This is a genomic window from Micromonospora gifhornensis, assembly GCF_016863515.1.
Lineage (GTDB): Bacteria > Actinomycetota > Actinomycetes > Mycobacteriales > Micromonosporaceae > Micromonospora > Micromonospora gifhornensis.
In genome coordinates this window covers 285,745-343,415 of the sequence record NZ_BOPA01000014.1, presented here as the reverse complement: position 1 = coordinate 343,415, position 57,671 = coordinate 285,745, and the positions used below count along the sequence as shown (strand labels likewise).

General features: G+C 71.7%; 45 protein-coding genes (2 of these 45 only partly in view). 21 read left to right on the top strand and 24 right to left on the bottom strand.

Features of this window, described 5'->3' with window-relative positions; all coding sequences use genetic code 11:
- The 6 genes in view from Vgi01_RS09705 to Vgi01_RS09680 are tightly spaced (at most 58 nt apart) and all read left to right on the top strand, a layout consistent with a single transcriptional unit that may run on beyond the window.
- Positions 1–3,439, top strand: partial view of a DUF6603 domain-containing protein gene (locus Vgi01_RS09705; protein ID WP_204290768.1) — the 3' portion only. The gene continues 170 nt to the left of window position 1, outside the view; the window shows 3,439 of its 3,609 coding nt (coding positions 171–3,609); the start codon falls outside the window, past its left edge; it ends in the stop codon at positions 3,437–3,439.
- Positions 3,440–3,441: 2 nt separating this feature from the next.
- A complete protein-coding gene (locus Vgi01_RS09700) occupies positions 3,442–5,661 on the top strand; it encodes a hypothetical protein (RefSeq protein WP_204290767.1) in 2,220 nt (739 codons plus the stop codon).
- Between the two features lie 19 nt (positions 5,662–5,680).
- On the top strand, positions 5,681–10,660 hold the full coding sequence (locus tag Vgi01_RS31120) for a hypothetical protein (RefSeq protein WP_204290766.1): 4,980 nt from the start codon (positions 5,681–5,683) through the stop codon (positions 10,658–10,660).
- 13 nt (positions 10,661–10,673) lie between these two features.
- Positions 10,674–12,545 (top strand): hypothetical protein, encoded by a 1,872-nt coding sequence (locus Vgi01_RS09690; RefSeq protein WP_204290765.1) that lies wholly within the window; start codon positions 10,674–10,676, stop codon positions 12,543–12,545.
- Positions 12,542–15,652 carry a peptidoglycan-binding protein gene (locus tag Vgi01_RS09685; protein ID WP_204290764.1) on the top strand — a complete coding sequence of 1,037 codons (3,111 nt, stop codon included), beginning with the start codon at positions 12,542–12,544 and terminating at the stop codon, positions 15,650–15,652. Before Vgi01_RS09690 ends, Vgi01_RS09685 begins: the two co-directional genes overlap by 4 nt.
- Positions 15,653–15,710: 58 nt before the next feature.
- Positions 15,711–18,497 (top strand): peptidoglycan-binding domain-containing protein, encoded by a 2,787-nt coding sequence (locus Vgi01_RS09680; RefSeq protein WP_204290763.1) that lies wholly within the window; start codon positions 15,711–15,713, stop codon positions 18,495–18,497.
- Between the two features lie 109 nt (positions 18,498–18,606).
- Here Vgi01_RS09680 and Vgi01_RS09675 read toward each other — a convergent pair whose 3' ends face one another.
- The 3 genes from Vgi01_RS09675 to Vgi01_RS09665 form a co-directional block, all read right to left on the bottom strand.
- A complete protein-coding gene (locus Vgi01_RS09675) occupies positions 18,607–19,266 on the bottom strand; it encodes a response regulator transcription factor (protein WP_204290762.1) in 660 nt (219 codons plus the stop codon).
- The gene (locus Vgi01_RS09670) at positions 19,263–21,440 is read right to left on the bottom strand and encodes a sensor histidine kinase (RefSeq protein ID WP_204290761.1); all 2,178 of its coding nucleotides are present in this window, start codon (positions 21,438–21,440) and stop codon (positions 19,263–19,265) included. Before Vgi01_RS09670 ends, Vgi01_RS09675 begins: the two co-directional genes overlap by 4 nt.
- 132 nt (positions 21,441–21,572) lie before the next feature.
- Complete coding sequence (locus Vgi01_RS09665; protein WP_102658706.1) at positions 21,573–22,583, bottom strand: peptidoglycan-binding domain-containing protein; 1,011 nt, start codon at positions 22,581–22,583, stop codon at positions 21,573–21,575.
- Between the two features lie 167 nt (positions 22,584–22,750).
- Between Vgi01_RS09665 and Vgi01_RS09660 the strand changes: the two genes are divergently transcribed.
- Both Vgi01_RS09660 and Vgi01_RS09655 read left to right on the top strand, forming a co-directional pair.
- Positions 22,751–23,818: a DUF2855 family protein gene (locus Vgi01_RS09660; RefSeq protein ID WP_204290760.1), complete on the top strand. Its 1,068-nt coding sequence runs from the start codon at positions 22,751–22,753 to the stop codon at positions 23,816–23,818.
- A gap of 127 nt (positions 23,819–23,945) precedes the next feature.
- Positions 23,946–24,437 carry a DinB family protein gene (locus Vgi01_RS09655; RefSeq protein WP_204290759.1) on the top strand — a complete coding sequence of 164 codons (492 nt, stop codon included), beginning with the start codon at positions 23,946–23,948 and terminating at the stop codon, positions 24,435–24,437.
- Positions 24,438–24,479: 42 nt separating this feature from the next.
- On the opposite strand, the gene Vgi01_RS09650 is transcribed toward Vgi01_RS09655, so the two are convergent.
- From Vgi01_RS09650 to Vgi01_RS09635, 4 genes are all read right to left on the bottom strand, one after another.
- Positions 24,480–26,051, bottom strand: a complete 1,572-nt coding sequence (locus tag Vgi01_RS09650; RefSeq protein WP_204290758.1) for a nucleotidyl transferase AbiEii/AbiGii toxin family protein — start codon at positions 26,049–26,051, stop codon at positions 24,480–24,482.
- A 148-nt stretch (positions 26,052–26,199) separates the two neighbouring features.
- Entirely contained in the window at positions 26,200–27,309 is a 1,110-nt protein-coding gene (locus tag Vgi01_RS09645) for a peptidoglycan recognition protein family protein (protein ID WP_204290757.1), read from the bottom strand.
- 296 nt (positions 27,310–27,605) lie between these two features.
- Complete coding sequence (locus tag Vgi01_RS09640; RefSeq protein WP_204290756.1) at positions 27,606–28,163, bottom strand: hypothetical protein; 558 nt, start codon at positions 28,161–28,163, stop codon at positions 27,606–27,608.
- Between the two features lie 22 nt (positions 28,164–28,185).
- Entirely contained in the window at positions 28,186–28,863 is a 678-nt protein-coding gene (locus Vgi01_RS09635) for a hypothetical protein (RefSeq protein ID WP_204290755.1), read from the bottom strand.
- Between the two features lie 113 nt (positions 28,864–28,976).
- On the opposite strand from Vgi01_RS09635, the gene Vgi01_RS09630 reads away from it, so the two are divergent.
- The 4 genes from Vgi01_RS09630 (at position 28,977) to Vgi01_RS30555 (ending at position 30,564) form a co-directional block, all read left to right on the top strand.
- Positions 28,977–29,480, top strand: a complete 504-nt coding sequence (locus Vgi01_RS09630) for a MarR family winged helix-turn-helix transcriptional regulator (RefSeq protein WP_204290754.1) — start codon at positions 28,977–28,979, stop codon at positions 29,478–29,480.
- Positions 29,481–29,529: 49 nt separating this feature from the next.
- Positions 29,530–29,982, top strand: coding sequence for an Rrf2 family transcriptional regulator (locus tag Vgi01_RS09625; protein WP_239088856.1), 453 nt, complete (start codon positions 29,530–29,532; stop codon positions 29,980–29,982).
- Complete coding sequence (locus tag Vgi01_RS30560) at positions 29,979–30,308, top strand: NIPSNAP family protein (protein ID WP_239088855.1); 330 nt, start codon at positions 29,979–29,981, stop codon at positions 30,306–30,308. The genes Vgi01_RS09625 and Vgi01_RS30560 overlap by 4 nt, the downstream gene beginning before the upstream one ends.
- Positions 30,309–30,393: 85 nt before the next feature.
- Positions 30,394–30,564 (top strand): hypothetical protein, encoded by a 171-nt coding sequence (locus Vgi01_RS30555; RefSeq protein WP_239088854.1) that lies wholly within the window; start codon positions 30,394–30,396, stop codon positions 30,562–30,564.
- A gap of 11 nt (positions 30,565–30,575) precedes the next feature.
- Here the strand turns inward: Vgi01_RS30555 and Vgi01_RS09615 are convergent, their stop codons facing one another.
- The 12 genes from Vgi01_RS09615 to Vgi01_RS09560 all read right to left on the bottom strand — a co-directional run bounded on the left by Vgi01_RS09615 (position 30,576) and on the right by Vgi01_RS09560 (position 43,448).
- The gene (locus Vgi01_RS09615; RefSeq protein ID WP_102658716.1) at positions 30,576–31,772 is read right to left on the bottom strand and encodes a low temperature requirement protein A; all 1,197 of its coding nucleotides are present in this window, start codon (positions 31,770–31,772) and stop codon (positions 30,576–30,578) included.
- Positions 31,773–31,883: 111 nt separating this feature from the next.
- Complete coding sequence (locus tag Vgi01_RS09610) at positions 31,884–32,918, bottom strand: methyltransferase (protein ID WP_204290753.1); 1,035 nt, start codon at positions 32,916–32,918, stop codon at positions 31,884–31,886.
- Entirely contained in the window at positions 32,915–34,075 is a 1,161-nt protein-coding gene (locus tag Vgi01_RS09605) for an aminotransferase class V-fold PLP-dependent enzyme (RefSeq protein WP_233196863.1), read from the bottom strand. The genes Vgi01_RS09610 and Vgi01_RS09605 overlap by 4 nt, the downstream gene beginning before the upstream one ends.
- Positions 34,072–35,334 carry a tryptophan 2,3-dioxygenase gene (locus Vgi01_RS09600; protein ID WP_204290752.1) on the bottom strand — a complete coding sequence of 421 codons (1,263 nt, stop codon included), beginning with the start codon at positions 35,332–35,334 and terminating at the stop codon, positions 34,072–34,074. Before Vgi01_RS09600 ends, Vgi01_RS09605 begins: the two co-directional genes overlap by 4 nt.
- 71 nt (positions 35,335–35,405) lie before the next feature.
- Positions 35,406–36,092 carry a tryptophan 2,3-dioxygenase family protein gene (locus Vgi01_RS09595; RefSeq protein ID WP_102658720.1) on the bottom strand — a complete coding sequence of 229 codons (687 nt, stop codon included), beginning with the start codon at positions 36,090–36,092 and terminating at the stop codon, positions 35,406–35,408.
- A gap of 202 nt (positions 36,093–36,294) precedes the next feature.
- Positions 36,295–37,545, bottom strand: a complete 1,251-nt coding sequence (locus Vgi01_RS09590; RefSeq protein ID WP_204290751.1) for a vWA domain-containing protein — start codon at positions 37,543–37,545, stop codon at positions 36,295–36,297.
- Positions 37,542–38,786: an AAA family ATPase gene (locus Vgi01_RS09585; protein ID WP_204290750.1), complete on the bottom strand. Its 1,245-nt coding sequence runs from the start codon at positions 38,784–38,786 to the stop codon at positions 37,542–37,544. The genes Vgi01_RS09590 and Vgi01_RS09585 overlap by 4 nt, the downstream gene beginning before the upstream one ends.
- A gap of 70 nt (positions 38,787–38,856) precedes the next feature.
- Positions 38,857–40,260 (bottom strand): amino acid adenylation domain-containing protein, encoded by a 1,404-nt coding sequence (locus Vgi01_RS09580; protein WP_204290749.1) that lies wholly within the window; start codon positions 40,258–40,260, stop codon positions 38,857–38,859.
- Positions 40,261–40,423: 163 nt separating this feature from the next.
- The gene (locus tag Vgi01_RS09575; protein WP_204290748.1) at positions 40,424–40,783 is read right to left on the bottom strand and encodes a nuclear transport factor 2 family protein; all 360 of its coding nucleotides are present in this window, start codon (positions 40,781–40,783) and stop codon (positions 40,424–40,426) included.
- Between the two features lie 72 nt (positions 40,784–40,855).
- Positions 40,856–41,674: a MerR family transcriptional regulator gene (locus tag Vgi01_RS09570; protein ID WP_204290747.1), complete on the bottom strand. Its 819-nt coding sequence runs from the start codon at positions 41,672–41,674 to the stop codon at positions 40,856–40,858.
- 106 nt (positions 41,675–41,780) lie between these two features.
- Positions 41,781–42,620 (bottom strand): SDR family NAD(P)-dependent oxidoreductase, encoded by an 840-nt coding sequence (locus Vgi01_RS09565; protein WP_204290746.1) that lies wholly within the window; start codon positions 42,618–42,620, stop codon positions 41,781–41,783.
- A gap of 75 nt (positions 42,621–42,695) precedes the next feature.
- Positions 42,696–43,448, bottom strand: coding sequence for a TioE family transcriptional regulator (locus tag Vgi01_RS09560; RefSeq protein WP_102658724.1), 753 nt, complete (start codon positions 43,446–43,448; stop codon positions 42,696–42,698).
- Between the two features lie 54 nt (positions 43,449–43,502).
- On the opposite strand from Vgi01_RS09560, the gene Vgi01_RS09555 reads away from it, so the two are divergent.
- On the top strand, positions 43,503–45,092 hold the full coding sequence (locus Vgi01_RS09555; RefSeq protein ID WP_204290745.1) for a DUF6194 family protein: 1,590 nt from the start codon (positions 43,503–43,505) through the stop codon (positions 45,090–45,092).
- Between the two features lie 116 nt (positions 45,093–45,208).
- Here Vgi01_RS09555 and Vgi01_RS09550 read toward each other — a convergent pair whose 3' ends face one another.
- Together Vgi01_RS09550 and Vgi01_RS09545 are read right to left on the bottom strand one after the other, a co-directional pair.
- Positions 45,209–45,874 (bottom strand): Type 1 glutamine amidotransferase-like domain-containing protein, encoded by a 666-nt coding sequence (locus Vgi01_RS09550; RefSeq protein ID WP_102658725.1) that lies wholly within the window; start codon positions 45,872–45,874, stop codon positions 45,209–45,211.
- Positions 45,875–46,018: 144 nt separating this feature from the next.
- Complete coding sequence (locus Vgi01_RS09545) at positions 46,019–46,165, bottom strand: hypothetical protein (protein ID WP_239088853.1); 147 nt, start codon at positions 46,163–46,165, stop codon at positions 46,019–46,021.
- A gap of 288 nt (positions 46,166–46,453) precedes the next feature.
- Between Vgi01_RS09545 and kdpF the strand changes: the two genes are divergently transcribed.
- The 7 genes from kdpF (at position 46,454) to Vgi01_RS09510 (ending at position 55,004) form a co-directional block, all read left to right on the top strand.
- Positions 46,454–46,543 carry a K(+)-transporting ATPase subunit F gene (gene kdpF, locus Vgi01_RS09540; RefSeq protein WP_050814620.1) on the top strand — a complete coding sequence of 30 codons (90 nt, stop codon included), beginning with the start codon at positions 46,454–46,456 and terminating at the stop codon, positions 46,541–46,543.
- Positions 46,543–48,183 (top strand): potassium-transporting ATPase subunit KdpA, encoded by a 1,641-nt coding sequence (gene kdpA, locus Vgi01_RS09535; RefSeq protein ID WP_204290744.1) that lies wholly within the window; start codon positions 46,543–46,545, stop codon positions 48,181–48,183. The genes kdpF and kdpA overlap by 1 nt, the downstream gene beginning before the upstream one ends.
- A 20-nt stretch (positions 48,184–48,203) precedes the next feature.
- A complete protein-coding gene (kdpB, locus tag Vgi01_RS09530) occupies positions 48,204–50,375 on the top strand; it encodes a potassium-transporting ATPase subunit KdpB (RefSeq protein ID WP_204290801.1) in 2,172 nt (723 codons plus the stop codon).
- A complete protein-coding gene (locus Vgi01_RS09525) occupies positions 50,375–51,256 on the top strand; it encodes a potassium-transporting ATPase subunit C (protein ID WP_204290743.1) in 882 nt (293 codons plus the stop codon). The genes kdpB and Vgi01_RS09525 overlap by 1 nt, the downstream gene beginning before the upstream one ends.
- Before the next feature lie 79 nt (positions 51,257–51,335).
- Entirely contained in the window at positions 51,336–53,891 is a 2,556-nt protein-coding gene (locus tag Vgi01_RS09520; protein ID WP_204290742.1) for a sensor histidine kinase, read from the top strand.
- Positions 53,888–54,571, top strand: a complete 684-nt coding sequence (locus tag Vgi01_RS09515) for a response regulator (protein ID WP_204290741.1) — start codon at positions 53,888–53,890, stop codon at positions 54,569–54,571. Before Vgi01_RS09520 ends, Vgi01_RS09515 begins: the two co-directional genes overlap by 4 nt.
- A gap of 49 nt (positions 54,572–54,620) precedes the next feature.
- On the top strand, positions 54,621–55,004 hold the full coding sequence (locus tag Vgi01_RS09510) for a galactosyltransferase-related protein (RefSeq protein WP_204290740.1): 384 nt from the start codon (positions 54,621–54,623) through the stop codon (positions 55,002–55,004).
- Positions 55,005–55,015: 11 nt separating this feature from the next.
- Here the strand turns inward: Vgi01_RS09510 and Vgi01_RS09505 are convergent, their stop codons facing one another.
- Positions 55,016–55,486 carry a GyrI-like domain-containing protein gene (locus Vgi01_RS09505; RefSeq protein WP_102659352.1) on the bottom strand — a complete coding sequence of 157 codons (471 nt, stop codon included), beginning with the start codon at positions 55,484–55,486 and terminating at the stop codon, positions 55,016–55,018.
- A gap of 397 nt (positions 55,487–55,883) precedes the next feature.
- On the opposite strand from Vgi01_RS09505, the gene Vgi01_RS09500 reads away from it, so the two are divergent.
- Complete coding sequence (locus Vgi01_RS09500) at positions 55,884–56,756, top strand: glycosyltransferase (protein ID WP_204290739.1); 873 nt, start codon at positions 55,884–55,886, stop codon at positions 56,754–56,756.
- A gap of 51 nt (positions 56,757–56,807) precedes the next feature.
- On the opposite strand, the gene Vgi01_RS09495 is transcribed toward Vgi01_RS09500, so the two are convergent.
- Together Vgi01_RS09495 and Vgi01_RS09490 are read right to left on the bottom strand one after the other, a co-directional pair.
- Positions 56,808–57,077: a hypothetical protein gene (locus Vgi01_RS09495; RefSeq protein WP_204290738.1), complete on the bottom strand. Its 270-nt coding sequence runs from the start codon at positions 57,075–57,077 to the stop codon at positions 56,808–56,810.
- 176 nt (positions 57,078–57,253) lie between these two features.
- Positions 57,254–57,671 carry the final stretch of an IS110 family RNA-guided transposase gene (locus Vgi01_RS09490; RefSeq protein ID WP_239088852.1) on the bottom strand. Its footprint extends 560 nt past the window's final position, so the window shows 418 of its 978 coding nt (coding positions 561–978); the start codon falls outside the window, past its right edge — the gene reads right to left on this strand; it ends in the stop codon at positions 57,254–57,256.

Sequence of the window (57,671 nt, the reverse complement as noted above, 5' to 3'; positions counted from 1 at the left end):
CCGCTGCCGGGACACCGTGGCCCGGGTCGCCGCCCGGATCGACGGGGGCCTCGACGACCTCGGCGACGCGGCGTGGTGTCTCACCGAGATCCGCACCGCCGTCACGGCCGTCGTGGACCTGCTCGACGGCTGGCGGCCCCCACCCGTCCCGGGTGCGCCGGGCCGACCCGCTCCCCCACATCAGGACGCCGACCCGTACCGGCTCTTCCTCACCGACCTGTTCGGTTATCTGCTCGACGCGCACCTGGCGCTCTACGCGCCGAACCTGCGGGTCGCGCTCGACGTGCTCGGTGTGCGCCGGCTGGTCACCGCCACGGCGCCCGTCACTATCGGCGGCAGGCAGGTCCGGGACCGACGGGAACGTCCCTTCTTCACCGTCGATCCGGTGGGCCGGCTGCTGGTCGACCCGGTGGGTGTGCTCCGGGACCGGCTGTTCGGACCCGAGGGTCCGCCCACGCTGCCCGCCGAGATCGCCGACGCCCTCGGCGAACCGCTGGGGCGGTGGCTGACCGGCGTCGGCGTGCCTGCCTCGTATGGCACCCCGGGCGTCGACGCGGCCGAGTCCGGGCTCAGCCCGGCGCAGCGCGACGCCGCCCGGCGCCTGCTGCACCTGTCCTGGTCGGCGCCGGTCGGCGCACCCGACGAGACGGGCACCGACCCGGTCGGTGACCCGCTGGGACAGGCCACCCTGCACCTGGCCGCCGGACTGGCCCGGGACACCGCGCAGGACCCGCTCGACCCACCGCTGGCCCTCGTGCTCGCACCCCAGGGAACCCTCGACGCCACGGTCGAGTACGGCCAGTGGACCCTGCAGAGTCGACTCACCGGCCTGGTCACCCCGGTCGTGGTCACCCGGGACGGCGCGCGGTTCCGGCCCGCCGACGGGTCCACCCCGCCCGCCGGGGCCGAGCTGACCGGCTCGGTCGAGCTGCGGTACGCCAGCGCCACCCCCGGCGAGCCGGCCCTGCGCCTCGGTGCCCCGGACGCGACCCGACTGGAGATCGACCAGCTTCGGTTCACCGCGCAGGGCCGGCTCACCGCCGACGGACCCACCGGTGACCTCGTCCTCAGCCTGGACGGCGCCCGCCTGCTGATCGCACCAGGCGACGACGGGTTCCTCGCCGCGGTCCTGCCGCCCTACCCGATCCGGATCGACCTGGACGCCGGGCTGCGCTGGTCACCGGAGCACGGCCTGACCCTCACCGCCGGCGGTGGGCTGGAGCTGACCCTGCCGGTCGGTACCAGCTTCGGCCCGCTGCACGTGGAGCACCTCACCGCCGCGGTGCGGGCCGGCAGCACCGGGCTGCCCGGCGGCGGCGCCACCGGCCCCGTCTCCACCGCCGGGGCCGAGGTGCGGGTGACCACCGACCTCACGGTACGGCTCGGACCGGTCACTGCCTCGGCCACCGGTCTCGGGGTGCGGGCTGCGCTGACCCCCGCCGACGGTGCCGGCAGCCTCGGCCCGATCGACGTGGACCTGGCGTTCCTGCGGCCGTCCGGGATCGGGGTCGCGGTCGACGCCGGAATCGTCACCGGCGGCGGGTTCCTGCTCGCCCAGGACGACGGCCGGTACGGCGGCGTCGTCCAGCTCAACTTCCTCGACCAGGCGCTGTCCGCGGTCGGTCTGCTCGACACCCGGATGCCGGACGGCTCCCCCGGCTTCTCCCTGCTCGTCCTCATCTCGGTGCGGTTTCCCCCGGTCCAGCTCGGGTTCGGTTTCACGCTCACCGGGGTCGGCGGTCTGATCGGGGTCAACCGGGCGGTCCGGGCGCAGGCGATGCGTGACGGGCTCGCCGACGGCGGGCTGGACGGCCTGCTCTTCCCCGCCGACCCGATCGGCAACGCCCCCCGCCTGATCCGGGACCTCGACCGGTTCTTCCCCACCACCGTCGGCCAGCACGTGGTCGGGCCGACCGTCGAACTCACCTGGGGCGCGCAGGGCCTGCTCACCGCCCGGCTGGGCCTCTTCGTGCAGTTCCCGACGCCGGTGCGGGTGGTGCTCGCCGGCCAACTACGGATCGCGCTGCCGCCCGGGCGCACCGAACCGGTGGCGCTGATCCAGGTGGATCTGGTGGGTACGCTCGACTTCGGCCAGCGGACGTTGGCGATCGACGGGGTGCTGCGCGACTCCCGGCTGGCCGGGTTCACCCTCACCGGGCGGATGGCCGTCCGCGCCAACTGGGGAGACCGACCGTCCTTCCTGGTCTCTATCGGCGGGTTCCACCCGCGTTACCCGCAGCCGGACACCGTGCCGGTGCTGCCCCGGCTGACCCTGTCGCTGGGCGACGGCAACCCCCGGCTACGGCTGGCGGCGTACCTGGCGATCACCTCGAACACCGTCCAGTTCGGGGCCCGCCTCGACCTGTACGCCGGGATCTCGGTCCCGCTCATCGGGACCTTCGCCATCGCCGCGGTGCTCAGCATCGACGCGCTGATCGTGCTCGAACCGCTCTCCTTCGCCATCGACATCTACGCGATGGTCGCCCTCACCTGGAACGGTGACCCGGTCCTCGCGGTGGAACTCGCCGGCAGCCTCACCGGGCCCCGCCCCTGGCGGGCGGTGGGACGGGCCAGTTTCACCTTCCTCGGCCGGCATTCCATCCGCTTCGACGTCACGGTCGGCAGACGCGCCGTCAACCCCCCGCCGCTGCGGGTGAACCTCGCGGACCGGGTCCGCGCGGCCCTGGCCGATCCGGCGAACTGGACGGCCGAGCCCCCCACCGGGACCGGGCCGCTTGTCACCCTCGCCGAGTCGGCCACCGCCGCCACCGAGGTCCTGGTGCACCCGCTCGGGTCGCTGACGGTCCGGCAGAAGGTGGCCCCGCTGGAGGTGACCGTCGACCGGTACGGCACAGCGGCCCTCACCGGAGACGTACGGCGGTTCACTGTCGGCGCCGTCACCCTCGACGGTGTCCCGGCCCGGTCGACGCCGGTCGACGACCTGTTCCCCCCGGCGGAGTACCTCGACCTGGACGACATGGAGAAGCTCTCCGCGCCCTCGTTCGAGCGGTGGCCGTCCGGCTTCCGCGTCGACGACTCGGCGCTGACCCTGCCCCCGGAGCCGGCCTGGCGCCTGGTCGCCGCCCGGACCGAGGACGAGGTGGTGACCCGTACCCCCGACGGCGGCAGCACCGGGCAGCCCGTGACCCGGCCGATCCCGGACGACCGGATGAAGGTGCAGGCCGGAGCCGGCGCGGCGGCGGTCAACGGGGCCGGCGCGCAGGGTGCCCGAGCGTTCGCCGGACCCGCCTTCGACATAAGCCTGGCCGAGCCGCTGTACGCGGTGGTCACCGCCACCCCGCCCACCGACGGCGCGCTGGCGGTGCTCACCCCGGCCCGACCACCGGCCCGGTTCGCCCAGGCCCGGGAGGCGCTCGCCGCCCAGGGGGCCGGCGGGGTCCGCAAGCTCATCGAAAACGACGACGTCCCCCGGGAGTGACCGTGTCCTCGACCTACCATTTCCTGCCCTGGGCCAGGGAGGGCCTGGCCAACCGGCTCCGCGCGCCGGGCCCCGGTGAGGACCCGCGCCGCGGCCACGTCACCGTCACCGTCACCGCGACCCTGAACGAGGAGTCCCTCGGCGACATCGCCGTCGCCACCCTCGGCCCCGGCGACGTGACGGGGCTCGCCCCGCACCAGGTTCTCCGCACCGACCCGCCGCCCGACACCCTCGGCTTCGAGCCGGACCACTACCCCACCCTGGACCTCGACTCGCCGACCCTGCCCTGGCTGTTCACCCCGCTGCCCCCGACCGGCGACCGGCTCCCGCCGTGGCTCTGCCTGGTGGCGGTCCGCCAACAGCCCGGAGTCCGGCTGCGCACGGACGGGGTGCGCAACACCACCGTGCTGGAGATCCGTACGCCCGCCGACGCCCGGCGGGAACTACCCGACCTCACCCACTCCTGGGCCTGGGCGCACGTGCAACTGGTCGGTGCCCTCGCCACCGGCGAGTCCGCTGCCCAGGTGCTGCGCCAGGCGCCGGAGCGGACCGTCTCCCGGCTGATCTGCCCCACCCCGCTACGACCCGACGCCCGCTACCACGCCTGCCTCGTACCGACCTTCGCCATCGGCCGGGCGGCCGGGCTGAACCTGCCGCTGCCCGAGGGGACCGGACCGGCCTGGCACGACACCGACCAGGAGGTGACCCTGCCGGTCTACCACCACTGGGAGTTCAGCACCGGCGTCGGCCACAGCTTCGCCGACCTGGTCCGGGCGCTGCGGTTCCGGTCGGCTCCCGACGGTGCCGGCCGGCGCCCCTTCGACCTGGCCGGCAGCGGGCTCACCGCCCCGACCGGGGCGGCGCCGCTGCCCCCGTTCGACGGCGCGCTGGTACGCCCCGGCAGCGGCCACACCGCCCCACCGGACTGGGTACGGCAGGCCCTCGCCCCGCTCGTCGGCACCGGCTCGGGCAGCGCCGCTCCCCTGTACGGCGGCGAGCACGTCGACCGGCGGACGGTATCGGCCGGCGACACCGGCTGGCTGGCCGAGCTGAACCTCGACCCCCGGTACCGGGGCGTCGCGGGGCTGGCCGCCGCGGTCGTCCGGGACCGTCAGGAGGACCTGGTCGCGGCGGCCTGGCAGCAGGCCGGCGACGTCCGACCGGTCAACCAACTGCTGGCCACCAGCGACGTCGCGAAAACCGTCAACGGCAGCCTGCACGCCCGCCGGCTCACCGGCCTGCCGGCCGACGGGCTGACCCTGACCCAACTGGCGGCGCCGCTGGGACGCACCGCCGGGGCACCGCTGGTGACCACGACCGCGTACCGGCGGGTCAGCCGGCGGCGCGGCCCCATCGCCCGACGGGTCGCCGCACCGGCCCCGGTCACCGTCGCGCCGGCCGACGTGGCGGCCCTGACCCGCGCCCTCGAACCGGCCCGGACCGTCAAGCAGCGGGTGGACAGCCGCCTCAACGGGGCCACCGGCGCCGACCAGCCGGACCGGATCCGGGTGGCACCGACCTTCCCGACCCCGATGGTCGGCGAACTGGCCCGGCTCGCACCGCAGTTCCTGCTGCCCGGCGCGGACCGGATCCCGCCGGACAGCGTGGTCGCGTTGGAGACCAACCCCCGCTTCGTCGCCGCCTTCCTCGCCGGGCTGACCACCGAACTCGCCAGCGAGCTGCGGTGGCGGGACTTTCCCCTGGCCGAACGGGCCACCCTGTTCCGGCATTTCTGGGACCAGCGCGGCCAGGGCGGCGACGGCGCCGCCGACGTGCCGCCGATCGACAGTTGGCCGACCGACCGACGGCTCGACCAGGTGGTCACCGGCGACACCGCGCGCCTGGTCCTGGCGGTCCGTGGTGAACTGCTGCGCCGCCACCCGCGCACGGCCGTCTACGCGGTCCGCGCCGCCTCACGGACCGCCCCGGCGGACGAGGCCGTCCCCGGCAACGTGGCGTACCCGATCTTCGGCGGCACCCTCGGCGCGGACCTGCGCTACTTCGGCTTCGACCTGACCGAGGAGCAGGCGACCGGGCAGGCCGACGCCCCGGGTTGGTTCTTCGTCTTCGCCGAACAACCCACCGAGACCCGGTTCGGCCCGCCCCCCACCGGCGACCCCCTCGCCGGCGCCGGGGTGACCGCCGCCGAGGTCGCCCGCCGCACCCTGCGGCTGCCACTGCGGGTGCTGATCCACGCCGCCGACCTGCTCACCGCCGACTGAGGCCGGAGAACGAGACACCATGCCCGACATCACCGCCGTGCCCACCGGCACGCCGATCGCCCTGCTGCCGTACCGGATCGAGACCCGGTACCTACCCCGGTCCGGCGGCCAGCCCGGCGCCGACCTGCTGGTCCGGGTCTACCCCGACCAGATCCACTTCGACTCCCACGAGCCGGGGCTGACCCCGGTCGAGACGCAGGCCCGCAAGGAATTCCTCGCCGCCGGTGGGCGCGATCCCGACCCGGACGCGCCCGACGTGGTCTCCGCGTGGGCCCGGCTCGTCGAACAGTTCGGCGAGACCCGCGCCGCCTGGCTCGCCCGGCGACCCACCGACGGGGAGCCTTTGGGCGACCGTCCGGCCATGTGGTCGCAGCCGGTACGCGCCCGCGCCCTGCCGGACCGCTTCGTGGTGCTCGGGTACCGCGCCGGCCAGGTGGTGTTCCAGCGGGAGACCGCACCGATCCCCCGCGACCTCGCGGTCAGCCCGCCGCCGGGCGAGGCCGTCACGCCCGCGCCGCCGTCGGCACCGGATGCCTCCGGGCACCGGCCGGACCCCCTCGACGTGCCGCCGGGCATGGCCTGGATGATCGACCCCGCCGAGGGCGAGGCGGCGGGCATGCTGCTGCGGGTCCCGCTCAGCCCCACCCAACTGGTCCTGGACCGGCTCGTCGTCCTCGGGGTCCGGGTCGAGGCCCGCCCGGGTGACCCCGACGGCACCGCCGGGGTGCGTGGCGCCGCCGACCTCGCCGCGCTGCTCACCTCGCACCGCTACACCGACGGACTCGCCCTGGTCGCCCAGGGCACCCCGACGAACAACACCGAACGCGGCCCCTCCGGCCTCAACGAGGCGGGCCTCGCCGCCCACACCAGCCGCCGGGAACTCCTCCCCGATGCCGCCGACGACGGCTCCGACGCGGCCCGGCTGGCCGCCGCGCTCGGCGTACCCCGCAAGGTGTTCGGCCGGGTCGAGGGGGCCGAGGGACGGGAGTCGCGCGACGCCCAGGCGATGAACGCCGCCCTCTGGCCCGCCACCTGGGGGTACCTGCTGGAACGGTTCCTGACCACCGTCGGTCCCACCCGGCTGGAGCCGTACCGGCGGCACTTCGTGGACTGGGTCCGGGCCCGGGGCCCCCTGGCCACACTGCGGATCGGCAACCAGCCGTACGGCGTGCTCCCGGTCGTCTCCCTGGACCGCTACCAGGCCGACCCGACCGACCCGACCGGCGCCCGGGTGGCCGACCTCGTCCGCCGCCTGCGCCCGACCTGGCTGACCGCCCTCACCACCAGCCGACCGGAGACGAAACCGGTGCTGGAGATGCTCAAGCGCCGCCCGGTCTCCGACGGCTACGCCATGCGGGGTGTCTTCGGCGCGCACGAGTGGTTCGACCGGGCCCTCGGCTTCGAGGGGGGACCGGAAGGGCTCGACCGGTCCCAACTGGCCGGGCGGGTCGTCGGGGCCCAGCTCATGCACCAGCGGATCAGCGCGGCGTTGGGGGTGCCGCCGTTCACGGCGTTCGACGCCGTGAAGGCGTTCACCGGCGCGACCCTCCACGACGGGCACCTGCCGACGGTCGCGGCCGACCTGACGGCGCCGACCGTGCCGTGGCTCGCCGCCCTGCGGGCCCGGCTGCTGGCCACCCTGCCCGCCGACGTCGAGGCCGGTGGCTGGCCGGGCAAGCCGGCCGACTCGGTGCTGTACCTGCTGCTGCGGCACGCGGCCCGGCTGGTCGCCACCGGTCCGGCACCGGACGTGCGGGGCTACCCGGCCCGGGGCCACTTCGGCGACCCCGCCGCCGAACCGCCGCCGCTGAACCGGTACGAGGAACTGCTGGCCGCCCTCGACGACCTGGCCACCCGGCCCGCCCGGGTGGTCGATCTGGCCACCCGGGAGTCGCTGGACCTGGCCGGGTTCCGGTTCGACGCCTGGGCCACCTCGGTGGCCACCCGGCGGCTCGCCCGGCTGCGCGCCGACCCGCACGCCGGGCTCGCCCTCGGCGGGTACGGCTTCGTCGAGAACCTGACCCCCGGCAGCCAGGACCTCGCCGTACCGGCCGACCAGATCCCGCCGGGTGAGGCGCCCGGCCTGCTGCGCCGCGCCAGCGACGCCGGCTACCTGCACGCGCCGAGCGTGGCCCAGGCGGCGACCGCCGCCGTGCTGCGCGCCGGTCACCTCAACCACGCCGAGGAGGCCGGCGCCACCGGCACCAGCCCCTTCGCCCTCGACCTCTCCTCCCGCCGGGTCCGGCTCGGCACCGCCGTCATCGAGGGGCTGCGCCAGGGGCAGACCCTGGCGGCGCTGATCGGGTACCGCATCGAGCGGGCCCTGCACGACACCGGGCAGGCGGCGGGCATCCCCGCGCTACGTCGGGCGGTCGCCGCGCTGGCCGGTCAGACCGGTGAGCAGGAGGTGGTCGACGGGGTCGCGCTGCTCACCGCACACACCGCCGGGCAGCTGCGCTGGGGGGTCGGCGGGCTGCCCCCGCTGGCCGCCGTCGGACCGGCGATCGAGGTGGCCCGGGAAGCCCTCGACGCGGTCGGTGACCTCTCTGTCGCCGAAGGGCTGCACCACACGTTGCAGGGCAACTACCCGCGGGCCAGCGCGGCGCTGGCGATCGGCAAGGTCGACGGGGTCGCCCCGCCGGAGCTGGAGGTGGTCCGTACCCCCCGCACCGGCGCCGGGATCACCCACCGGCTCCTGCTGATGCTGGACGCGCCCCCGCCCGGCGCCGGGTCGGGCGGGTGGCAGGCCGGCCCCCGGGAGACCGCCGAGCCCGCCCTCGCCGCCTGGGTGGCGGCGGTGCTGGGCCCCGCCGATCGGGTGGTCGCCGACCTCACCTTCGTCGACCCGGCGACCGGCGCGGCCCTGGCCCCGACCCGCCGGGTCACCCTCGACGACGCGCTGCCGTACCCGCTGGACCTGCTCGGGTACGCCGACGACCCGGCCGGGATCGAGAGCCGGCTCGCCTGGCACCACCTGGACCCGGCGCGCCGCCCGAGCGGCGTCGGACCGGATGCCACCGTGCGGCTCCTGCCGGACCCGGCCGGTCCGCTCAGCGTCGGCCAGGTCTACCTCACCGACCTGCTGGAGGTGCTGCGCTCGATCGCGGCGGTGCTCTCCACCGCCCGTCCGCTGACCCGCACCGACCTGGCCGCCGGTGGCACGGCGGGCGACGAGGACGAGCCGGACGGGGTGCTCCTGGACGAGTTGCGGCAGCGGGCGACGGTGGCCCACCTGGGCCTGACCACCCTGCGGGCGGCGCTGCGCGACGCCGTCGGGGACACCGAGGACGACGGGCATCCTGAGGCCGTCGCCGACCTGAGCGCGGCGGCGGCGCACCTGCTCACCGCCACCGCCTTCGGGGTGCCGAACGTGGTGCCGGTGGCCCGGCACATCCTCGACGCCACCGCAGCGGACGGTGGGCCCGCGGCCGAGGTGACCGCCGCCGCCGTGGCCACCCTCACCACCCAGGTCCTCGCCGGCTACGCCGAGGTGCGGCGCCGCAGCATGGCGGCGGACGAGATCGCGGCGCGGGCCAGCCGGGCACCGGACTGGGTCGACCTGCTCCGGGCCGTCTTCGGGCCGGGTTTCCTGGTGGTACCCCGGTTCACCCCGGCCGATGCGGGCCAGGTCGCCCGCGCGTTCGCCGGCACCTCGGTCAGCGGCGCGCCGGCCGGTCAGGAGCCGCTGGCCTGGTTCGCCCGGACGGCCCGGATCCGGCCGGCGGTCGCGGCGGTCGAGACCGTCTGCCGGTTCGGTCAGGCGCTGGCGACCGGGTGGGGTCTGGACCTGAGTATCGGTCAGGTGCCCGCGCCGGCCGCCGGGGAACCGGCCCGGCGCTGGGTCGGTCTGCCGCCGCTGGACCCGGCCGACACCGTGCCGACCGGGGTGACCTCGCTCGTCGCGGTCGGTGCCGGCCCGGCCGCCACCGGCTCGCTGGCCGGGCTGCTGCTCGACGAGTGGGGCGAGGTGGTGCCGGCCCGCCGGGAGACGACGGCGGTCGCGTACCACTACGACGCGCCCGGGGCGCAGGCACCGCAGGCCGTGCTGCTGGCCGTCTCGCCCCGGCCGGCCGGCAGCAGCTGGACCCTCGACGACCTGGCCGCGACCGTCAACGAGACCATCGACCTGGTCAAGCTCCGATCCGTGGACCGCACCGACCTCATCCCCGAGCACCTTCTCAGCTCGCTGGCGTACCTGCCGCTGTGGCCGACGACCGCCCCCGGCGCGGTGGAGGTGAGCCGGCTGGCATCGGTGCCGGCGACCTTCGGGGTGCCGAAGGTCGCCGGGCAGCCCCGGATCGGCTCCGTCGTCCTGAAGGGAACGCAGACAGCGCTCGCCGGAATCCGGCAGGGGCGCACCGTGCAGGTCATCGTCACCGGCGAGAACCTGCACATCCCGCAGGAGACCAGCACGTGGAGCGTCGACAAGCCCGGGCTGCGGCTCCGGGTGCTCGCCCAGTCGCCGGACCAGACCGAACTGGAACTGAGCGCGGCCCGCACCGGCACCGACTACCCCGCGGTCGACACGTACGAACTGCGGCTGGTCACCCGGGGTGGCATCGCCACCTGGCTGGTCCGCGTCACCCCCCGGGTCACCATCACCGCCGTCACCCCCGCCGTCGTGCGCCAGGACCAGTACGACGCCACCGTGGTGCTCGAGGTCGACGGCCACCTGCTGCCGACAGTGCCGATCCCGCACAGGGATCCACCGATCACCTTCCGGGTGCTCGGACTCGACCTGCCCGTGACCGGGTTGGTACCGGCCGCCGTGCCGGGCAGGGCGGCGGTGACCCTGCGGGTGCCCGGTCGCCCGAAACCGCCGGTCGAATACAACGACCGCGGCAAACCGATCATCAAGACCAAGCACTGGACGCCGGTGCCCGCGACCCTGGCCGTGCAGGGGGCGTGGGAGCACGACGAGCCGTCGACCGAGGCGTACCACGAGCTCGTCGGGGCCTTCACGTACGAGGTCATGTCCTGGACCAACGCCGACCTGTGAGCGGGGAGAAGTCATGAGCATGCAGAACGGTTGGGCCCGGCTGGAGCCGACGGTCCGGGAACGGACCGGGGAGGAGGGCCTCCAGGCGGGCATCGCCGATCCCCTGTGGCTGCTGACCCGGCAGTGGCAGCTCGGTGAGTTCGCCGCTACGGACGCCGGTACCCCGGTCTGGGCCCGGTTGCGCGGCACGGTCACCGGGCTGACCCGGCTACATCCCGGGCCACCCCCCACCGGCCCGGGCGGTGCCACAGGGCTGCGGTACGACGTCGGTACCGTGCCCCTGGAGGCCCTGGTCGAGTCGGAACCGGCGGTGGTCGGCACCGAGGGCACCCGGGACCTGGCCCTGCGGGCCGGTGGGTACTTCCTGACCCTGCTGGCCGAGGAATGGGAGGGCACCATGCTGCCCGCCGAGAGCCAGGTTGGCTACGTCGCCGGGCTGCTGGCCACGCATCCCGTCCCCACCGAGGGCCTGCCGGCCGGGGACCGGCTGCTCGCAGCCCGGGTGCCGGACGGGGTGGCGCTCTTCGCCGCCCTCGACTCGGGGCTGCGCCCGCCCGACGGGGGGCGTCCGACGCTGCCCGCGCTGCCGCCCCTGACCAGCGCGGCCGCGCGGCCCGTCCGGGCCGCGGCGTTGCGCTTCCTCGCTTGGTACGACGGGGTGACCGGGCGGGCCCTGCCGGAACTGCCCACCTGGTCGCCGCAGCGGCTGGAGTACCAGGTGTCGCTGGCCGCCCCCGCCGTCGGCGGCGAACCGGAGTTCGTCCTCACCACCGACGAGTACGCCTCCGGCAGCCTGGACTGGTACGCCTTCGACCACGTGCCCGGCGGGTCGCTGGGGGCCGTCGCCAGCGACCCCGGTGGGACGGGCCGCCCGTTCCTCGCCTCGGGCATCCCGACCCCTGTCACCTTCCGGGGCATGCCCGCCGCCCGGTGGTGGGAGTTCGAAAACGCGGCGGTCGACTTCGGCAGCGTCCGGGCCGCCGGGGACAGCATCGCCACCATGCTGCTCGTCGAGTACGCCACCGTCTACAGCAACGACTTCTTCCTGTTCCCGGTGGCGATGGAGGTCGGCTCGGTGTGCCGGGTCTCCTCGCTCGTCGTACACGACACCTTCGGGCAGCGGATGCTGGTGCCGCCCACCCGGTCGGCGGTGCGGGGCGCCGAGTTCGCCATCTACGAGCACAGCGCGTACGACCCGCTCAGTGGCGGCACCGGACCCCTCTCGCTGCGGGACAGCACCTTCACCCTGCTGCCCACTCTGGACGACAGCCACGACTCGGCCCCCGTCGAGGAGGTCTGGCTGCTGCGCGACGAGAGCGCCAACCAGGTGTGGGCGGTGGAGGCGACCGCCTGCGGCCCCGACGGGCGACCGGTGGACCGGGCGGAACACCACGCCGCCGGCCGCGCCGCCGGCACTGTCACCCCCTCCGCCGACCCGGACCTGCCGCTAAGCTACCGGCTGCGGACCGACACCCCCGGCCACTGGTTCCCGCTGGACCCGTCGCCGCAGGCCGCGCAGATGCTCGACCTCGGGGCGGTCCCACCGCTGGACGGCACGCCCGCCCCGCTGCCCTGGGGCCGGTTGCTGGCCGAGCTCCGCCAGCACCGGCTGCACCGGGAGGAGGTGACCCGGGCCGGCACCCACCTCACCCGCGCCTGGCAGTACGCCCGCTGGACCGACGGCCGCCAACACCTGTGGCTGGGCCGACGCACCCGGGTCGGCCGCGGCGGCGGTGCCAGCGGCCGGTACCACGACGTGCTCTGGCCCGGACCGGTCACCGCGCCGGGTCTGCCCGGCCCGCCCGAGCCGGGCGGGCCGCCGGCCGCACCGCGACCCGCAGGGCCCGGCCTCCCGCCGAAGCGACCCCCGGCGGAGCAGTCATGACCGCCCCCGTCGTCGAGGCGGTCGAGGCGCTGCGCGCGCGCCCCGACGAACGCTGGCCCTTCGGCCCCACCGCCCTGGCCGGCGAGCAACGCGCCCACCTGGCCGGCTGGCGCAGCTACCGGTCCTGGCTGGCCGCCGTCGAGGCGGGCCCGCACCAGCCGCCGTGGCAGCCGCGGGAGGTGGTCCGCCGGATCCGGCTGCTCATCTGCGGCGCAGAACCACCGGAGACCTGGCAGCCGGACGAGCTGATCGCCCACCCGCACCCGTGGGCACGCACCCCGCTGACCGTCGCCGACGCCCCCCGGGCGGCCCTGGACGGGCTGTACCGCACCGGGCGGCTCCAGATCGGAGTCGGGCCGACCGGCGCGCCCCGGCTGGTCGACACGTACCCGATCTGGTGTCTGCTGGACCAGCGTCTCGGCGAGCCGACCCCGCTGGGGGCCCTGTACGACGGGGCTGCACTGCTCGGCTGGCCGGGGCTGCTGGCCGAGGCGTGGCTCGGCTACGAGCTGCGCCGCCGCGCCGCCGAGCAGGCGGTCCGCGAGGCCGGTGACGTGTGGGTCGAGGACCCGGCCGATCTGGCCCGTCCCCGGCAGTGGTTGGCCGAGGCGATCGCCGAACGGGCCGGGATCGAGCGGCTCCTCGCGGTGGTCGACGGGCTGAACCTCGCTGCGGCCTGGGATCCGGCTACCCCGGTCAGCGCGATGCTGGCCCGCTACTACGACCCGGCGGGTCCGGCCACCACGGACCCGACCGAGCAGCACGCACACAACCGGTTCCGTCTGCTGTACGACGCGGCCACCCCACCGGTCCCCCGCGAGTCCGATCCGGCCCGGCTCGCCGCCGCCCTGCGCCCGGCGGTGACGAGCGCGGCGATGTTCCTGGTGATCCGGCAGCACCTGGGGCGGCACCGGCACGCCTGGACGGTGCCGGACGCCCTTGAGGCGCTGCACGGGACCTGGGGCATGTCCATGCTCACCGAACTCGTCGACAGGTTCGCCGGGGCGCTGCTGGCCGGCGCCGCCGGCGACGGCTGGAGCGCCGGTGACTGGCCGGCCGCACCGACCGCCCTGGGCCGGTACGGCGGCTGGCACCTGCGCCACGGCGACAGCGACGCCGAACGCCGCTTCGGCGGGCAGGTGCGGGCCGCCGGCCCACCGCACACCCCGGTGGCCCTGCTCCAACGGGACCTCACCGAACTCGGGTTCACCGTCGCCGATACCGGACGGTTCGACGCGTCCACCGAAAGTGCCCTGCGGGAGCTGCAACTCGTCGCCTCCCACCGGGAGGTCACGGCGACCCGCGCCGGGGTCGCCGGCCAATCCCGGCGTCCCGCGCACCGGCGGCACCTGGGCCTGCCGCACGGCCGGCTGGACGAGGAGACCGCGGGCACCATCGACCTGTGGCGGCGACCCGGCCACCACGGGATGCCCGACGCGACGCGGATCGTCCGGCCCGCGCTGGCCGGGCTGCCGGCCGCCACCGTGCTGTCCCGGACCACCAGGGAGCTGTACCCGTGGGCCACCCTGACGGCGGCCCGGGACACCACCCCGCTGACGCCGGCGCAGTGGCGGCAGGTCGGCGACGCGCAGAAGGACCTGTGGCGGCGGCGGCTGATGGTGCGGGCCGGGTTCGCCGTCGACGAGGGGGGTGACCCCCCGTACGTGCTGGACGTGGCCGACGGGAACCTGTTCCACCTGGAAGCGGTCACCGAGTTCTACCTGAACCTGAACGACCCCTGGCTGCCCCGCACCACCGGGGATCAGGTGGGACGCAACGTGCCCCGCCCGCCGGAGGACCCGGGGTACCACCGGGTGGACCTGCTCGACCCGAGCGGGGTCGCCGCGACCCCCCTGCCGCCGCATCCGCCGAACCAGTTCCGGCTGCGCCTCGACGGCGACGCCGATCTGACCGAGGTGTGGCGGACGGACGGCCACACCCCCGCCACCTCCCACCGGGACCTGCTCTTCCTGGCCGGCACCGCGCCGGCCGCGCAGCGGTGGTTCCGGGTCGCGGCCGTCGAGGCGGCCACCCGGACCGTCACCGTCCACGGCAGCCCGCAGCTGGTCGGCCCGGACCAGTCCTGGCTGCTGCGCCGCCGCCCGCAGATCGTGGTGGTGGACCCGGTCGGCGAACGACCGCACCTGGTCGGCACCGGCGCCCGGCCCGGTGCGGCGGCGAACCAGGTGGTCCTCGACGGCGACGCCGGGCTCACCCTGCTCGTGCTCAACTTCGACACCATCCACCTGCCCGCCGACGTGGCCCGCCCCTCGGGGACGTACCGGATCGTCGGGTGTGACCTGGCGACCCGGACCCTGACCCTCGACGGCGAGCCGGCCCTCGACGGCGAGTCCTCGTCCTGGCAGATCCCGGCCGGCGTCGGCGGACGGTTCGACCCGATTCCGACCGGGTTCCGGCCCGACCGCCGGGGCACCGACCACTACGGTGGGGTGGCCATCGTCGTGCACGCCGGCCGACAGCACGCGGCGTACTCGTTCACCAGCTTCTCGGCGTGGCGGTACCAGGGCGGCAACCGGTCGGCGATCCGGGGCAACACCCACTACGAGTGCCGGTCCTTCCGGTCCGGTGACGCCTTCAAGAACTACTCGTTGAAGGTGGTCACCGCCGGGGAGGGCGACCACGTCGCCCACGGCCGCTACTACCTGGACGACATCAGCAACCCCCGGCCGTTGCCCGGCGCCCCCCAGACCTGGCAGCCGTTTCCGCCGCTGCTGCACGTGGCCGACGACCTCGACGGCAAGGTCTACATCCGGTTCCACGACGGGCACACCAACACCGGGGACGACGCGGCCAGCAGCACCGGGTCGGCGGGGTGCCTCGTCTCTCCCGCCTACTTCGAATTCCGAGGGACCCTGATCGGGCTGCACCAGCAGGAGCGGGCCCTGCTGGGGCTGGCCCCTGACCCGCCGCTGGCCGACCTGACCCCACTCGGACGCGCGGAATCCCGGGCCCTGTGGACGCGCAGCAGCACCAACCCGGTGACCCCGCCGCCGCATCTCTCCGCAGCCGAGTGGGAGAACAAGATCGCCGCCCGGCTGTGGCTGGTCCGCCCGGACGAACGCCCCGCCGGACCGGGCGCGCCGTGAGCCGCCAACCCTTTCCCCGACGTCCACCATCAGGGCCGGTACCGGCCGAGGGAGCACCATGAGCACCGAAACGGCCGACCCGGTCGCCGTCGTCCTCGCCACGGCGGTGCGGACGCTGCCGGAGCAGGGCCGCCGCTGGCCGGGTGGCCCGGTCACCCTCGGCGGCGAGTACAAGGCCTTCAGCCCCGACCTGGAGCAGTACCTGGACTGGGTGGCCGAGGTCGAGTCGAGGATCGGCGACAGCGGTGAGACGGCGCAGCGCATCCGCATGCTGCACTACGGTCGGCACGGCAGCTTCCCGGCGTTCGACAAAGTCCTCAACTCCGACCCGCTGCGGATGCACGCACCACTGTCCTGGGAGCACGCGTCGCAGGAGACCCTCGACGGTCTGGTCGGCGCCGGCTCGGTGAGTACCTGGCACGGCGAACTCGGCACCCGACCCCGCCCCGCGGTGGAGTTGTCCCACGTCTGGGTCTGCGCCGACGCGGCCCTCAACGAGCTGGCGACAGCCGCAATGGCCCTCTCCGTCCAGACCGATCCGTACGGCGCGATGAGCTGGACCGGCGACCTCGCCTCCTGGTGGCAGGGGTACAACCGGGCCCGGAAGAAGGCGAAGGACGAGGCCACGAGGGCGGGGCGGGAGTGGACCGAACCGATGGATCCGGCCTCCCTGGCGGTACCGATGGGCTGGCTGGACGCCGCCGCCGGCAACTGCGCCGCCGACGACCTGCTCGGCGACATGGACGGCATCCTGCTCATGCCCGAGTTCGAGGCGCTCGACCCGAGCCTTTCCACCCCACTGACCGACCTGCTGCGCGGCTACTACGGCCCCAGCCCGGCCGCCACCGGCACCGCACCCGACCGGCGGGTGCTGCACTCCGACAACCGCTTCCACCTCTTCGTCCGGCGGGCCCGCCCAGCGATCCCGCACACCTACGACGAGACCACCGGCGTGGTCACCCTGGCGGTGCAGGCCGAGAGCACGATCGCCGCGCACGTACGCAGTGCTGCCAAGGTCCTGCAGCGGGCCAGCAAGCAGTTTTTCGACGACGGCCTCGACAGCCCATGGGGCGAGGCGATGACGTACTGGATCGCCAGCCGTTTCACCCAGTTCCTGCGCAGCGGGCTCGCCGCCGACGGCTGGACCATCGGCTCGTGGCCGGTGGCCCCCCGAGCGCTCGACACCTACGGCGCGCATCCGCTGCGGCTCGGCGACAGCGACGCAGACGGCCGATACGGCGGCGTCGCCCACGGCGAACCCGGGACCCACGTGCGTCTCCTCCAGCAGCACCTCACCCAGCTCGGCTTCCCGACCTCGCCGGACCCGGTCGGCAGCTTCGATCCGCGCACCGCGTCGGCGCTGCGCGAGTTCCAGATCTCGGCCCGGTTCGCACAGGTCCACAAGCTCCGGCTCGACGAGGCCGGCAACCCGGTGGACCCCACCGTGGTAGCGGCGGTCCGCCGCTACCACGGTCGGATCAACGGATGTTTGAACCCGGACACCGCCACCCTGCTGAGGACCTGGCTTACCGCCGACGCGAAGGGCCTCCAGACCCGCAATGCCGCCACCGTCGACGCGTGCCGGATGCAGGGAACTGTGCCCGGCGAGGTCGTCACGGCGAACCTGTGGCACCCGGCCGACGAGACCGACCCGACCCTCGGCGTGTACGCCACCGACCACCTGGAACGTCATCCGATCCCAGCGGCCCGGCGGCTGCCGGGCGGGCCCGGCCGGGTCGCGCTCGGGCGGTACGCCGCACCAGATCCGGGCACCGACACACCCGGCGGTCCCGTGGTGGCCGGCGCCGCGCTCTGGCCGGAGGCGGCGCTCACCCCGGAATCACTGATCCCGCCGGAGGACAACGACACACCGCCGCTGCCGCGGGCCGATCTGAGCACGTACCGGGTGATCCGGGCGGTGGCCGAGGCCGGCGGGGGGACACACTTCGACGCAGTCGACGCCAGCGGCGCCGACCGGTTACGGCTGGGACCGCTGCGCTGGTCGCTCGGTGCCGACGGCTTCGGCGACCTGGCCGCCCTGCTGGCCTACTACCAGTTCATCGACCCCACGAGCTACCGACGCGACTTCGGCCGGTACGGAATATTGCCGGCGCAGCCGTGGTGGGCGCGCGATGTCTGGTCGGACGGTGCGGCCGGCCACCGCGCCCGCGAGGCGGGCCGACTCGCCCTGTACGGGCTGCGGGACGCCGAGGGCCGGGTGCACCCGCACGACCTGCTGCCGCTGGGGCCCACCGACGGCGAGGGCTTCGACCACCTGCAGGGGTGGCACGCGGTGCACCGCCTGGTGATGACGCTGCGCACCACCGACGGGCTGCGTCGGGCGATGTGGCGGTTCGCCGTCCGACGGATCAACCGGCTGCGGCAGCGGAGCTGGCGCTACCCGGGCAGCAGCACACCGACCGGCCCGTTGGTGCGCCACGGGACGGACTCGTCCCGGGACGCCACCCTCGGCGAGGTCTTCACCAGCGAGCAGGCCGTGGCGGCGCTGCTGCGGTGGCACACCGTGCTACCGCAGCAGGTGCTGGGCGAGCACGGGGCCGCAGACGGGCTCCGGGCGGTCTTCCACACGGTGTACGGCCCCGGGCCGCGCCTGCTGGACCCACGCACCGGCCCCGAGGCGGACTGGGCCCAGGCGGCCCTCACGGCCGCCCTGGTGGACCTCGCTCCGGCGGACCCACCCGGGTTCGGTGCCAGCGTGGCCGTGGCGGCGGGCTACGCCGGTCTCTCGCCGGTCGCCGGCTCCTTTCAGCTCGCGCTCCTCTGGCCTCCGGACACCGACGAGTACACGCCCGACGCCGCTGCGGGCGGGGCGACCCGGCACTGACCCGGACCTGGCCGCCCGTCCGGCATCCGGACGGGCGGTCGGGGCGGTGCCGTCCGTGATCCGGAGAGCGGCCGGGCGGGCCGCCCACGCCACGCCGGAGCCGTCCGTCTCAGCGCCGGCCGAGGCCCTGTTCCCGGGCCCGCACGATGGCCTGCGCCCGGTCGCCGACACCGAGCTTGACCAGGATGTTGGACAGGTGGTTGCGCACAGTCTTCGGGCTGAGCGCGAGCCGGTGCGCGATGGCGGCGTTGTCCAGCCCCTGCGCCACGTGGTCGAGGATCTCCCGTTCCCGGTCGGTGAGCTGCGGGAAGGGCACCGGGTCGGCGCCCCGGACGAAGAAGCCGACCGCCCGGGCGCCGATCTCCGGACCGAGCAGCAACTCGCCGTTGGCCACCGCCCGGACACCCCGCTCCACCTGCTGCGGGGCCGCGCCCTTGAGCAGGTACCCCGACGCGCCGGCCCGCAGCGCCCCGAACAGCGAGTCGTCGTCGTCGAACATCGTGACCACCAGCACGGCGACCTCGGGATGCCGGGCCCGGATCAACCGGGTGGCCTCCACCCCGGAGCGATCCCCCAAATGCAGGTCCATCAGGACGACGTCCGGGAGGCGACCGCCGACGAGGTCCAGCGCCGAGTCCACGTCGACCGCCTCACCGACACACTCGATGCCGGTCAGGGTGCCGAGCAGCGCGGTCATGCCGAGCCGGAACACCGGATGGTCGTCCACGACGACGACCCGGATCGGTCGCTCCGGCTGCTCCCGGCTCACCGGATCCTCCCGGGCAGCAGCAGCCGCACACGGGTACCCGGACGGACCGGCCGGGTGTGCAGGGGACCGATGCTCAGCTCGGCGTTGATCCCCTCCGCCCGCTCCCGCATGGAGCGGGTGCCGACCCCCACCGCCGTCCCGGGCGCAATGCCCCTGCCCTCGTCCACCACAGACACCTCCAACCCCTCCGGCCCGTTCGTCACCTCGACCGTGCAGGAGTCCACATCGGCGTGCCGGTGTACGTTGCGGACCGCCTCGGCCACGATGCCGTACACCGCCGTCGCCACCGGCTCGGGAAGGTTCACCTCCGGTGCGCGGACCCGCAGCAACAGCCCCGCGTCGGCGTAGCGCTGCCGTAACCGCTCCAGCGCCGGCTGCAACGCGCCGTCGTCGAGCAACGGAGGCAGCAGGTCCCGGGCGTTGTCGCGCACCGCCACCGTCTGCCGGTCGACCTCGGCGACCAGTTGTTCCAGCAGGTCGTCGGCCGCCGCGACCGCCGGCAGGTGCCGGTGCGGACGCAGCATGTTGCGTCCGGCGGCGAGCCCCAGGGACACCCCGCTCAGCACCGGACCCAGGTCGTCGTGCAGGTCCCGACGCAGCTTGCGGCGCTCCTCGTCGCGCCCCCGGGCCAGTTGCAGCCGCGACCGTTCCAGGGCCTGCTGGGCGACCGCCAGTTCGGCGAGCGCGGCCAGCACCGGGGCCAGGTCGGCCAGGACCGAAGCCGCCCGGCCGGCCACCCGCTCACCGGTACGTGGCCACGCCCGCAGCACCCCCACCGACCGGTCGCCGGCGACCAGGCGCATCGTCAGCGGCGACACCGTGCCCGACGTCGTCGACCCGTGGGCCCGGCCCGGCCCGGTGACCGAGGCCGACGCGATCGACCCGGTGGCCGGCACGGCCGATCCGGGTCCGGTGGACGGCGGGGACGAGGACGCACCGCTCAGCCACTGCGCAGGAACCCACCCACCCGGGTTCCCGGTCACCGTGATCGTCACGGTCGCCAGCCCCAACGAGTCCGCGATCCCATCGGCAACCGCGTCGAGCATCTGCATCCCCGCCTCGACGTCACGCAGCCGCTCGGCGACCTGACGGATCAACGGTTGCCCGCCGTCACCGTGCACCAGCCGGTCAACCCGGCGCTGCACCCACTGGCGAACCGGGTGGAACACCGCCGCCAACGCTGCGGTCGTCAGCACCTCGGGCAGCACCGAGGTGGCCGGCAGCAGGCTGCCGAGCGTCACCACCCCGAGGGCGTACCCGCCGATCAGCAGGCCGGTGGTCAGCGCCCACACCAGGGTCCGCCGGACGGTGTGCGCAAGCCCCCACAGCCGCTGGCGCAGCACCAGCACCAACACCGACGCGGGGAGGAACGCCAGCGCGGCGAGCATCAGCAGCGGCGCGACCGGAACCCCGCGCGGCAGGACCGGGTCGAGGGTGGACCCCAGCAGGGCCAGCGCGTGCAGCAGGGTGCCGACGGCGAGCCACCCCAGGCCGTACCGCTGCCACGGGAGAAGGGCACGGCGGCGGGCCAGCACCCCGGCGGTGGCGGCGAACCCGAGCACCGCGAGAACGGCCGGCAGCCCGGGTCCGAGCACCACTGCCAGCGTGTCGCGGACCGGCCCGACGAGTTGGTCCGGTACCCACCCGTACCGCACGGTCGACAGGAACACCTGCGCCGCGACGGCGACTCCCACGGCGATCCGGACCGACCGACCCACCGGCCGCACCGGGAGCAGCCACGGCAGCACCACGACCAGGGCCGACCAGGCCGGTACGACCCCGGCCCCGGCGGGGGGTATCTCCGGTGCCCAGAGGGACGGCCAGTGCTGGGCCGAGGCCGCCCACGCGGCGGCCGCCGCCGAAGCCGCTGCGCCCACCCCGATCAGCGCGGCGAGCCCAGCCGCCGGGTGCGACCGGCGCAGCAGGGTCAGCCAGGCGACCAGCCCGAAGCCGGCGCCGGCGGTCAGGTCGACCAGCCACCAGAGCAGGCCCGATCTCCAGGGGGGTGCGGCGATCGTCCCGGCTACCGCCGCGCCAAGGGTGAGCCCGCCGGTGACGGCGAGTACCAGCCACGCCACGACCGGACGGCCCCGTTCGGGGTCGGCCATCGCCATCGCGTCCTCCACAGCCGGGCCGCCGGCCGGGTCCGGTCCGGATCCGGTCGGGTCGGTCACGCCGCACGCATCATGCCTCACCGTCCGACCTCCCCGGCACCGACGATCCACCGTTGCGACACCATCGCGCCCATTCGGTCCCACCGCCGCCCTGCAGCGTCCGGTCACCGTCGGCTCGGCCGGGGGCGAGGGTCAGTAGGTCACTCGCACACCCATCTGTCGCCACGTCACGGGGCCGACCACACCGTCCACGGTGATCCCACGCATTCCCTGGTACCACCGCACGCCCGATTCGGTCTTCGCGTCGAACGAGCCGGTCGCCGGCCCACACCGCCGCTCGCCGACGAATCGCTGCACGAAGGCCACGTCCTCGCCGGTGCTGCCCCGACGTACGGTCCGCGAACCGGGCTGGCGACCGGCCGAGGGCGGGGCGGGTGCGGTCGCCGCCCGCAGTGCGGCGAGGGTCTGGGCACCGACCACACCGTCGACGGTGAGCCGCTGCGCCTTCTGGAAGTCGCGGACCCAGGATTCGGTCCGGGGCCCGAAGTCACCGTCGACGACGAGGTCACCGCCGAGCCGGCCCGCGAGGGTCTGTAGTTCCCGCACGTCGCTGCCGGTACTGCCGCGGCGCAGCACCCGGTCGCCGAGTTTCGGGACGACCGCGTCGGCGATCCCCCAGCTCCGGGTGCTGGCCTCCAACGCCCGGTCGTGGCTGACACTGACGTGCAGATGCCGGTCGTGGGGGTTGCTGCCGGTGTACCGGGCGGCGGCGAAGTTGCGGGTCCGGCTCCAGATGGTCCGGTCGAAGATGACGTACTGGGTCGAGGGGTGGACGATGCACCGGCGAACCACCAGCATCGGGTCGATGCCGTCCCGGTCGATGTCCAGGGCGTTGACCGACCCGTTGTCCGCGTCGGGGTTGTGGTCGGACCGGGTGCCCTGATGCGCGGCGTCACCGATCCAGCCGTCCGAGGTCCGGTCCCGCTTCGGCCAGCGCCGGTCCACCTCGTCGCGCAGTACCTTGAGCGTCGGCGCGAGGTGGTACGCCGCCCGCAACCCTGCCGGGTCCTCCGCAGCGGGCTCCGGCTCCGCCTGGTCCTCGTGGTCGAAGAGATCGAAGTCGACCGCCTCCCCGACATGACTTTCCGGGTCCTCGTCCTCCAGCAGCGTGCCTGCGACGGGTTCGTGACGTGCGCTCTCCACCGGTTCCTCCTGTCGGCTCCGGCTGGCGAGTCTGTGCGGGCCACAGACCCAGGCACCAGGGACGACTGTCCCGGGTGACCGGGACCGGGCCGGCGAAAGGCGGGTGAGTGGGATTTTGCACTCCCAGTGCACTTGTCTCCGGGTCGGCGGCTGCCTAACGTCACAGCATGGCTGACTCGTGGACCTTCGCCGTGGCCCGTGACGACCGCGCCCGCACCACACTCGTCGACAGCCCGATGCCTGCCATCGCCGACGGACAGGCGCTGCTGCGGGTGGACCGCGTCGGTCTGACCGCCAACAACGTGACGTACGCGGTGCTCGGCGACGCGATGCGCTACTGGGAGTTCTTCCCACCCGAGGCCCGAGGGCTCGACCGGCAGTGGGGTCTTCCGCCGCTGTGGGGCTTCGCCGAGGTGATCGCGTCCACCGTGGCCGGCGTCGAGCCGGGTCAGCGGGTCTACGGCTACCTGCCGCCCGCCGGCCATCTGGTGGTACGCCCCGAACGGGTGGACGCCACCGGGTTCCGCGACGCCAGCGCGCACCGGGTCGATCTGCCCTCGCCGTACAACGCGTACCGGTCGACCACCGGCGACCCCGCCTACCGGGCGGAACAGGAGGACCTGCTGATCCTGTTCCGGCCGTTGTTCTTCACCTCGTTCATGCTCGCCGACCAGATCATCGACAACGACCACTATGGCGCGCAGTCGCTGGTGCTGTCGTCGGCGTCGAGCAAGACGGCGTACGCTGCCGCCTTTGAACTGCACGGCCGCGGACCGCGCCTGATCGGGCTCACCTCCCCCGGCAATCTGGCGTTCACCCGGTCACTCGGCTGCTACGACACGGTCCTCACCTACGACGACATCAGCGCCCTCGACCCGGTCCCGACCGTCTACCTCGACCTGGCGGGAGCACCCGCCACCCGACGTGCGCTGCGCGAGCATCTCGGCGACCGACTCGTCCGGGACATCGCCGTCGGGCTCACCCAACAGACCCCCAACGCCGACGCCGCCGGGCAGGTCTTCTTCGCACCGGTGCAGATGCGCAAGCGCAGCCGCGACTGGGGCCGCGACGGCCTCGACGAACGGTTCACCGCTGCCTGGCAGCGATTCGTGCCGGTGCTGAACAAGTGGCTCGACGTGCAGATCGGCAACGGTCCCGAGGCGCTGCGGCACGCCTGGCTCGACGTCCTCGCGGGCCGCACGCCGCCACGGGTGGGCCACGTCGTCCAACTGTGAGCCCGGCCTTGCCGACCAGTGGCCCTGCGCCTCCACGACCAGACGCACGGTGACAACGCGTGCCGTTGGGAGCGCCCAGGTCGGTGGCTTCCCGAAGAGTGTCGGTGTCGGACGCTAGCCTGCCGGCGTGGTGACCATCGATATGGAGAAGGCGGCGCTGTGTGAGTTCCTCACGTATCAGCGTGCCGTCATCCGAGCCATCCTGGCCGATCTGGACGAGACCTCGCTGCGAACGCCCGTCCTGCCCTCCGGATGGTCGCCGCTCGGCCTGGTGGAGCATCTCGGGCACGCCGAGCGCCACTGGTTCCAGGAGGTCTTCCGTGGCGCGGCGGAGCCGTTGCCCTGGCCCGACGAGCACACCCCGCTCGTCACGACTCGAACGCCGTCCCAGGTCTTCGGTTTCTATCGCGACCAGTGCGAGATCTCCGACGCGATCATCGCGGCGGCTCCGTTGACGGCGACACCGGTCGGCCGACATCCGGAGGAGCCGCTGGCGTCGCAGACCACCGATCTGCGACGGATCGTGCTGCACGTCATCGAGGAGACCGCTCGGCATGCCGGTCACCTGGATGTCGTGCGCGAGCTGCTCGACGGGCGCACCGGGCTGGGACCACGCTGAGCCGTGCCGGGCCGTGCCTGCCGCCGAGCCGTTCCGGTTCGGTCAGGTCCAGGCCTGTTCGAGGGCCAGGGCCAGCCGCTTGGTCCACTGCTCGACGGTGCCCGAGATACCGGGGTACTCGTCGGTGAAGTTGGACCAGTCGACCTCCCAGGACAGCACGGTCTCGGCGGTGAAGGTGTCGGCTTCGGCGCCGAGTTCCGGTCGAATGAGTTCGCGGACGAGGGCCTGATCGGCGCTTGTGTGTTCGGCGAGCAGGACCGCGTCGTAGAGGTCCTTGCCCTGCGGGTATGAGTCGGTGGCCAGCCACAGCAGCTTCCACGCCAGCGCCAGCGGGGCCGGCGCGGCCAGCAACGGCTCGTCGACGCCGGGCAGGATCAGCACCTCTGGTGGGAGAGGCAGTCGCTCACCGAAGACGATGTCGATCTGTACGTGACCGTCCGGCGCCTCCGGGGTGCGAAACGGCACGAGCAGGCGGCGTCCGTCAGCACGTTCGTACGTCCAGATGGCGGATTCGGTGATGTGGTCCGGTTGCAGGCCGCCGCCGGGTGCGGTGCGGACGGCGGTCTTGATGTCGTCGAGCAGCGTGCGGGCGTCGGTGCTGTCGCTGGTGATGGTGTGCGGGGTTACGACGAAGTCGAGGTCGCCCGGGTCGCGGGCGGCGTCGCCGACCCAGGCCGCCATGGTGACGCTGCCGCGCAGGACCAGATGCTGAGCCCAGGTGGTTGCGGCGATGGCCGCCAGGAGGTGATTCATGGCGGTACGTCGGGCGTCGGTCCACAGCTGGCCGGTGGCCGCATCCAGGAAGTCGGGTTCGCCGGCACGGTAGGCGTTCGGGTACTGCCTGAGGGCGGGGTCGAAGGCCGCCCGCTGGCGTACGGTCGGGCCGGCGGGTAGTGGCCGGTAGGTCGGTGGGTAGTCCGGGGATCCGGCTGGCGCGTACCTCATCCTGTGCTCGCGCTTCAGTACCCAACCGTTCGCGCCCGGCTTCGGTGAGTCCAACCAGCCATGGTCGTGGTGCAGGGCGCTGTCGAAGACGACGTATTCCTGCTCCACTGTGGTCGGCTCGTGGCCCGCGGCTCGGAGGGTCTCGACGAGCTGGTCCAGCCGATGCCGGGCCGTGGCGAGCCCGACACCGTGACAGCGCTGGTTGACGAACCGCTCCTGCGCGCCGTCCGCAAACTCCCGGCGGGCGTTGCGGGACAGCCGCGCCCCGTGTGGCGCGACAAGTTCGGTGAGAGCCACCAGATCCGCGACCGCCGTGCTGGGTAGCAGCAGTTTGACGTGATGCTCGAAGTACCGGCCACCCGGCTCGGCTGCCGCCTGCTTGTCCGACTGCGGTACGCCGGCGCACCACGGTGCCGCCTCGATCTTCGAGCGGCATGGGTGTATCCCCACTGCGCGCAGTTCGCGTACCCAACGCTGCACCGCGTCCTGCTGCTCAGCCAGGGTGCCTCGCCCGCTCAGGGTGAGCATCGGTTGAGAGGCGTAGGTGCCACGGTCGAGCACGATATGGATGAACTTCACGCCATGCTCGCCGGCGAACGTGCACAGTTCCTCGGCCTGATGAGCGTGAACCGTGATGTGGATTTCGAAGTCCCCCGACACCTCAGGCATCGGCGGAGTCTATGGCAGGGCCCGCAGGCAGCAGAACTCGATTACCGGGCGAGGCAGTGAGGCGGCGGATGCGAGTTGCTCATCAGCGCCGCCTCATCGTTGCCGCTGTTGCCGGCCACCGACCCCGTCTCGGAGTACGTGAGAAGGGTCAGCGCAGGAGGCTTGCCACCCTCTTCCGGAGCGCGGGCAGCGCCGGGTAGAAGGCGTTGCCGGGGCATTCGGTGGCCAGCCAGTCCCGGTGACCGGAGATGGTGTCGACCGCCAACTGGATGCCGCTGACCGGGTTGACGAAAGTTGTCGCGGCCCGTGGGTCGAGCCGCTGTACGGCACAGATGCCGGCGAGGACCTTGGTCAACGCCGACCGGGCCGCTGCGGTCGGCTGCTGGCTGGTGAAGTCGCCGAGCAGTGCGATGCCGAGGTTGCCGCTATTCATGCCGCCGACATGGGCGGCGCTGATCATCAGCGGACGGCCGTCGGCACCGGCCGGTCCGAACATCGGCTGCGAGTCACTGCCGGACGCGCGGCCCTCGTAGACGGTGCCCGCCTCGTCGATCATCAGGTGATAGCCGAGGTCCCCGTAGCGGTCGAGGTCGAACTGGTACAGCCCTCGGACGAACCCGGCCGGGTCCGGGTCGTCGTTCTGGCCTGCGGTGTGGTGCACCGTCACGGTCTGTACGGGGAAGAACTGGTCGGCGCCGAACTTCGGAGTACCGTCCGGGTTGAACCGCAACGACTCGTCGGCCCCCCAGGCTGCCCGGCTGAGGTATCGCACCGGCACGACCCGGTCACCGATCGGCATTCCTCGGCCCGCACCGGCGAGTCGCAGTTCCCGCAGCCCGTCAACGGTGTTCACCTCGATGATCTGCACCGCGTCGGCACCACCCGCGTCGAGTTCGTAACCGGTCGCCAGTGGGGCGGTGATCAGGGCTGCGTGGCCGCCCACCTCGGCATCGTCATGACCGCCGTCGCAGCCGTTCACCATCTGCCAGGGCGCCCATCCGGAAGTCGTCCGGAAGCGGATCCGCAGAGGGTTGTCACCCGCCCAGCGCACTCCCAGATGGCTGACCGGGAACGAGGTGCCGCTCACCCGGCTGCCCGCACGCATCCGGCCTGCCTGTCGCGACAACGTACGCGGGGCGGTCTGCCCGCCGGTCGGCGTCGACTCGGCCGAGGCCGAACCACGCATCATCACTGCGGCCAGCGGAAGCGCGGCAGCGGCGAACGCTCCGGCCGCCAGGGCATTTCGTCTGGTTACCATCGACGGACTCCTTCGAGTGGGTGACTTCCCGTTCGCGGCGCAGGTCGGTCACGCTGGACCAGCCCTGCCAGCACTACACAAGCCCGAACGCATCGCCCGGTTTCATCTGAATACCCGGTATTTAGATGGGCGACCGAGGCTATTCCGCATCGGACAGTCACGCAAACCCCCGACGGATATTCCTACGCACCATCACCCCACCCGCACTCGCCGCAACCTGGCGGTGTCGAGGCCTTACGCACGAGGCCGGCGGAGGCAACGTCAGGTGACAGCGGACGGCTGCGGCGCACGTCGGATCAGGATGATGCTGTACTCGTCGCGGTGACGAACAGCAGCGCGGCGGCGACGAACCCGATGCCGGCGTGCCACCGGGCGATGACTGCGGTACGAATGCCGGAGACCGAGAACCCGACAAGTGCGGTGGCGAGGAAGACCTGGTTGAAACCGAACAGGGCGGTGTGCAGACCCCACAGGCCAGCAACGCCGCTGGGCTCGTGCCGGGCGGCGGACATCAGGGCGAGGCGGGTGGCCTCGACACTTGTGAACACCACCGATTGCATGAGAACGCCGGCCAGACCGACCAGGGACCACGGGTCCGTGCGGCCTCGCTCGTCGCGTCCGAGGCAGACGCACACCCCGACGGCGAAGAACGTGGCCAGCAACCAGGCGGCCGGCAGGAGCGCCGACGCCAGTCGCAGCGACCCGGCACCGGCAGCGAGGACCGTGGTGATCTCGTCGACGGATGCCGCTTCGGACGGGGTGGGAAGACCCGCTGCGGCCAGCAGGACGTTGGCCGCGACCAGGATGACGACGAAACCTGTCCCCGCAACCCCGGCAAGACGAGGGAAGCTCATGAGGGTCGACCTCCGTTCGACGTTACGCCGACGTGTGCACGAGCCGGTGGAAGGCGGGTAGCGCCCGCATCCCGTGGGCGTCGAGGCGGGCCCGCACGAAACGGTGGAAGCTCGGACGCGTGAGTTGCCCGACCAGGAAACGGATCGGCCCGGCCGGCAGTCGCACATAGTTCACCAGGGCGAACGGCGAAGGCTCGGTGGGCCGTAGGGCGGTGGAGTTGTCCACTGCGGTCTTCGTGGTGTACCAGCCGGTGACTGATCGCCAGACGGCTTCGGCGTCGGTGCCGGGCGCGGCGGTGAAGTGGTTGAACAGGAACACCCCGTCGGTGCGGGCCTCGGTGTCGCCTATCCGGGCCACGTTGACGCCGGCCAGGAGCTGCTCGCCGTCGACGGCCGAGACCTCGCCGCAGGCGCGCACCGCTTCCAGGTCTTCCACGTGCTTCGTCCGGATGAGCATCGCGAGGTCGTAGCGGGGCGCACCGGGCAGTGGCGGGATGAACACCGCACGGAAGACGCGTACGGACGCCACGTCCGGGCGGCGCAGGAGTACGGGGACGGCCTGGACGAGCCGCGCCGCCGCCTGTTGCCGGCGCGCGGTACGGGTGTAGACGGGTGCCTGTCGCGGGGGCTCGGCCTGGAAGCCCAGATAGATGAATCCGTGTGGTTCCGGCTCGACGAACTGGGGCAGCGGGTAGGACATTCGGCATCCTCTGGCGTAGACGGGACAGTGCGGTCAGCCTCACCCGAACACCAACTGCGGAGCAGTGGTAACTGTTACCGTACCCGACAGTCAGGAAGGCGTACAATAATGGGGTGGCTGATGATCTCGCACCCGGCACGGACCGGCCGCTGGCCGGCCGAGCCAACTTCCTGCTCTCCCAGCTCGGGTTCCACACCGCGCAGACCTTCGCAACGCGACTGGCGCCGCTGGGCATCGCACCGAATCACTTCGGGCTGCTCATGCACCTTGAGCGCGGCGAAGGAAGCACCCAGCAACAGCTCGCCGACGTGCTCGGCATCCACCGCAAGGTCATGGTCGGACTTCTCGACGACCTTCAGCATCGCGGGCTGGTCGAACGTCGGCGACACCCCACCGACCGCCGCGCCCACGCCATCCACCTGACCGACGCAGCACGCGCCCTGCTCCCCCGCGCCCGCAGGATCGCCGACCAGCACGAGGACGAGATCCTCACTCCGCTCGACGCCGACGAACGCGGACATCTCATCGCCGCCCTGCAACGGCTCGCCGAGCGCACCGGACACCCGGCAGGCGTCCACCCGGGTCTACAGAGCAGCGCGAGATCAGCGACGCGATAACCCCGGCGGCAGAAACCAACGCCGGACGTAACAAATATGGTTGCTTTTGGTGTCGCCGACAGGCGAGACTGTCGGGGTGGCGGCCAACAGCAGGGTGACGATCGCGGCCCACGCGTTGGCGTGGTTGGAACTGGCCAGGCAGCGCGGTCGTGAGGTGCTCACCTCTGACGAGGTGGCGGCCAGCATCAACACGAACGCGGTCATCATCCGACGCAGCCTCGGTGACCTGCAGCGGGCCGGCCTGGTGACGGCACGCCGCGGCAACGGCGCCGGCTTCTCCCTCGGACGGCCGGCAGCAGAGATCACGTTGCTGGACATCTGGCTCGCCGTCTCGCCGGAGCCACTACTCGCCCTGCACCACTCCGAACCGAACCTGGAGTGCCCGGTCGGACGCGGCATCCGCCCGGTGCTCACCGACCTGTACGACGAAGCGACCGACACGTTCCGGGCGACGCTGGCGCGCTGGACCGTCGCCGACGTCCTGGAAAGGATCCTGGCATGATCGTCGAATTACGCCGGTACACCCTGCGGGCGGGACGCCGCGACGAACTGATCGACCTCTTCGACCGCGAGTTCGTCGAAACCCAGGAAGAACTGGGGATGGCAGTGCTGGGCCAGTTCCGCGACCTCGACCGGCCCGACCAGTTCGTGTGGCTGCGCGGATTCGCCGACATGCCATCGCGCCGGACCGCCCTGACGGCCTTCTACACAGGACCGGTGTGGGCGAAACACGGACCAGCGGCGAACGACACGATGCTCGACTTCGACAACGTACTGCTGCTCCGCGAGATCGTCGCGGTGCCGGTACTGGACCGCGGCACCCGTTAATCCCGACTCGGTCCTGCACGCGACGATCTGGTACGGCAACGGCCCTTTCCTCGATCCCACGCACAGCTCGACGGAAACCCTGGCCGTGTTGAAGACCGAGTACAGCGCGAACAACTTCCCTCGGCTGCCGGTCCGCGAACAGGAGCACGCCCTGGTCTGGCTCACCCGGTCACCCCTACCGGCAGAGCCTCCCGCAGCGGTGGTCACGACCGAACACCTCCGCCTCAGCCCCACCCACCGCTCCACCCTTCACTGACATACGCTGACTCAGATGGATGGTGCGGGCTTCTTTGGTGGTCTTCGATGGCCACGCGCCGTCTCGTACGCGACGAGTGCGATGAGGACGAAAGTCGTCGCCGCCAACGTGACCTCCGGCAGCAGGTGTGGCGCTATGACGGAGAGACCGGCGAGGCCGAGGATTCCCATCAGTCGGGGCCAGGTCGCTCTCCCGAAGATCACGTACTCGAAGGCGGAGCGCCCCGCCAGGAACAGTGCTGGGCCGCCGGTTATGGCGGCGACCCAGGATGTCGGCGTCCGCTCGAACGGATGCTCGATGGCCAGAGTGAACCCGACAGCCGTCAAAAGAATCCCGGCGACCATCGCCATATGGGCATAGGCAGACCATTGGCTGAGGCGGTGCGGGTTGCCGGAGACCGCGATCGCCGGGGCAAGTTGGGATCCGGCTTGGTATATGTAGAGCCGCCACATGAGGGCGGCGCTGGCGAACGACAGCGCGAGCACCACCGTACGCCTGGGCGTGAACGCGTCATAACCCGTGTTGGTGAAGGTCAGACCCATGATCAGGACGATCTCCCCCAGGGCGATGAGGAAGACCTGTCGGTAGCGCTCGGCGAGGTGAGTCGCGGCGAGTTCCAGCGCCGGCCCTAACGCCCGGCGCGATCGCCACGGGGTTGGCCAGCGCAGCAACGCCGAGACATAGTCCACGGCCAGGGCCGCCAACCACAGGCCACCCCTGGCCCAGCCTTCGACGAATGCCCCGGGAATCCAGAACAGCGTCGAGATGACGGACCAGAATCGGGCGCGCAACACATGGCGCAGCAGAGTGGTCCCGCGCGCGGCTCCTGCACAAAACAGAAAGCGTCCAAGGTTGATCGCGCTGAACGTGATGGCGAAGAACAGACCATTTCCATCGAAACCCTTCGGCACCTGGATAGCCATCAGCAGAATGCCGAACATGACCAGGATCACGTACCACTGGACGGACGCGCGCTGTGGGTCGAACTGATCCGTCATCCACGCCGTCAGTACCCAGACCCACCACAGCGCCAAGAACAGCACGAGCGCTTCGAACCCACCCTCCAGGGTGAGGTTGTCGATCATCAGGTGGGTGAGCTGGGTCAGCGCGAAGACGTACACCAGGTCGAAGAAGAGTTCGATGAACGCGGGCTGCTTCGGGGCTTCTCGCGTGCGCAACAGCGGGCCGGCTGTTGTTTTCTCGTCCATTGTTGACAAAGCCCTCGCATCAAGAACATTTCCTGCGTCCGTTATATCGGAAGTCCGGATTTCCCGACCCTGAACGAGGAACTCAGCTCTGATGCGTCAGATCGCTCGGATTCACACCCGGCCGGGCTGCAAGGGCTTGTACGCGATGACGAGTTCCCATGTGCCCGGCAGCACTGCCACGTCCTGGAAGCCGACCTCGGTGAGCAGCTTGGTGTAGAAGTCCGCCTCGCGGAGTCGGCTGACGCTGCTGTCGACGCCGATCAGGAAGTAGCTCCAGAAGAACTGCATGGCCAGCCGGTCCGGGGTGCGGAACTCCTCGCAGATCAGGATCAGCCCGCCCGGCTCCAGCGCCGCGTACGCCTGCTGGACCAGTTCGCGGGCCACCGCGTTCGGCCAGTCGTGCAGGACCCGGACGAAGGACAGCGCGTCGTAGCCGCCCGGTAGGGGTTCGACGAAGAAGTCGCCACCGACGAAACCGAGCCGGTCGGCGTGGCCGCGGGCGTCGCGGGTGGCGGCCACCAGTGGTGCCACCGCTGGCAGGTTGTACACGTCGGCACGCAGGTTCGGCGCGGTGTCGAGGATGTGTGCGGCGAGGGTTCCGTCTCCACCGCCGACGTCCAGCAGCCGGTGCCGGTCCGACCAGAGTCGATCCGAGTGCCGGCGTACCGTCTCGATCGCCGGTCCCAGGCCGAGGGCCATGCTGCGCTCGAACTCGGCGGTCTGTTCGGCAGTCTTCGGCGGCCAGGCGAACCCGTCGTCGATGCTGACCTCACCCCGCAGGCTCTCGGCCAGCCGGCCGTGCAACTGCCGCCACGGGTAGCGGTCTCTGTCCCGCTCGGTGGCGTCGGGACCGACCACCGCGTTGACCGCGTCGCGCAGCCCCGCCACGGCGCGGTAGCTGGTCGCACCGATGTCGTCGTCGGGCTCGTCGCGGGTCAGCAGGCCGAGGCTCTCGATGCAGTCGAGGAACTTGTACAGCCGTAGTGGAAGCACTTCGAACCGGGTGGCCAACGCGTCGAGGCGGACCGGTCCGGCCTCCAGCGCGTCGAGCAGTCCCAGGTCGAGTGCCGTGTGCAGCACGTCCGTGGCCTTGGGGCCGTTGACGAGCAGGCTCATCAACGCCCGGGGCGAGAGGGTGACGGTCACCGGTGCAGCTCCTCTTCCAGCGCATCCATGAACAGGTCGATCTCGTCGAGGGTGTTGTAGACATGCGGGCCGACCCGCAGGTAGCCGCGCCAGCTGCAGATCACGTCCCGGGCGGCCAGCCGCTGCTTGACGGCCTCACCGTCGGGGACATCCAGGCACACCACGCCCCCTCGGGCGCTGTCGGTGGGGCTGACCGCCGTGATGTCGGCGGCTTCGGCCCGGTCCAGCAGCCGCCGGGTGAGCGCCAGTGAATGCCGCCGGATGGCGTCGGCGCCGACGTCGAGCAGCAGGTCCAGGCCGACCTGGGAGATCAGCGAGGTGAGTGGGTACGGTGTGCCGCCGGCGAAGCGACGGATGCCGGGCGCCCAGCCGGGCGAGGGTCGGAATGTCAGCGCGCGGTCGCCGGCCTGCCAGCCGGTGGCCGCCGGAGTCAGCAGTGGCACCAGGTCCGGCCGGACGTAGAGGAACGCGGTGCCGGCGCCGCACAGCCACTTGTGGGATCCGCCCAGCACGACGTCGACGTCGAGCGCGGTGACGTCGAACGGCACCACCCCGACGGTCTGGAAGGCATCCACCACCACCAGCGCACCCACCTGACGGGCTCGGGTCACCAGCCGGGACAGGTCGACGGTCGCACCGGAGGTGAAGCTGGCGTGCGGCACACACACCAGCAGGGTCCGCTCGTCGATCCGGGCTTCCAGAGCATCCTGGTCCAGGTGGGGGCCGCCGGTGCCGACCACGTCGAGCTGCGCGCCATATCGGCCGTACGCGCGGAAGATGAACGGCACCGTCGGATAGTCGAGATCCGTGATGACCACCCGGTTGCGGGGCGGACGGTAGTCGAAACAGGACGCCACCCGGGCCAGGAACGTGCTCAGGTTCGCATCGGTGAGCACGCTGCCCGGCGGCGCGCCCAGCAGCGCCGCCACCGAGTCGGCGTACCGGTCGAGGCCGACGTGCCAGTCCTGCCAGACGTCGTCGCGCCAGGTGCGCAGCGTCTCCCAGTAGTCGTGCAGCACCCGCTCGACGCCCCTCGGCGCGGCGCCGGTGGAGTTGCTGTTCAGGTAGACGCAGCTTTCCAGCAGGGGGAACTCCGCGCGCAGGGCGGCGTGTGCGGCGGCGTCGAGGCACCGGGGGCTCTGCTCAGGTTGGCTCACGCGCAACGCCTTTCGTCCGTCTCGGGCGTGGCGGCATCTGTGGTGACGGCGGCGAAGACCGGTGCGGTGCTGACCGCCGCCAGGTAGGGCGTGCCCTCGGTGTAGCCCGTGCCGGACCGGGCACCCAGCATCCGCACCGCAACCCGCAGATGGGTACGACGCCACTGCGTCAGGGCACCGGCGAACGTGGCCATCCGCCGTGCCACCAGGACCGCGTCCGCTCCGGTGAGTCGGCCGTCGGCAACCGCCCGCCGGTACGTCTGGTCCACCGTCGGCTGGCCGTCGCGTACCCGGGCCTGCACCTCCGGCACCGACTGGTAGGCGACCGAGTCCAGCCGGCCCACCTCGGGCGTACGACACAGCGACTCGACCAGCTTGTAGGAGCGGGACTGGATCGCGCTGGCTCCCTCCGTGTACTGCCGGAAGGTGCGGAACGACTCCGGCTGCATGGTGGCGAGCAGGGAGAAGAGGGGACCTGCGGTGCGCAGCAGGTCACCCGCGTAGCCGAGCCGGTCGGCGGCGAGGGCCGGCGTGTCCCCCGCCAGGGCCGCCACCGCCGCGCGAAGTTCCTCGGCGACGCCGGCGAAGATGCACTCGTACGCCTGGAGCACCCGGATGAACAGGTACTCGTCGTGTGTCACATGCACCGGCAGCATGCTCAGCCGCAACGACGGATCCCCCGGACAGACCAGCTCACGGGCGACGGCGAGCAGGCCGGCGGTGGTAGTGGCCGGGGTGCCCGCGCCGACCGCCTCGATCACCCCGAGACGAGCCATCGCAGGGGCGACGGCTCGCACCCCCAGCCGGCACCGTTTGGCCACCAGCACCGGCCCGGGCCTGCCCTGCGGAAGCAGCCCGGTGGTGTGCGCGGCGGCGGCCAACTCGAACGCCAGCGTGTCGGCGACGAGGCGGACGAGGAGCCGGTCACGGGTCCGCCGCCCGTCACCGGCCTCCACTGTGGGCGGATCGTCGGCATCATCCGTTAGTCGAAGCAGCCGCAGCGCCAGGTAACTGCGATAGTCGTAGCGGCCGTCCCACTTGTCGAGTGCGACGTCCAGGAAGTCGGTCAGCTGCCGGGTCGCGGCGTCGCCGCTGGTGGTGGCCCGGCCGGCCACTGCCTGCCGGGCGCTGTCGAGCAGGGCGAGGAAATCCTTCTCGACAAAGTGTTTACCGAGCCGGTGAAATTCGGCAAGCACCGGCGAGTAGGGAAAGCTGTGCGGTTCACTCGGGCCGGACAACCAGGAAGTCAACGCACGCACATGCCACCCCTCAAAACGTGGAAAAGACGAACCACACTGCTGCCGACCGCAGATCCTGGGTTTGAGCAGGGTTATTCGTCGGCGGTGAGGCTCGTCCGTGCCTGCCACAACTCGGGAAAGAATCGGTGCCCGGCGAGTTTCGCCAGCATGTTCGCCGCGCTACCGGGGCTGCCGGCCGGCCGATGACCGCCAATTCGCAGGGCCACCTGGTAATGGCGGACCCGCCACACCGACACCCGCTCGTCCCACTCCACCATCGCCTCGGCGAGCCGGTGCAGCGGATCCGACGCATCGGTCGGGCACAGCGCGGTGGCTGCGATGCCGCGGGTGGCGAGTTGCTCGTCGAACGCCCGGCCGAGCTTTCGGCTGGCGCCCTGGACCTCGCGCCAACCAGGCGATTCCGCACCGGAGCCGTTGCCCAGCGCCGGCTGCATCGCCTGGAAATCCACTGGTGACAGGTATCGCAACATCTCCAACTGGTCGGTGATCAAGCGGACGGCGAGCGTCGCCCGGACCAGGAACGCCTCCGCCGCCGCCAACCGCCCTGCAGCCACCTGTGCGGTCGCCTCCGCCAACTCCGCTGCCGCCAGTTTGAGCCACAACTCGGTCGACTGATGCACCACCTGGAAAAGCAGTTCGTCGCGGTGTATGACCTCGTCCGGCGACCGCTGTAAACCGAGCAGCGCATCGATACGCATGTAGCGCGCATAGTCCGTAGCGCCCTGACCTGGCAGGACAGGCGAATGGTCGTGCTTCACGGAATAGCCCTCCGTCTGGGCGCTGGCGCCGAGATCAACGTCGTGTACCGGCGGTCATCATCCAACGACGGACAGCAATGCGCCAGCCCTTGGTCGCAATGAGTTTCACACCAATCGACTCACCGTGATTTGCGCCACCCACCCGCCGACGCACACTTAGTGCCGCTGACGTGCATCGATGTAGTGAGCGTGGCGGGCTGGCTCACCGGGCGGTGGGAGCGGATCCGATGGTGACCACGCGCGCCCACTGCGGCGGTGAGTCCGGCACGTAGTCGGGGTCGTCCTCGTCCCACCGCCTGGTCCGCGGAAACAGCCCCACCACGGTTCGACAAGGCGGGCGTGAGGTCGGCCAGGGTGTCTGCCCGTCGGTCAGTACGACGATGACATCCGGGCCCGGCCTGTCTCGAAGTGCCCTGGCGAAACCGGCGCGCAGGTCGGTACCGCCACCACCGATCAGGGGGATGTCCTCGGCTTGACACGTTGCGCGTACGACCTGGGGTGCCGCGTCACAGGGCAGCACGCTGACCAGGTCGCGGCGGCCACCCACGGCCCGGGAGATCGCGGCGACCTCGAGCAGGGCGCTGCCGAGCTCGGCGTCGCTGACCGAGCCGGAGGTGTCGATGACGACGCATACCCGTGGCGGCCGGCGTCGCAGCGCCGGCAGGACCACGCCCGGTGTGCCGGCGGAGCGCCGCGACGGCCGCCCGTAGGTGTAGTCCTCCCCCACACCGGGCGCGGATACTGCCGAGCGGACCGCGGCTCCCAGGAGTTCCCGCCACGGCTGCGGTGGATGGAACGCCCGTTCCGCCCACCGTCGCCAGCCCTGGGGGACGTCACCAGGTCGACCGGTGATGCCCTCGGCCACCCGGAACCGCACCGCGTCCCGTTCCTGCGGGCTGAGGGCGTGCGCGCCGTCCGGCCCGAGGTCCCACTGCCGTTGCCGTCCGTCGGCGCCGCTGCCACAGTCCAACCAGGCCAGATGCTGCAGCCGCGGCCCGAGCCGGAACTGCCGCAGATAGTCCTCCATCAGCTGGCCCGCGGGCAGCAGCAGGTCACCGGGCTCGACAGCGCCTTCCGGGCGGGCGAGCCCGTCGCCGAAGATGTCGTCGTTGATCTCGCAGTCCGCAGCGATGTTCATCCTCAGCCGCTCCCCCGGCCCGGTCAGCCCCTGTTCCCGTGCCACCCGATCGCTGCGCCCGTGGTGATCACGCAGCAGATGCGAGACCTCGTGCACCCACACTCCGGCGAGTTCCTCCACGGGTGTCCGGTCCACGAACCTCGGCGAGACGTAGCACCGCCAGTGCGGATCCACCGCCATCGTCGGCACCCACCGGGACTCGACCACGTGCAGGGCGAACAATGCCGTCGCCAGGTACGGCCGGACCCGGGCGGCGTGCAGCCGGGCGGTGAAGAGCTTGTCCCGGTCCAGCGTGTCGGCCTGGCCGGTGCTCATCGGCCGGTCCCCGCGACCGCCGCGACCCGGGCCGCCGTCCGGTCGGCCCGCCGGGACACCGAGACCGCCCCGGCGAGCTGCTCGATCGACGCGGGCACGTCCCAGCCTTCCTGACGCAACCGGGCGAGAGTGGACGCGGGCACCACCACCAGATCCGGGGCACCTGTCCGCAGCGCGCGAACCAGCACGTCCCAGGCCGCGTCCCAACGGGCCCGCTCCGGACGTCGGCGTACCGCCTCCACCACGGCGTCGAGGACGGCCTGACGCAGATCGCCGCGCTCGGGCAGCAGGGCGGCGTCCGGGTCGGCGAGCAGCACCTCGGGGTCGGGAAGGTCCATCCGATCCAGGCTGGCCAGCAACTCCAGTCCGGGACCGTCACCGACGGCACCTCGGACCAGCAACGACAACACCTCCCGTGAGCAATCGGCTGCGGTCGCGAAGGCGATCAGGCGCAGCGTCATCTCCCAGCTGCGCGGTGACGGCCACGGGCCGCCCCGACCGGCCTCACCGGCGGGCAGCCGGTGCACGAGCGCCGGGCGTGCCGACAGCAACCCGCACACGGCACGGCGTGCGAAGGTGACGGCCTCCGGCAGCCGCTGCGGATCGAGCCGCGGCAGCACCGCCCGGGGCCAGGTGCCGCCCAGCCCTCGTACGACGATCTCGTGGTCGTGGGTCCACTGCAGATGGACGAAGCGGTTCGCCAGCGGCGGGCTCAGCTCCCAGCCGTCGGCTGCCGAGGATCGCGGATTGGCCGCCGCCACGATGCGGACTCCGGCCGGCAGGCGCAAGCTGCCGATCCGCCGCTCCAGCACCAGACGGAGCAGAGCGGCCTGCACCGCCGGCGGGGCGGTCGACAGTTCGTCCAGGAACAACAGTCCGCGACCGGCGCAAACCAGGCGCACCGCCCAATCCGGCGGTGCCATCGGCACGCCCTGGTTCGCCGGGTCGTCGCCGACGACGGGCAGCCCCGCGAAGTCGGACGGCTCGTGGACACTGGCGATCACCGTCGTGAGTGGCAGGTCGAGGGATGTGGCGAGCTGCGTCAGCGCGGCGGTCTTGCCGATTCCCGGCTCACCCCACAGCAGCACCGGCAGGTCGGCGGCCACGGCCAGGGTCAGCGCCTCCAGCTGCGGGTCGCAGCGGATCTCGGTGCTGGTGTCGGCCAGCAGCGCGAGCAGGTCGGCGGCGACGTCGAGTTGCGGCATCGGGGTGGGGTCGATCGAGGTACGGGTGGAAGACATGTGTGATCACCTTGTGAGGTCGTCGTGGCTCGGCCCTGGGCCGAGTGAAGGGGAAAGGCGGTCCCGCAGGTCAGCGGGCGATCGCGTGACGTGGGTGTGAGCGGCTGGCCCGCTTGGGCTGCCAGTCCCGGGAGCAGGTGGCAGGTCCCGACCCGATCAATCCGGCGCGGAACAGCCCGTACGTGATCCGCCGCGACGCGGCGTTCTCCAGTTCCTCCCGCAGCTCCCCGTGGCGCAGCAGCGCATCGGGTCCGAGGAGGGCCTCGACGGCGGCCAGCGCGCCGGCCGTGTCCCCGTGGTCCAGTCGGGCACGGATGTCGGGAAGACACTGCGGGCTGCGGTGCGCCTCGTCGATTGCCCGCAGGCAGGCCAGCGGGTGGCCGGTCAGCGCGGCCAGCAACTCCTCCCGGCGGATCTCCGCCGGGTCGTGGTCGAGGGGTGTGAGCACACCGTCCACCAGGCCGATGCGGTGCCAAACGCCCCGGCAGGCCACGGGACGGGGCGCTGCTTCCGGGCCCGGGGAGGTCGGGGTGGCGGACGGTCGGTGACCGGGCACGAGCGCGGCGGCCACCAGCGGGTGCAGCCGGTCGACCTCGATCAACCCATGACGCAGCAGTTCCACATCCGGTGGCGTCCAGGTAGCCGCGTCGGGCAGCACCGGCACGCCGGGGACACCACCGGCCCGTGCGGCCTCGCCGAGGCGCGCCGCAGGCGGGTGTACGTCCGTGCCCGCCGCAGCGACGTCCACGACCAGACGACGCCGAGGGCCGAGCCGCACCACCACCGAACCGTTGGCGCGGCCCTCCTGCCGGAGCAGCAACGTCGCCTCGGCCACCCACTGGTCCACCGCGTAACCACGTTCCCGCAACGCGTCCCACGGCAGGTCGGGGCGCACCGTTGCCGCGTTGTCGGGGGCCCACGACGGCAGACCCGAACGGGTCCGCAACTCGTCGGTTCTCCGCGCATCCCACAGATGGCGATGCAGGTCCAGACGGAAGCGACGGTCCGGGCGCGGATGCGGATGCGAGCTGTCGGTCCTGTCGGAGAATTCGGCGGCCCACAACGCCAGGCTGATCCGCTGGCCCGCATCCGCCCAGGCCGGTGGAGTCCGGGCGACCAGGTGCACCGGTTCGGCACCGTCGTGTTCCGCCGGGCCGTACCGGGTCAGCGAGATGGTCAGGCCCGGGCGCAGCAGTCCGTCCGGAGCGATCCTCGGCATGTGCCAGCGCAGCAGATCCGGCGCGAGGTGACGGAGATCGGTCCGCAACCGGGTGGCCAGTTCCCGGCCGTGAGTACGGGCAACGGCGCGCAGGTCCAGGTCGACGTCGACGCGGGCGGCGGCGCACGCCCCGGCCCAGTCACCGACGTGACGACGCGCAGTCGCGGCTTCGATCATGGACGGCGGTACGGCGTACTCACGTACGCGCCGCCAGAGGGAGAGACGGGAATCCGCGTTCGCGGTCGAGGAGAGCATCAGCACTCACCTTGTGCGAACCGGGCCCCCAATCTGAGAGAAGGTTTCATCGCGGCGGAGCATAACGTCCGCCGCGGGCTACGCCAAGACCCGATGTCGATCCGGGCACTGCCGCCCGACCCGCCCGCCGCACACCCCCGCTCTCCTGTCGGGACGGTGTCGCCTACGGTGCGATCGTGAGCCGGGTGATCGAGTCACCCTCCAGGGTGAACCGGTAGTGCAGGTCCGCCGCGCCGCCCGGGAAGTTCCCCTCCAGGTGTTGCAGCACATCGAACTGGGCCTCACCGGTCCGGTGAGCGCCGACGAATTCCGTGGTGTACGTGTACTGGCTGCCGGCGTTGCTCAGCCAGCTCCGGATGTCGTCCCGGCCCCGGTAGGTGTGGCCCTCGTCCGTCACCACCGCGTCCGCGGCGAACGCGCGTACGGCGGTCTCGGTGTCCCGGGCTTCGTGAGCGCGAAGGTACTCCGTGATCACGGTCGGCAACTCGGCCCAGGTGACGGCAGCTTCTCGATCTGGTGTCATGTTCATACCCCCCATGGTCAGGTCTCCCCCGGCGAGAAGGTCAAGTGCGCCGCTGCGGCGCCTCGGCCTGCGTCAGTCGGGAGTGAGTCGGAAGACCGGCCACCCGATCTCGGTACGCCACCGCCGGGCGTCCCCGGTGTCACGGGGACCCGCCAGGTATGTTTCGTGGACGGGCCCGTCGATGCCCAGGGCGTGTGAGACGACCCAGTCCCCCAGCCGGCCGTAGGTGACGTCGATGTCGTCGTGCGGGCCCGCGTGGACGGTCACGGCCAGGTCGGTCGCCGGGAACTCGACAACCTCCATCCGGCCGCCGCCGTGCGGGCTGCGGACCGGTCGGAAGACGGTCATGACGCCGACGCCGTCGGTGAACAGTTCGTTGGCGTACCGGCCACCGGGCGGCCCGGCGCGTTCGGCCGGCGGGAAGGCGGCATCCAGCTCGTCCATGGCCGTGTCGAACCAGGCGAGTGAGTCCTCGATCCGGACCGTCGCGCTGATGGCGACCACCGTCCGCGCAGGCACGGAACGCAGCTCGACGTCGAGTGTCGCGGCGTCCGGTTGCAGCAGCTGGCGCAGGGACACCACCGCCGCGCGCGTACGGTCGAGCTCGGCCTCGAGCCGGCGCAGGTGACCCGCGATGAGCTCGGCGCGCTGGTGCGGATCGCCGGTCGTGATGATCGACCTGACTTCGGCAAGCGGCACGTCGAGCTCACGGAGCCGATGGATGACCTGCGCCGTCGCGATCTGGTCGGGCAGGTAGTACCGATAGTTCGTGTGCGGATCCACAGTCGCCGGCACCAGCAGCCCGGACTCGTGATAGCGCCGCAGGGTCCGTACGCTCAGCCGCGTCACGGTGGCGAACTCGCCGATGGTCAAGCCCTTGCGCAACGTCACGGTGTCATCCTCGCGCCTCCCCCGGGGAGAGGGTCGACATTCGGCGTTTCGACGGTCTCCCGCGCGGTCGCCGACCGGGCAGCAGATGCCGTACCCCGACGGCCGGTCAGGCGGCCGGGAAGTCGGCTCCCCGGGACAGCGCTTCGCAGGCGCGGATGTCGTCGAGATTGCGTTCGAGCGTGGCGACGGCCGTGTCGAATCCGTCGCTGCCGAGCACGAGTCGGTGCGGGGGCGTGGCCTGGGCCATCGCGGCGATCACCGCCTGCACTCCGCGTTGCGGGTCACCGGGCTGCTTACCGTCCTGATCGATCATGGCAGCGCGTACCTGCTCCAACATCGGCAGGTACGCCGGGATGGTCTCCGCGACGGCTTCGTCGGCGAAGCCGGCGTAGGCGCGGGTACGGAAGGCGCCCGGCTCCACCGCCAGCACCTGGATGCCCAGCGGCGCGACCTCCGCGCGCAGCACCTCGGTGACGGCTTCGAGCGCGAACTTGGAGGCGCTGTAGTACCCGAATCCCTCGATACCGCGCAGCCCGGCCACCGATGACATGTTGATGATCCACCCACTGCCTCGGGCACGCATTCCGGGCAGGACCGCCCGAATGACCGAGAGTACGGCAAAGAAGTTCAGCTCGAACATGCGTCGGACGTCGGCGTCCGCCATGCCCTCGATCGATCCGAACCAGCCGCGTCCGGCATTGTTGACAAGCACATCGATGCCGCCGAAACGGTCGTCGGCAGCACGCACGGCCTGCTCGACGGCCTTGGTGTCGGTGACGTCCATGGGCAGGATCAGGACGCGGTCGCCGTATCGCCGGGCCCACGGGTGCAGCTCGTCGGGCCGCCGCGTCGTCACCGCCACCTGATCGCCGTTGTCGAGGGCGGCCTCTGCGTACGCGATGCCGAACCCGCCCGGGGTGCCTCCGGTGACAAACCACGTCTTCATGCTCATTCCACTCCCCCGTTGACGGCACCGGACGCCCATTGGCTGGCGTCCGAGTGCCTGCGTGAACTCGTGCCTTCACCCGATTCTGAACGCTCCCCGTGCGGGAGAGTCCAGCGTCTCGATGTGATCGGCGAGCCGGGCGGCCCCGGTGAGCAGGGCACGGCCCCGCGCGGTGAGCTGGTCCCGCCACTGGCGCAGCGACGCGGCGAGCGGTTCGGCACCACCGGCTTCGCGTACCCGACGCAGCACCCCGGCGATGTGGTCGAGCCGGTATCCGCCGCGACGCAGCAGGTGCGCGAGTTCGGCGTCACGGACATCGTCCGGGGAATAGACGCGGTAGCCGGTGGCCGCGTCGCGTACCGGCCGCAGAATGCCGGCCCGCTCCCACTTACGCAGGGTCGCCGGTCGTACGCCGAGCCGGTGGGCCAGCACACTGATCGGTACGGCGGTGCGGCGCTGCGGTTGCGGCGGCGAGCCGGTGAGCGTGGCGACGGCCGCCTCGACCGCGTCGAGGGTTTCCCGGTCGCGTTGCAGCAGCGCATGGCTGTGGTCGATGGTGCGCAGTGCCGCGTCGATGTCGCCACGGTTGACGGCACGCATGATGTCGCCGCTGGCCGCGTAGCCGTGGCCCGCAATCAGCGCGAGGTAGGCGCTCAGCGCGGTGGCGTGCACCTCGGTGAACCGCCGGTAGCCGGTCGGGCTGCGCTCGGCCGGCGGCAGGACGCCGTCTCGTTCGTAGTTGCGTACCGCCTGCGCGGAGAGGCCGTGACGGCGGGCGAGGTCGACCGGTCGGCGTACCCCTGGGTTGGAGGGTTTCGTGGCGGTCACCGTGCTCCATCGCTTGAAAGCCTCAATCGATGGTTCAACGATACGGTTGATGCAATGACGCCGCTTCTCGACCTGTTTGCCGTACCGCCTTCCCTGCTCGCGCTCGGTGAGCCGACGCACGGCGAATCCGCCTTCCTCCAGATCCGCAACGAGGTCTTCCTCTCGCTGGCCGAGCACGGCTACCGGTCGATCGCGTTGGAGAGCGACCGAGCTGCCGGGCTGCTCGCCGACGAGTTCGTGCAAGGCTCCGCCACCGTCCCGCTCGAGCGTGCGCTCACCGAGGGGTTCAGTCACGGGTTCGGTGCCGCCCCGGCCAACCGTGACCTGCTGCTGCGGATGCGCGAGTGGAACGCCGGCCGGCCGGCTGCCGAGCGCCTGACGCTCCACGGCTTCGACGCCCCGCTGGAACTGGAGGGTGCCCCCAGTCCACGGCGTCACCTGGGCCGGGTGTGTGAGTTCCTCGGCCTGGACCGATCGGCGGAAATCGACGATCTGGTCGGCGACGAGACGCGATGGAGTGATCCGGCAGCGATCTGGGAGCCGGGCAGATCGGTCGGGTGTTCGGCCGACGCCCAGCGCCTACGGGTCATCGCCGACGACCTGCTGACCGAGTTGTACCTGCAGGCACCCCGTCGACCCGAGGGCTGGCAGGCGGCGTTCGTCCACGCCATGTCCGCCGTCGCGGTGCTGCGCTACCACGCCGCGGCTGCCGCACCCCTGACGCAGGAGGCACGCTTCGCCCGCCTGGCGGGGGTCCGGGATGCGCTGATGGCCGAGAACCTGCTCGCGATCCGGTCGGTGGAGGCACACCGCGGACCCACAGTGGTCTTCGCGCACAACACGCACCTTCAGCGCCATCTGAGCACCATGACGATGGCCGGAACGGACCTGTCGTGGGCCGGCGCCGGCGCGATCGTCTCCTCGCTGCTGGGCGACCGGTACGCGGTGATCGTCGGTAGCCTCGGCGCGAGCCCCGCCCTCGGCATCGACACGCCCGCCCCGTCGACCTACGAGGGCAGGCTCCAGCAGGAGGGCACTCTTCCCCGCTTCGTTCGGGCATCCGAGATAGCGGCGGCCGAGCGGCGAACCCACGACTATCGCTACTTCCCCCTGGATCAGGCCACCATCGACCACGCCGACGCGGTGCTGCACATCCCGACCGGTGTCGACGCTGCCACGCTCGCCGAGCGGATCCTCGCGCTGCCCGGCGTCGAGCAGGTCGTGGCCAGCGAGGAGAACGGATCACCCGAGGGCGCCTGGGGCGACCGGTTCTTCCACGTCGGCCCGGACCGCCGCCAACCGTTCGCCACCATCGTCGAACACGACGTGCCCGGCTTCGACGAAGCCTCCCAACTCGACCGCCCCGGCGTCCTCCGCCTCAACCTCGACCTCGGCCGCACCGAATTCGAGCGCCGGTTCGGCTTCCCACCCAAGGACTTCGAGGAACACCGGCACGAGTTCGACTTCGCCCGGCTGGACACCGTCGTGCCGCACCCGGGCTACGCCCTGTACGGCTTCGCCAGCGTCGTCATGCCCGGCCCGCACCTGCTGCCCGAGGTCGACCAGCTCCTCGCCGTCGCGCACGCCCGAGCGGTCGACCGCCACGAACGCGCCGTACGCCGGGCGGCGGGCAAGCAGGAGTGAGGCCGCAAGCGGAACCGCCGCCCTGCTCGGCGCCGGTCGGCTCTCGCAACGCGCCTGAGCATCGGCGCTGATCGGCCCTCGCAGCGAGCCTGCGCATCGACGCCATGGGTGGCGATTCAGCCGAACCTCGTCCACTGCCCCTCGGACACCACTTCGACGGTGCCGTCGACGACCTTGATGGCCGTCTGTTCGTCGATGGCGTAGGCCGGGCCGCCGATGTCAGCCGCCCACCGCTGCGCGTCGGCCGGCGTGTTCGTGGGGAAGAGGTTCAGGTGCGGGAAGATCGAGAAATCGACGACGCCCAGAGTACGGTCATCCGGCGCTGCCGCCCATTCGACGAAGTACGCCCCGATCCGCGGCGCCATCACCATGCTTCCCGCACTCACCCCCACCCAGACGAGGTCGGGCAGCGAGGGCAGCAGATCGGCCAGCCCGGACTCCCGCATCCAGTGACACAGGTACGTCGCATCGCCACCGTCGACCAGCAGCACATCGGCCTCCCGAACCCAGGGCACCCACCGCTGCGCGCCGATGCTGGGCAACGCGGTCAACTCCAGGACACCGAGCGAACCCCAGCCCAGGCCGGACAGGTACCGCCAATCGGAGGCCGGGTCGGCGGCCACCAGACCCCGCACCGACGCCGGCCCGCACATCGGGTGGCCCCACTGTGCCGTCGGGATGCAGAGGGCGCGGGACTCGGAGACCGGCTTGCCGAGAAGCTCCCGGAGCGCGGTATGGATGCTCGGGTTCGTCACACCGCCGGACGTCAGCAACAGCTTCACGACATCTCCAAGATCGAACGGAGGGACGATGCACCTCAGGGCCAGGGAGCCAGCCCATCGTAGGCCCGGCCACGCTCCGCCACGGTCCCGAAGACGGCCAAGATCACGCTCGATACATGATCGAGTGGCATCGGCGCGGCACCATCACCACATGACGTGACCGACGACTTCTTCGTCGGCGCAGACCGCCAGCGAGTGCCACACTCCTTCACGCAGACTGAGCAGCAGATATCGCGCGGCGGACGGGGCGATGAAGTCCCGTTGGTCGTCGCGAGGTACGACGTCCGCCACCGCTCGCCAGTTGTCGTCGTCGACAGGCTGCGTCGGTCCGCCTCGCCGCAGGCAGCAGGCCACTTCGCGTGAAAAAGGCGTGAAGAATTGCGCGTTCGTCGTGATGATCGCGTTATAGCACCTGTCATTCCCGTCTGGTCGGCGCTGTGATTGCCCGGCGGCCGACAGAAGCGGGCCGCGACGCCCGGTCGGGATTGAGGAGTCGGTCGTGTCTGACGTGGTGTTCGTCGTGTTGACGGTGGCGCTGTTCGCGCTGCTCGCCCTGATGGTGAGGGGTGTGGAGAAGCTGTGAGCGTCGTGAACGTCGCCGGTGTGGTGCTGGCGGTCGGCCTGGCAGTTTTCCTGGTGATCGCCCTGCTGTTTCCGGAGCGGTTCTGATGACCGTGTTGTTCATTGTCTCGTTGGTGGTGGCCCTGGCCGCCGTACACAGGCCTTTGGGCGACTATCTGTATCGGGTGGTGTGCGCCGAGCGGCATTCTCGGGTCGAGCGTGGGATCTACCGGCTGATCGGGGTGAACCCGGCCGCCGAACAGTCCTGGGGTGTGTACGCCCGGGCCGTCCTGGCGTTCTCCGCCGTTTCGGTGTTGTTCCTCTACGCCTTCCTGCGGCTGCAGAACCACCTGTGGTTGTCGCTCGGCTTCGACCCGGTGGTCGCGCACGGGGCCTGGAACACCGCGGTGTCGTTCGTGACGAACACGAACTGGCAGTGGTATTCGGGCGAGTCGACGCTGGGCCATCTGGTGCAGATGGCCGGACTGGCGGTGCAGAACTTCGTCTCCGCCGCGGTGGGCATCGCGGTCGCGGTCGCACTGGTACGCGGCTTCGCCCGCAGCCGCGCCGGGGCGGTGGGCAACTTCTGGGTCGACCTGACCCGGATCACGGTGCGGGTGCTGCTGCCACTCTCCGTGCTCGCGGCGCTGGTCCTGATGATCGGTGGCGTGGTGCAGAACCTCTCCGCCGGTACGGAGATCACCACGTTGACCGGGGGCGACCAGAGCATCACGGGTGGACCGGTGGCCAGCCAGGAGGCGATCAAGAATCTCGGCACCAACGGTGGTGGCTTCTACAACGTCAACAGCGCCCATCCGTTCGAGAACCCGACCGCCTGGACGAACTGGTGGGAGATCTTCCTGCTGCTGGTGATCCCGTTCAGTCTGCCGCGGGTGTTCGGCCGGATGGTCGGTCAGGTCCGGCAGGGCCACGCGATCGTCGCGGTGATGGCGACCCTGGCGCTGGCCAGCGTCGCGTTGACCACCGCGTTCGAGGTGTCCGGCCACGGCACGGTGCCGCAGGCGGTCGGGGCGGCCCTGGAAGGCAAGGAGGTGCGATTCGACGTGTCGAACTCGGCGACCTTCGCCGCCGCGACCACGCTGACCTCCACCGGTTCGGTGAACTCGTTCCACGACTCGTACACCGCGCTCGGTGGTGGGGTGCTGCTGGTCAACATGATGCTCGGCGAGGTCGCGCCCGGCGGTGTCGGCGCGGGCCTGTACGGGCTGCTCATCCTCGCCGTGATCACGGTCTTCGTCGCCGGGCTGATGGTCGGCCGAACGCCGGAGTACGTGGGTAAGAAGATCGGATCACGTGAGATCAAACTGGCCTCGCTGTACTTCCTGATCCCCCCGGCGCTGGTGTTGATCGGCACCGCGGCGGCGTTCGCCACCGGCAACCACCGCACCGCGCTGAACGCCGGCCCGCACGGGCTCTCCGAGGTGCTCTACGCGTTCACCTCGGCGAGCAACAACAACGGTTCGGCGTTCGCCGGTCTGACGGTGAACACGCCGTGGTGGAACACGGCACTCGGGCTGTGCATGCTGGTCGGTCGATTCGCGCCGATCATCCTGGTGCTGGCGTTGGCCGGTGCCCTCGCACGGCAGCAACCCACGCCCGCCTCCCCCGGCACCCTCCCCACCCATCGCCCGTTGTTCGTCGGGATGGTCGTCGGCGTCACGGTGGTCCTGGTCGCGCTGACGTTCCTGCCCGCGCTGGCGCTCGGCCCCCTGGCCGAGGGGCTGTGATCAGCATGAGAGAGAAGGACATGACCGTCGCCACGCCCCACGCCCGCACCCCCGGCTCACCGGCCACCCACGGCAACCGGGGCGGCGGCCTGCTCGACCCGAGGCAACTCCTCCGTTCGCTGCCCGACGCGCTGGGCAAACTCGACCCTCGTTCGCTGTGGCGCAACCCGGTCATGCTGATCGTCGAGATCGGCGCGGCCTTCACCACCGTCCTCGCGGTGGCGCAACCGTCGGTGTTCGCCTGGGCGATCACGGCGTGGCTGTGGCTGACCGTCGTCTTCGCCAACCTCGCCGAGGCCGTCGCCGAGGGCCGGGGCAGGGCGCAGGCCGCAGCGCTGCGTACGGCGCGGGCCGACACCGTCGCCACCCGCCTGCTCGACTGGACCGCGGGTGCCGCCCCCGGCTCCTACCGCACCGAGAGCGTCCTGGCCCCGCACCTGAGGCAGGGTGACATCGTGGTGGTCGAGGCCGGCGAGACCATCCCCGGTGACGGTGACGTGGTCGACGGCATTGCCAGCGTCGACGAGTCCGCGATCACCGGTGAGTCCGCGCCGGTGATCCGGGAGTCCGGCGGCGACCGCAGCGCCGTCACCGGCGGCACGAAGGTCCTGTCCGACCGGATCATCGTCAGGATCACCCAGAAGCCGGGCGAGAGCTTCATCGATCGCATGATCGCCCTGGTGGAGGGCGCCAACCGGCAGAAGACACCGAACGAGATCGCGCTGAACATCATGCTCGCCGCGCTCACGATCATCTTCCTGCTGGCGGTCGTCACCCTCCAGCCCCTCGCCATCTTCTCCAACGACTTCCAGGCCGCCGCCGCGGACAGCGCGGCGATCACCGACGATGGCGTGACCGGCATCGTGCTGGTCGCGCTGCTGGTCTGCCTCATCCCGACCACCATCGGCGCGCTGCTGTCGGCGATCGGCATCGCCGGCATGGACCGCCTGGTGCAGCGCAACGTGCTCGCCATGAGCGGGCGGGCCGTGGAGGCCGCCGGCGACGTCAACACACTGCTGTTGGACAAGACCGGCACGATCACGCTCGGCAACCGGCAGGCCGCCGAGTTCCTTGCGGTCGAGGGCGTCACCGCGGGTCAGGTGGCCGACGCGGCCCAGTTGTCCAGCCTCGCCGACGAGACCCCGGAGGGCCGGTCGGTCGTGGTGCTCGCGAAGAACGAATTCGGGCTGCGCGAGCGTGAACCGGGTCTGATGCCGCACGCCACGTTCGTGCCGTTCACCGCGCAGACGCGGATGAGTGGTGTGGACCTGACATCCGGCGACGGCGCACCGGCCCGGCGCATCCGCAAGGGGGCCGCCGCTGCGGTGATGCAATGGGTACGCCAGCACGGCGGCCACCCCACCGAACAGGTCGGCCAGGTGGTGGATGAGATCAGCGGCGTGGGCGGCACGCCCCTCGTGGTGGCCGAGCACGTCGACGGTCAGCCGGCCCGCGCCCTGGGCGTCATCCACCTCAAGGACGTGGTCAAGGCCGGCATGCGGGAACGCTTCGACGAGATGCGCCGGATGGGCATCCGCACCGTCATGATCACCGGCGACAATCCGCGTACCGCGCAGGCGATCGCCGACGAGGCCGGGGTGGACGACTTCCTCGCTGAGGCCACACCGGAGGACAAGCTCGCCCTGATCCGCACGGAGCAGGCGGGCGGCCGGCTGGTCGCGATGACCGGTGACGGCACCAACGACGCCCCCGCGCTCGCCCAGGCCGACGTGGGCGTCGCCATGAACACCGGCACCTCCGCCGCGAAGGAGGCCGGCAACATGATCGACCTCGATTCCGACCCGACCAAGCTGATCGAGATCGTGGAGATCGGCAAACAACTGCTGATCACCCGAGGGGCGTTGACCACCTTCTCCATCGCCAACGACATCGCGAAGTACTTCGCGATCATCCCGGCGATGTTCGCCGGTCTCTACCCGAGTCTGGACGTACTCAACATCATGCGCCTGTCGGGTCCGGAGTCGGCGATCCTGTCGGCGGTCATCTTCAACGCGATCGTCATCGTCGCGCTGATCCCGCTCGCGCTGCGCGGCGTGCGCTACCGGCCCGCCGCCGCGTCGCGCCTGTTGCGCCGCAACCTGCTGATCTACGGTCTCGGCGGCATCATCGTGCCGTTCCTCGGCATCAAGCTCATCGACCTGCTCATCCAGTTCGTCCCGGGGATCTCCTGATGCGCCTACCCACCTGGCTCGCCCACCATCTCGCCGCCCTGCGTGCGCTGCTGGTCTTCACCGCGCTCGCCGGAATCGCCTACCCCCTCACCCTGGTCGCCGTCGGGCGCCTCCCCGGCCTCGCCGACCGCGCCGACGGCTCGATCATCGAGGTCGACGGCCGCGCCGCCGGCAGCGCCCTGATCGGGCAGTCCTTCACCGACGCGGACGGCAGGGCCGTACCGCGCTACTTCCAGTCCCGTCCGTCGGCGGCCGGCGACGGCTACGACCCCACCTCCACCGGCGCCACAAACCTCGGCCCGGAGGACGTCGTCGACGTCATCGCCACCGACCCCGACGAGAGCAGGCAGAGTCTGCTCACCCAGGTCTGCGCCCGCAGCAGGGCAGTCGGCGAACTCGACCGTGTCGACGGTCGCCGGCCGTACTGCACCGCCGACGGGGTGGGGGCGGTGCTTGCCGTCTTCCGTGCCGGCGGGCTGACCGGCCCGGTCGTCCGGGTGGTCAGCGTCAACCAGACCGCGCCGGCCACCCCGTTCCTCACCGGCTACGCGGGCGTCCCGGTGGAGTTGGCCCAGCCGGGGCAGGACTACCGGGCGGCGGGGGCGACAATCGTTCCCGTCCGAGGTGACGCTCCCGCCGTGCCCGCCGTACCGGCCGACGCGGTCACCGCCAGCGGCAGCGGCCTCGACCCGCACATCAGTGCGGCGTACGCGCGGCTCCAGGTCCCGCGGGTGGCCCGCGAGCGCGGCGTGGACCCGGCCGCGGTCGAACGTCTCGTCGACGAGCACACCACCGGCCGTACGCTCGGCTTCATGGGCGCGCCCGGGGTGAACGTGGTGGAACTCAACCTCGCCCTCGACGAGACGTTCCCGCCACGCTGACGCCAGCGGGCCGGAAGCGCAGTGTCCCGGCCCCGGCACCCGCACCCCGGCCGCCGACCGTGTGGAGAGGACCACTGCTGTGCCGCGAGGGGAACTGCGCATCTACCTCGGTGCCGCACCCGGCGTCGGGAAGACGTACGCCATGCTCGAAGAGGCCCAGCGGCGCGCCGAGCGTGGCACCGACGTGGTGATCGCCCTGGTCGAGACCCACGGCCGCCCGCACACCGCCGCCATGATCGGTGACCTGGAGGTGATCGCTCGCCGCACCGCCACCTACCGGGGCGGCACCTTCCAGGAGATGGATCTCGACGCGGTCCTCGCCCGGCACCCCGCGGTCGCCGTCGTCGACGAGTTGGCCCACACCAACGTGCCCGGGTCGCGCCACGCGAAGCGGTGGCAGGACATCCAGGAACTGCTCGACGCCGGGATCAGCGTGCTGTCCACGGTCAACATCCAGCACCTGGAGTCGCTCAACGACGTCGTCGCCCAGATCACCGGCACCACCCAACGCGAGACCGTGCCCGACCAGATCGTGCGGGCCGCCGCGCAGGTCGAACTGGTCGACATGACGCCCGAGGCGCTGCGACGTCGGATGGCGCACGGCAACGTCTACCCACCCGACAAGATCAACGCGGCGCTCGGGAACTACTTCCGGGTCGGCAACCTCACCGCACTGCGGGAGCTGGCCCTGCTCTGGCTGGCCGGCACCGTCGACGAGCAACTCGACGCGTACCGCTCCCAGCAGGGCATCTCGGCCACCTGGGAAGCCCGTGAACGGGTCGTCGTCGCGCTCACCGGCGGCCCGGAGGGCGCCACGTTGATCCGTCGGGCCGCACGGATCGCCGCCCGCAGCAAGGGCGCCGATCTGCTCGCCGTACACGTGGCCCGCAACGACGGCCTCGCCGGAGCCGACCCCGCCCACCTGGCCCGGCAGCGGGTGCTGGTCGAGAGCCTCGGCGGCACCTACCACCAGGTCCTCGGCAGTGACATCCCCGCCGCGCTGCTCGATTTCGCCCGCGGCGTCAACGCCACCCAACTCGTCATCGGCGCCAGCCGGCGGGGCCGCTTCGCCCAGGTGCTCTCCCGCGGGGTCGGGGTCACCACCACCGCGCTGTCCGGGCCCATCGACGTCCACCTGGTCACCCACCCCGAGGCCGGACGGGGTCGGCGTACGGCCGGGGTGCCGGCGGCGTTGTCCCGGCGCCGTCGGCTGCTCGGCTTCGCACTCGCCGTGCTCGGCATGCCGGTGCTGACCGCGGTGCTCAAAGCGCTGCCGGATCTCACCCTCACCAGCGACATCCTGCTCTTCCTCGCCGCCGTCGTCGGTGTCGCGCTCGTCGGCGGACTGTGGCCGGCGCTGCTCGCCGCGCTCGGTGGCTCGCTGCTGTTGATCTGGTTCTTCACGCCGCCCTTCGCCACGTTGACCATCGCCGGGGCCGACAACCTGCTCGCGTTGGCGGTTTTCGTCGGCGTCGCCGTCGCCGTCAGCGGGGTCGTCGACATGGCCGCCCGCCGGACCCGGGACGCGGCCCGGGCCTCCGCCGAGGCGCAGACCCTGGCTACCGTGGCCGGGAACGTGCTGCGCGGCCAGCGTCCCCTGACCGCCCTGCTGGACCGGCTCCGCGAGACGTTCGCGCTGCGTGCGGTAAGCGTGCTGGAGTTGGTGGATACGGCCGACGGCCGGCCCGACCGGGCTCGTGAGGAGGCGGCCTGGCGGTTGGTCGCCAGCGTCGGCGATGCGCCGGCGACCAGCCCCGGTGCGGGCGAGACCGCCGTGCCGGTGGACGACCGACTCACCGTCGTGCTCTGCGGCCGCCGGCTGGCGGCCTCCGATCGACGTGTCGTCGAGGCCTTCGCCGCCCAGGCCGCCGTCGCGCTGCGTCAGCAACGCCTGGCCGCGCAGGCCGCCGCCGCCCGGCCGCTGGCAGAGGCGGACCGGATGCGCACCGCGCTGCTCGCCGCGGTCAGCCACGACCTGCGTACGCCGCTCGCCTCGGCCAAGGCGGCCGTGTCCAGCCTGCGCAGTCACGACGTCGAGTTCGACACCGCCGACCGGGACGAACTGCTCGCCACCGCAGACGAATCCCTCGATCGGCTCGGCCGCCTCGTCGCCAACCTGCTCGACATGAGCCGCCTGCAGGCCGGGGCCCTCGGCGTACACGCCGTCGCCATCGGTGTGGAGGACGTCGTACCCCGGGCGTTGGACGAACTCGGGCCACCCGCCGCCGGTGTCCGCACCGACATCCCTGCCGACCTGCCGGCCGCGACCGCCGATCCCGGCCTGCTGGAACGGGTCCTGGTCAACATCGTCGCCAACGCCCTGCGACACAGTCCACCGCACCGGCCGCCACTGGTCACCGCCAGCGCCCACGCCGGCCAGGTCGAGCTGCGGATCATCGATCACGGCCCCGGCATTCCCGTCGACCAGTGGGAACACGTCTTCCAACCGTTCCAGCGCCTCGGCGACCGGGACAACACCGCCGGAGTCGGCCTCGGCCTCGCCCTGTCCCGCGGCCTCGCCGAAGCCATGGGCGGCAGCATCACCCCCGAGACCACCCCGGGTGGTGGACTGACCATGGTGCTACGGCTGCCCGCCGCCGCATCGGTGACCGCCATGGAGGAACCGCCGGCATGAACCGGATTCTCGTCGTCGACGACGAACCGCAGATCCTGCGCGCCCTCGGCATCAACCTGCGCGCCCGTGGCTACGACGTGCAGGTCGCCGCCACCGGCACCGACGCCCTCAAGGCCGCCGCCCGGCATCCGCCCGACCTGGTCGTCCTCGACCTCGGCCTGCCCGATCTCGACGGTGTCGAGGTCATCCGAGGGCTGCGCGGCTGGACCAGCGTACCGATCATCGTGCTCTCCGGCCGGGCCGGCAGCGACGACAAGGTCACCGCCCTCGACGCCGGCGCGGACGACTACGTGACCAAGCCGTTCGGCGTCGACGAGCTGCTCGCCCGCATCCGCGCCGTCACCCGCCGCCACACCGCCGCCGACGGGCGAGCGGGCAGCCAGGCACGCGTGGGGCGGCACACGATCGACCTCGCCGAGCGGATCGTGACCCACGACGACGGCACCGAGGTCCGGCTCACCCCCACCCAGTGGGGTGTCCTCGAACGACTGCTGCGCCATCCCGGCAAGCTGATCACCCAACGTCAGCTGCTGCAGGACGTGTGGGGACCGGAGTACCAGAACGAGACCGGCTACCTGCGTCAGTACATGGCCCAACTCCGCCACAAACTGGAAACCGACCCCGCCCGACCACGACACCTCATCACCGAACCCGGCATGGGCTACCGCTACCGCCCCTGACGGTGCAGCGGTAGCAGCACGCCCCGGCTGGTCGCGATCGGCCGGGCCCGTGCAGCGCCCGGCCGATCGTGAGGTCCTTCGTCTCTTCTGGACCTGCAACATCTCCGCCGACACCGCCCAACTACGCGCCGTCGGCGGATTCGACGAACAATTCCGCACCTGGGGCGGCGAAGACCTCGACCTCGGCTACCGACTCCACCGCGACGGCGCCCACTTCATCTTCAACCGACAGGCCAAAGCAATCCACATACCGCACGAGCGGGCGCTGCACGTCCTGATCGATCGTGGGGAACGCAGCCAGCGCTACATGGCCGAGAAGTACCGGACGCCGGTCACCGACCTGCTCGCCGAACTGCCGATGGAGCGATACTTCGACTTCAACCAGCTCGTCGCCGACCTGCCGACGCAGCAAGCGCAGGACGCCCCTGCGTAGCGCCCCGACACCTACTTGACGACGAACGCGACATCCATCACCAGGTCGTCCGGGTCGGCCGCGATGAAGTCGGTGAAGTACACCTCGCGGGCCGCGTCCACCTCCACCAGGCCCTGCTGTTCGACGTAATCCGCCACCGCTGCGAAGGCCTCACCGACCTGCGGCGGCACTGCCTGCGACTTCGTCAGCCGTACGAACACCTCCTGGTGTGCCGGCTCCCGGCGTACCGTCGCGGCCACCGGTCCGGTCGGCTCCTGCCGGATCGGCACGCAGGTCTCCACCGCGATGTTCTCCGGGTCGAACTCCTCATCCCGGTAAATCGTGAAAATCGGGCCCGCCACCCCACCGTGCTGTTCGGCGAGGTCGGTCAACCGATCCATCGTCGCGCGCAGCTGGTCGGCCAACTCCCGCTGACTCAACCGCTCGTGAAGTTCGCAGAGAACCAGTTGTTCCGCCACCTCACGCCGTTGAATCAGAAACATCCGAACCTCCGGTGGGTTGGTACGAGATTCCCGCGCAGAGCATAACGGGCCATCGACAACTATAGAGCATGCGACCGGAGGTAGGCCCCTGCCGTTGGTGGCTGCACCAGCCGCCTCCGCGCCAAGCAGCAGGTGAACCTCGCCGCCAGCACCACGAAGGTCAGAAGGCGTCTTCCCAGCCTCGGGATCAACGCCTTCGATGTGGAAAATAGCTGGCCAAGAGGCAGGCCCTAGAGCGCAATCAACGAGATGCCCGGCTGATTGATCCGGTGCCAGGATGCCTACAGCACGGTCGGACGACCGGCCGTCGCACGCCCGGTATCCCCGCGGCCTGTTCCATGCGTCGAACGTCGTGACGTGAGCCGCGCACGATGCCCCGAGTCCACAGGGAGAGGCCGTGTCCAGTGGGCTGAAATGCACCGTCGTCATTCCGACCTATAACCGTTCGGCGCTGCTGTGGCACACCCTGGACTCCCTGACCCGGCAGCACATGCCCGCCGACGAGTTCGAGGTCATCGTCGTCGACGACGGCTCCACCGACAACACCGCAAAGATCGCCGCAAGCTTCCAGGACCGCCTGGACCTGCGCTACCACTACCAACCCGACGAAGGATTCCGCGCCGGCACAGCCCGCAACGTCGGCATCGCCGACGCCCGCTCCCCCATCTGCGTCTTCACCGACGACGGCGTCATGCTGCAGGCCGACAACCTCAACCAGCACGTCGCCAGCCACGAGGCCACCCCCGGCCCGACCGTCGTGCTGCCCTACATCTACGGCTTCTCCGGCGATGACTCCAACTTCAAGGTAGTCGGGGAGCGTCTCGACGTGAACGACCTCGACGGCAGCATCGAACGGCTGCAGGCCAAACGAGAGTGCCGCGACATCCGCGAACTCTTCTACGACCGCTACGGCGAAGACCTCACCCGCATCCCCGCACCCTGGCAGATCTTCTGGACCTGCAACATCTCCGCCGACACCGCCCAACTACGCGCCGTCGGCGGATTCGACGAACAATTCCGCACCTGGGGCGGCGAAGACCTCGACCTCGGCTACCGACTCCACCGCGACGGCGCCCAGTTCATCTTCAACCGACAGGCCAAAGCAATCCACATACCGCACGAGCGGCCCTTCGAGAAGTTGATGCACTCCGCCACGCTCAACTACCGATACATGGCCGAGAAGTACGACTCGCCAGTGATGCGGATCCTCGCTGAGCTGAAGCCGCGGCAGTTCCTCGACTTCAACGATCTGGTCGCTGCGACGATATGAGCAGTCGTTAATATACAGTCGCTTCCGTCCCACCCCCGGCACCGCCTCGCCCTACCCGAGACGCGGCTTGGTGTCGATCCAGTCGCGTAGGTGAGCGGCGAGGCGCGTGTCGCGGACGTCGTCCAGGTGCCCCAGGACTGCGGTGAACAGGTTCTTCGCCAGCCGGCACTGGCGCATCTGCGTGAGTTCGAGACCACCTGGACAGCCCTGCTCGACGAGCGTGGTCACCTCGTTCAGACTGATGGGGATCGCGTCCAGACAGGCTGTGACGATGTCGCCGGCCGACGGCATGACCGTCAGTTCGATCTTCGCGCGACGCATGTCCGCCATGAGTACGCGAGCTTCCCGACGCTCAAAGCGTGTTTGAGATGGAGTTGGTCGGGCCCTCTCGGTCGCTCGGCCCGGTATGACTTCCTGCCCCTGTCGTTTGGATGATCCGGGGGCTGTTGTCGCCGGGTCGGGTGGCGTCGGTGGACCGCTGATAGCGCCTCTGTCTGTCAAGAGGTCGCTGAGAAGTCGTTGTTTCTGATCTTGAGGATCCGTCGGTAGATGATGTTGGCGAGACGGCGTTTCAGGGCGCGTCGGGCTTCGGCTGGTGTCTTGCCTTCGCCGAGTATGCGCTGGTAGTAGGCGCGTCCGAGGTGTGAGTGGTGGGCTTGGACGACGGCGATGATGTGCAGGGCTGAGTTGAGTTGGCGGTTGCCACCGGTGTTGAGGCGGTGGCGTTTACGGGGTCCGCTGGAGGCATCAGTGGGCGCGGCGCCGGTGTAGCTGGCGACATGGTCGGCGTTGGGGAATCGGGCCACGTCGCCGACGTAGCCGAGGATCTTCGCCGCCATGATCACGCCGACGCCCGGTAGTTCGGTCAGGCTGCTTCCGGTTGCGGTTACCGCCTGGCTCAGCTCGGTCTCGCTG

What these genes read in the sequence shown, in the direction of transcription:
- Vgi01_RS09640 (WP_204290756.1), bottom strand. Translation starts at nt 28,163, where the DNA reads ATGAGCTTCCCTCGTCTTGCCGGGGTTGCGGGGACAGGTTTCGTCGTC.
- Vgi01_RS09580 (WP_204290749.1), bottom strand. Translation starts at nt 40,260, where the DNA reads ATGCTCTCCTCGACCGCGAACGCGGATTCCCGTCTCTCCCTCTGGCGG.
- Vgi01_RS09495 (WP_204290738.1), bottom strand. Translation starts at nt 57,077, where the DNA reads ATGCGTCGCGCGAAGATCGAACTGACGGTCATGCCGTCGGCCGGCGAC.
- Vgi01_RS09685 (WP_204290764.1), top strand. Translation starts at nt 12,542, where the DNA reads ATGACCGCCCCCGTCGTCGAGGCGGTCGAGGCGCTGCGCGCGCGCCCC.
- Vgi01_RS09615 (WP_102658716.1), bottom strand. Translation starts at nt 31,772, where the DNA reads ATGGACGAGAAAACAACAGCCGGCCCGCTGTTGCGCACGCGAGAAGCC.
- Vgi01_RS09505 (WP_102659352.1), bottom strand. Translation starts at nt 55,486, where the DNA reads ATGTTTCTGATTCAACGGCGTGAGGTGGCGGAACAACTGGTTCTCTGC.
- Vgi01_RS09680 (WP_204290763.1), top strand. Translation starts at nt 15,711, where the DNA reads ATGAGCACCGAAACGGCCGACCCGGTCGCCGTCGTCCTCGCCACGGCG.
- Vgi01_RS09565 (WP_204290746.1), bottom strand. Translation starts at nt 42,620, where the DNA reads ATGAAGACGTGGTTTGTCACCGGAGGCACCCCGGGCGGGTTCGGCATC.
- Vgi01_RS09635 (WP_204290755.1), bottom strand. Translation starts at nt 28,863, where the DNA reads ATGTCCTACCCGCTGCCCCAGTTCGTCGAGCCGGAACCACACGGATTC.
- Vgi01_RS09645 (WP_204290757.1), bottom strand. Translation starts at nt 27,309, where the DNA reads ATGGTAACCAGACGAAATGCCCTGGCGGCCGGAGCGTTCGCCGCTGCC.
- Vgi01_RS09575 (WP_204290748.1), bottom strand. Translation starts at nt 40,783, where the DNA reads ATGACACCAGATCGAGAAGCTGCCGTCACCTGGGCCGAGTTGCCGACC.
- Vgi01_RS09515 (WP_204290741.1), top strand. Translation starts at nt 53,888, where the DNA reads ATGAACCGGATTCTCGTCGTCGACGACGAACCGCAGATCCTGCGCGCC.
- Vgi01_RS30560 (WP_239088855.1), top strand. Translation starts at nt 29,979, where the DNA reads ATGATCGTCGAATTACGCCGGTACACCCTGCGGGCGGGACGCCGCGAC.
- Vgi01_RS09525 (WP_204290743.1), top strand. Translation starts at nt 50,375, where the DNA reads ATGCGCCTACCCACCTGGCTCGCCCACCATCTCGCCGCCCTGCGTGCG.
- kdpB (WP_204290801.1), top strand. Translation starts at nt 48,204, where the DNA reads ATGACCGTCGCCACGCCCCACGCCCGCACCCCCGGCTCACCGGCCACC.
- Vgi01_RS09590 (WP_204290751.1), bottom strand. Translation starts at nt 37,545, where the DNA reads ATGAGCACCGGCCAGGCCGACACGCTGGACCGGGACAAGCTCTTCACC.
- Vgi01_RS09555 (WP_204290745.1), top strand. Translation starts at nt 43,503, where the DNA reads ATGACGCCGCTTCTCGACCTGTTTGCCGTACCGCCTTCCCTGCTCGCG.
- kdpA (WP_204290744.1), top strand. Translation starts at nt 46,543, where the DNA reads ATGACCGTGTTGTTCATTGTCTCGTTGGTGGTGGCCCTGGCCGCCGTA.
- Vgi01_RS09690 (WP_204290765.1), top strand. Translation starts at nt 10,674, where the DNA reads ATGAGCATGCAGAACGGTTGGGCCCGGCTGGAGCCGACGGTCCGGGAA.
- Vgi01_RS09585 (WP_204290750.1), bottom strand. Translation starts at nt 38,786, where the DNA reads ATGTCTTCCACCCGTACCTCGATCGACCCCACCCCGATGCCGCAACTC.
- Vgi01_RS09660 (WP_204290760.1), top strand. Translation starts at nt 22,751, where the DNA reads ATGGCTGACTCGTGGACCTTCGCCGTGGCCCGTGACGACCGCGCCCGC.
- Vgi01_RS09650 (WP_204290758.1), bottom strand. Translation starts at nt 26,051, where the DNA reads ATGCCTGAGGTGTCGGGGGACTTCGAAATCCACATCACGGTTCACGCT.
- Vgi01_RS31120 (WP_204290766.1), top strand. Translation starts at nt 5,681, where the DNA reads ATGCCCGACATCACCGCCGTGCCCACCGGCACGCCGATCGCCCTGCTG.